53 protein-coding genes and 1 tRNA gene (1 of these 54 only partly in view) are annotated in these 55,923 nt (G+C 68.8%); 24 read left to right on the top strand and 30 right to left on the bottom strand.

The genetic code is table 11. The features are described 5' to 3' along the window. On the top strand, window positions 1–454 hold part of the coding region annotated (locus tag ACFUC1_RS05420; RefSeq protein ID WP_379117402.1) for a class F sortase (this coding region is incomplete at its 5' end). Its footprint begins 183 nt before the window's first position; 454 of 637 annotated nt are visible. 1,714 nt (window positions 455–2,168) lie between these two features. On the opposite strand, the gene ACFUC1_RS05415 is transcribed toward ACFUC1_RS05420, so the two are convergent. After that, window positions 2,169–2,801, bottom strand: a complete 633-nt coding sequence (locus tag ACFUC1_RS05415) for a TetR/AcrR family transcriptional regulator (protein WP_379117400.1) — start codon at window positions 2,799–2,801, stop codon at window positions 2,169–2,171. Between the two features lie 81 nt (window positions 2,802–2,882). On the opposite strand from ACFUC1_RS05415, the gene ACFUC1_RS05410 reads away from it, so the two are divergent. Both ACFUC1_RS05410 and ACFUC1_RS05405 read left to right on the top strand, forming a co-directional pair. Further along, window positions 2,883–3,371, top strand: coding sequence for a cupin domain-containing protein (locus tag ACFUC1_RS05410; protein WP_379117398.1), 489 nt, complete (start codon window positions 2,883–2,885; stop codon window positions 3,369–3,371). A 314-nt stretch (window positions 3,372–3,685) separates the two neighbouring features. Then, window positions 3,686–3,970: a hypothetical protein gene (locus ACFUC1_RS05405; protein WP_379117397.1), complete on the top strand. Its 285-nt coding sequence runs from the start codon at window positions 3,686–3,688 to the stop codon at window positions 3,968–3,970. Window positions 3,971–4,283: 313 nt separating this feature from the next. Here ACFUC1_RS05405 and ACFUC1_RS05400 read toward each other — a convergent pair whose 3' ends face one another. Both ACFUC1_RS05400 and ACFUC1_RS05395 read right to left on the bottom strand, forming a co-directional pair. Next, window positions 4,284–4,934, bottom strand: coding sequence for an FMN-binding negative transcriptional regulator (locus tag ACFUC1_RS05400; protein ID WP_379117395.1), 651 nt, complete (start codon window positions 4,932–4,934; stop codon window positions 4,284–4,286). Continuing rightward, window positions 4,934–5,872 carry a DMT family transporter gene (locus tag ACFUC1_RS05395; protein ID WP_379117393.1) on the bottom strand — a complete coding sequence of 313 codons (939 nt, stop codon included), beginning with the start codon at window positions 5,870–5,872 and terminating at the stop codon, window positions 4,934–4,936. The genes ACFUC1_RS05400 and ACFUC1_RS05395 overlap by 1 nt, the downstream gene beginning before the upstream one ends. Here ACFUC1_RS05395 and ACFUC1_RS05390 point away from each other — a divergent pair. Further along, entirely contained in the window at window positions 5,871–7,280 is a 1,410-nt protein-coding gene (locus ACFUC1_RS05390) for a PLP-dependent aminotransferase family protein (RefSeq protein WP_379117391.1), read from the top strand. The two genes, ACFUC1_RS05395 and ACFUC1_RS05390, sit on opposite strands and share 2 nt — an antisense overlap. 102 nt (window positions 7,281–7,382) lie before the next feature. On the opposite strand, the gene ACFUC1_RS05385 is transcribed toward ACFUC1_RS05390, so the two are convergent. Beyond that, window positions 7,383–8,561, bottom strand: coding sequence for an IS110 family transposase (locus tag ACFUC1_RS05385; RefSeq protein WP_379117389.1), 1,179 nt, complete (start codon window positions 8,559–8,561; stop codon window positions 7,383–7,385). Between the two features lie 316 nt (window positions 8,562–8,877). Here ACFUC1_RS05385 and ACFUC1_RS05380 point away from each other — a divergent pair, with 316 nt between their 5' ends. Continuing rightward, window positions 8,878–9,513: a LysE family translocator gene (locus tag ACFUC1_RS05380; RefSeq protein WP_379117387.1), complete on the top strand. Its 636-nt coding sequence runs from the start codon at window positions 8,878–8,880 to the stop codon at window positions 9,511–9,513. Window positions 9,514–9,583: 70 nt separating this feature from the next. Here the strand turns inward: ACFUC1_RS05380 and ACFUC1_RS05375 are convergent, their stop codons facing one another. Beyond that, window positions 9,584–10,765: an IS110 family transposase gene (locus ACFUC1_RS05375; protein ID WP_379117385.1), complete on the bottom strand. Its 1,182-nt coding sequence runs from the start codon at window positions 10,763–10,765 to the stop codon at window positions 9,584–9,586. 283 nt (window positions 10,766–11,048) lie between these two features. Between ACFUC1_RS05375 and ACFUC1_RS05370 the strand changes: the two genes are divergently transcribed. Continuing rightward, window positions 11,049–11,303 carry a hypothetical protein gene (locus ACFUC1_RS05370; RefSeq protein ID WP_379117383.1) on the top strand — a complete coding sequence of 85 codons (255 nt, stop codon included), beginning with the start codon at window positions 11,049–11,051 and terminating at the stop codon, window positions 11,301–11,303. A gap of 184 nt (window positions 11,304–11,487) precedes the next feature. Then, window positions 11,488–12,297, top strand: coding sequence for an LLM class flavin-dependent oxidoreductase (locus ACFUC1_RS05365; RefSeq protein ID WP_379117381.1), 810 nt, complete (start codon window positions 11,488–11,490; stop codon window positions 12,295–12,297). A gap of 631 nt (window positions 12,298–12,928) precedes the next feature. On the opposite strand, the gene ACFUC1_RS05360 is transcribed toward ACFUC1_RS05365, so the two are convergent. After that, entirely contained in the window at window positions 12,929–13,339 is a 411-nt protein-coding gene (locus tag ACFUC1_RS05360) for a VOC family protein (RefSeq protein ID WP_379117379.1), read from the bottom strand. Between the two features lie 1,153 nt (window positions 13,340–14,492). Between ACFUC1_RS05360 and ACFUC1_RS05355 the strand changes: the two genes are divergently transcribed. Both ACFUC1_RS05355 and ACFUC1_RS05350 read left to right on the top strand, forming a co-directional pair. Next, window positions 14,493–14,681, top strand: coding sequence for a hypothetical protein (locus ACFUC1_RS05355; RefSeq protein ID WP_379117377.1), 189 nt, complete (start codon window positions 14,493–14,495; stop codon window positions 14,679–14,681). A 322-nt stretch (window positions 14,682–15,003) separates the two neighbouring features. After that, window positions 15,004–16,596, top strand: coding sequence for a multicopper oxidase domain-containing protein (locus tag ACFUC1_RS05350; RefSeq protein WP_379117375.1), 1,593 nt, complete (start codon window positions 15,004–15,006; stop codon window positions 16,594–16,596). Between the two features lie 286 nt (window positions 16,597–16,882). On the opposite strand, the gene ACFUC1_RS05345 is transcribed toward ACFUC1_RS05350, so the two are convergent. The 4 genes from ACFUC1_RS05345 to ACFUC1_RS05330 form a co-directional block, all read right to left on the bottom strand. Then, a complete protein-coding gene (locus ACFUC1_RS05345) occupies window positions 16,883–17,683 on the bottom strand; it encodes an alpha/beta hydrolase family esterase (RefSeq protein WP_379117373.1) in 801 nt (266 codons plus the stop codon). Between the two features lie 264 nt (window positions 17,684–17,947). Continuing rightward, window positions 17,948–19,042: a hypothetical protein gene (locus ACFUC1_RS05340; RefSeq protein WP_379117371.1), complete on the bottom strand. Its 1,095-nt coding sequence runs from the start codon at window positions 19,040–19,042 to the stop codon at window positions 17,948–17,950. Further along, window positions 19,035–19,583, bottom strand: coding sequence for a SigE family RNA polymerase sigma factor (locus tag ACFUC1_RS05335; RefSeq protein WP_379117368.1), 549 nt, complete (start codon window positions 19,581–19,583; stop codon window positions 19,035–19,037). Before ACFUC1_RS05335 ends, ACFUC1_RS05340 begins: the two co-directional genes overlap by 8 nt. Before the next feature lie 181 nt (window positions 19,584–19,764). Continuing rightward, window positions 19,765–20,586, bottom strand: coding sequence for a DUF6299 family protein (locus ACFUC1_RS05330; RefSeq protein WP_379117366.1), 822 nt, complete (start codon window positions 20,584–20,586; stop codon window positions 19,765–19,767). Between the two features lie 282 nt (window positions 20,587–20,868). On the opposite strand from ACFUC1_RS05330, the gene ACFUC1_RS05325 reads away from it, so the two are divergent. Continuing rightward, complete coding sequence (locus ACFUC1_RS05325) at window positions 20,869–21,093, top strand: helix-turn-helix domain-containing protein (RefSeq protein ID WP_379117364.1); 225 nt, start codon at window positions 20,869–20,871, stop codon at window positions 21,091–21,093. Window positions 21,094–21,157: 64 nt separating this feature from the next. On the opposite strand, the gene ACFUC1_RS05320 is transcribed toward ACFUC1_RS05325, so the two are convergent. Further along, window positions 21,158–21,706, bottom strand: a complete 549-nt coding sequence (locus tag ACFUC1_RS05320) for a hypothetical protein (RefSeq protein ID WP_379117362.1) — start codon at window positions 21,704–21,706, stop codon at window positions 21,158–21,160. 82 nt (window positions 21,707–21,788) lie between these two features. Then, complete coding sequence (locus ACFUC1_RS05315) at window positions 21,789–23,267, bottom strand: alkaline phosphatase (RefSeq protein WP_379117360.1); 1,479 nt, start codon at window positions 23,265–23,267, stop codon at window positions 21,789–21,791. 489 nt (window positions 23,268–23,756) lie between these two features. Between ACFUC1_RS05315 and ACFUC1_RS05310 the strand changes: the two genes are divergently transcribed. Next, window positions 23,757–24,821: a ScyD/ScyE family protein gene (locus tag ACFUC1_RS05310; protein WP_379117358.1), complete on the top strand. Its 1,065-nt coding sequence runs from the start codon at window positions 23,757–23,759 to the stop codon at window positions 24,819–24,821. Between the two features lie 377 nt (window positions 24,822–25,198). Here ACFUC1_RS05310 and ACFUC1_RS05305 read toward each other — a convergent pair whose 3' ends face one another. Beyond that, the gene (locus ACFUC1_RS05305; RefSeq protein ID WP_379117356.1) at window positions 25,199–25,837 is read right to left on the bottom strand and encodes a Chromate resistance protein ChrB; all 639 of its coding nucleotides are present in this window, start codon (window positions 25,835–25,837) and stop codon (window positions 25,199–25,201) included. A 28-nt stretch (window positions 25,838–25,865) separates the two neighbouring features. Further along, window positions 25,866–28,451: a cation-translocating P-type ATPase gene (locus ACFUC1_RS05300; RefSeq protein ID WP_379117354.1), complete on the bottom strand. Its 2,586-nt coding sequence runs from the start codon at window positions 28,449–28,451 to the stop codon at window positions 25,866–25,868. 72 nt (window positions 28,452–28,523) lie between these two features. On the opposite strand from ACFUC1_RS05300, the gene ACFUC1_RS05295 reads away from it, so the two are divergent. Then, entirely contained in the window at window positions 28,524–29,393 is an 870-nt protein-coding gene (locus ACFUC1_RS05295; protein ID WP_379117352.1) for a phosphatase PAP2 family protein, read from the top strand. Between the two features lie 826 nt (window positions 29,394–30,219). Here ACFUC1_RS05295 and efeB read toward each other — a convergent pair. Further along, the gene (gene efeB, locus ACFUC1_RS05290) at window positions 30,220–31,545 is read right to left on the bottom strand and encodes an iron uptake transporter deferrochelatase/peroxidase subunit (protein WP_379117350.1); all 1,326 of its coding nucleotides are present in this window, start codon (window positions 31,543–31,545) and stop codon (window positions 30,220–30,222) included. Further along, complete coding sequence (gene efeO, locus ACFUC1_RS05285; RefSeq protein ID WP_379117348.1) at window positions 31,542–32,684, bottom strand: iron uptake system protein EfeO; 1,143 nt, start codon at window positions 32,682–32,684, stop codon at window positions 31,542–31,544. Before efeO ends, efeB begins: the two co-directional genes overlap by 4 nt. Before the next feature lie 684 nt (window positions 32,685–33,368). On the opposite strand from efeO, the gene ACFUC1_RS05280 reads away from it, so the two are divergent. Continuing rightward, entirely contained in the window at window positions 33,369–34,262 is an 894-nt protein-coding gene (locus ACFUC1_RS05280; protein WP_379117346.1) for a ZIP family metal transporter, read from the top strand. Window positions 34,263–34,470: 208 nt separating this feature from the next. On the opposite strand, the gene ACFUC1_RS05275 is transcribed toward ACFUC1_RS05280, so the two are convergent. The 8 genes from ACFUC1_RS05275 to ACFUC1_RS05240 form a co-directional block, all read right to left on the bottom strand. Next, window positions 34,471–35,202: a response regulator transcription factor gene (locus ACFUC1_RS05275; RefSeq protein ID WP_379117344.1), complete on the bottom strand. Its 732-nt coding sequence runs from the start codon at window positions 35,200–35,202 to the stop codon at window positions 34,471–34,473. A 232-nt stretch (window positions 35,203–35,434) separates the two neighbouring features. Next, entirely contained in the window at window positions 35,435–35,632 is a 198-nt protein-coding gene (locus ACFUC1_RS05270) for a hypothetical protein (RefSeq protein ID WP_379117342.1), read from the bottom strand. A 67-nt stretch (window positions 35,633–35,699) separates the two neighbouring features. Further along, window positions 35,700–36,110: a hypothetical protein gene (locus ACFUC1_RS05265; RefSeq protein ID WP_379117340.1), complete on the bottom strand. Its 411-nt coding sequence runs from the start codon at window positions 36,108–36,110 to the stop codon at window positions 35,700–35,702. 296 nt (window positions 36,111–36,406) lie between these two features. Then, on the bottom strand, window positions 36,407–37,150 hold the full coding sequence (locus tag ACFUC1_RS05260) for an MFS transporter (RefSeq protein WP_379117338.1): 744 nt from the start codon (window positions 37,148–37,150) through the stop codon (window positions 36,407–36,409). Window positions 37,151–37,248: 98 nt separating this feature from the next. Next, window positions 37,249–37,620 carry a hypothetical protein gene (locus tag ACFUC1_RS05255; protein WP_379117336.1) on the bottom strand — a complete coding sequence of 124 codons (372 nt, stop codon included), beginning with the start codon at window positions 37,618–37,620 and terminating at the stop codon, window positions 37,249–37,251. 42 nt (window positions 37,621–37,662) lie between these two features. Continuing rightward, the gene (locus ACFUC1_RS05250; protein ID WP_379117334.1) at window positions 37,663–38,334 is read right to left on the bottom strand and encodes a DedA family protein; all 672 of its coding nucleotides are present in this window, start codon (window positions 38,332–38,334) and stop codon (window positions 37,663–37,665) included. Continuing rightward, window positions 38,334–38,975, bottom strand: a complete 642-nt coding sequence (locus ACFUC1_RS05245; protein ID WP_379117332.1) for a phosphatase PAP2 family protein — start codon at window positions 38,973–38,975, stop codon at window positions 38,334–38,336. The genes ACFUC1_RS05250 and ACFUC1_RS05245 overlap by 1 nt, the downstream gene beginning before the upstream one ends. Next, window positions 38,972–39,658, bottom strand: coding sequence for a DedA family protein (locus ACFUC1_RS05240; protein WP_379117330.1), 687 nt, complete (start codon window positions 39,656–39,658; stop codon window positions 38,972–38,974). The genes ACFUC1_RS05245 and ACFUC1_RS05240 overlap by 4 nt, the downstream gene beginning before the upstream one ends. A 101-nt stretch (window positions 39,659–39,759) precedes the next feature. Between ACFUC1_RS05240 and ACFUC1_RS05235 the strand changes: the two genes are divergently transcribed. Together ACFUC1_RS05235 and ACFUC1_RS05230 are read left to right on the top strand one after the other, a co-directional pair. After that, entirely contained in the window at window positions 39,760–40,155 is a 396-nt protein-coding gene (locus tag ACFUC1_RS05235) for a BlaI/MecI/CopY family transcriptional regulator (RefSeq protein WP_379117328.1), read from the top strand. Further along, window positions 40,152–41,093 (top strand): M48 family metalloprotease, encoded by a 942-nt coding sequence (locus ACFUC1_RS05230; protein ID WP_379117326.1) that lies wholly within the window; start codon window positions 40,152–40,154, stop codon window positions 41,091–41,093. Before ACFUC1_RS05235 ends, ACFUC1_RS05230 begins: the two co-directional genes overlap by 4 nt. Before the next feature lie 793 nt (window positions 41,094–41,886). Here the strand turns inward: ACFUC1_RS05230 and ACFUC1_RS05225 are convergent. Continuing rightward, window positions 41,887–42,426, bottom strand: coding sequence for a hypothetical protein (locus ACFUC1_RS05225; protein WP_379117324.1), 540 nt, complete (start codon window positions 42,424–42,426; stop codon window positions 41,887–41,889). A 1,061-nt stretch (window positions 42,427–43,487) separates the two neighbouring features. Here ACFUC1_RS05225 and ACFUC1_RS05220 point away from each other — a divergent pair. Beyond that, window positions 43,488–45,308: an IS481 family transposase gene (locus ACFUC1_RS05220; RefSeq protein WP_379117406.1), complete on the top strand. Its 1,821-nt coding sequence runs from the start codon at window positions 43,488–43,490 to the stop codon at window positions 45,306–45,308. Window positions 45,309–45,575: 267 nt separating this feature from the next. On the opposite strand, the gene ACFUC1_RS05215 is transcribed toward ACFUC1_RS05220, so the two are convergent. The 3 genes from ACFUC1_RS05215 to ACFUC1_RS05205 form a co-directional block, all read right to left on the bottom strand. Further along, window positions 45,576–46,166 carry a hypothetical protein gene (locus tag ACFUC1_RS05215; protein WP_379117322.1) on the bottom strand — a complete coding sequence of 197 codons (591 nt, stop codon included), beginning with the start codon at window positions 46,164–46,166 and terminating at the stop codon, window positions 45,576–45,578. Between the two features lie 589 nt (window positions 46,167–46,755). After that, window positions 46,756–47,412, bottom strand: a complete 657-nt coding sequence (locus ACFUC1_RS05210) for a 2'-5' RNA ligase family protein (RefSeq protein ID WP_379117320.1) — start codon at window positions 47,410–47,412, stop codon at window positions 46,756–46,758. Continuing rightward, window positions 47,405–48,169: a GntR family transcriptional regulator gene (locus ACFUC1_RS05205; RefSeq protein WP_379117318.1), complete on the bottom strand. Its 765-nt coding sequence runs from the start codon at window positions 48,167–48,169 to the stop codon at window positions 47,405–47,407. Before ACFUC1_RS05205 ends, ACFUC1_RS05210 begins: the two co-directional genes overlap by 8 nt. A 138-nt stretch (window positions 48,170–48,307) precedes the next feature. On the opposite strand from ACFUC1_RS05205, the gene ACFUC1_RS05200 reads away from it, so the two are divergent. From ACFUC1_RS05200 to ACFUC1_RS05170, 7 genes are all read left to right on the top strand, one after another. Then, the gene (locus tag ACFUC1_RS05200; RefSeq protein WP_379117316.1) at window positions 48,308–48,775 is read left to right on the top strand and encodes a plasmid replication, integration and excision activator; all 468 of its coding nucleotides are present in this window, start codon (window positions 48,308–48,310) and stop codon (window positions 48,773–48,775) included. Then, window positions 48,772–49,023 carry a hypothetical protein gene (locus ACFUC1_RS05195; RefSeq protein ID WP_379117314.1) on the top strand — a complete coding sequence of 84 codons (252 nt, stop codon included), beginning with the start codon at window positions 48,772–48,774 and terminating at the stop codon, window positions 49,021–49,023. The genes ACFUC1_RS05200 and ACFUC1_RS05195 overlap by 4 nt, the downstream gene beginning before the upstream one ends. A gap of 75 nt (window positions 49,024–49,098) precedes the next feature. Beyond that, complete coding sequence (locus ACFUC1_RS05190) at window positions 49,099–50,616, top strand: FtsK/SpoIIIE domain-containing protein (RefSeq protein WP_379117312.1); 1,518 nt, start codon at window positions 49,099–49,101, stop codon at window positions 50,614–50,616. Further along, window positions 50,613–50,975: a WhiB family transcriptional regulator gene (locus ACFUC1_RS05185; protein ID WP_379117310.1), complete on the top strand. Its 363-nt coding sequence runs from the start codon at window positions 50,613–50,615 to the stop codon at window positions 50,973–50,975. Before ACFUC1_RS05190 ends, ACFUC1_RS05185 begins: the two co-directional genes overlap by 4 nt. Before the next feature lie 10 nt (window positions 50,976–50,985). Next, a complete protein-coding gene (locus tag ACFUC1_RS05180) occupies window positions 50,986–52,515 on the top strand; it encodes a replication initiator (protein ID WP_379117308.1) in 1,530 nt (509 codons plus the stop codon). A gap of 12 nt (window positions 52,516–52,527) precedes the next feature. Beyond that, complete coding sequence (locus tag ACFUC1_RS05175; protein ID WP_379117306.1) at window positions 52,528–52,764, top strand: helix-turn-helix transcriptional regulator; 237 nt, start codon at window positions 52,528–52,530, stop codon at window positions 52,762–52,764. After that, window positions 52,761–53,912: a tyrosine-type recombinase/integrase gene (locus ACFUC1_RS05170; RefSeq protein ID WP_379117304.1), complete on the top strand. Its 1,152-nt coding sequence runs from the start codon at window positions 52,761–52,763 to the stop codon at window positions 53,910–53,912. The genes ACFUC1_RS05175 and ACFUC1_RS05170 overlap by 4 nt, the downstream gene beginning before the upstream one ends. 81 nt (window positions 53,913–53,993) lie before the next feature. Here ACFUC1_RS05170 and ACFUC1_RS05165 read toward each other — a convergent pair. Then, a tRNA-Pro gene (locus ACFUC1_RS05165) sits at window positions 53,994–54,070 on the bottom strand. A gap of 316 nt (window positions 54,071–54,386) precedes the next feature. Beyond that, the gene (locus ACFUC1_RS05160) at window positions 54,387–55,400 is read right to left on the bottom strand and encodes a metallophosphoesterase (RefSeq protein WP_379117404.1); all 1,014 of its coding nucleotides are present in this window, start codon (window positions 55,398–55,400) and stop codon (window positions 54,387–54,389) included. Window positions 55,401–55,477: 77 nt separating this feature from the next. Here ACFUC1_RS05160 and ACFUC1_RS05155 point away from each other — a divergent pair. Further along, window positions 55,478–55,923, top strand: a 446-nt coding sequence (locus tag ACFUC1_RS05155) for a GatB/YqeY domain-containing protein (RefSeq protein ID WP_379117302.1), incomplete at its 3' end; no start/stop codon positions are given.

The raw sequence follows: 55,923 nt of genomic DNA, 5'->3' as shown, positions 1-55,923 counted from the left end.
GATGGCAGCCAGCCCACCCACCGCACTGCAGATCCCCTCCATCGGCGTCGACACCCGCGGCATCGTCGACCTGCACCTCGACTCCACGGGCAAGCTCGAGGCCCCTGCCGACTTCCAACGTGCCGGTTGGTACGCCGACGGTCCCACCCCGGGCGAGCTGGGCATCGCAGTCATCGGCGCGCACGTGGACAGCAAGGCCGGCCCCGCCGTCTTCTACCGTCTCGGCGCCCTCCACCGTGGCGCCAAGGTCACCGTGACCCGCAAGGACGGCACCACCGCAACCTTCGTCGTCGACCAGGTCGCCCGGTACTCCAAGGCGAACTTCCCCACAGCCACCGTGTACGGCGACACCCACGGCCGAGCCGAGCTCCGCCTGATCACCTGCGGCGGCGCCTTCGACCAGGCCACCGGCCACTACGTCGACAACATCGTCGCCTTCGCCCACCTCATGTGACGACCTCCGTCACCACCGTTGATCGCATAGCCGAAACGTCGTCTAAGACGCACGGGCGGCAACCGAAACCACGAAACGTGTCGACCTCGGTCGCCCGCATCGGCGGCCACGCAGCGCGGCGCTGAGCCGCGTTTACAGCGGCAAGACCCTTGGAATGAAGGCCGGTCAGGTGCGGTCCACGCGGCGACGGTGTGGCCGTAACCCTGCGGGGTTGGGCGGACGGGCCGCAGCCGGGGTGATCGGGACCTCCTCTGTCATGGGGCCCTTTGCAGATGAGTGGTGAGTGGCCGCATTGCCCCCGGTGTGGAACGCGGTTGGTGAAGGGCACCGACCGCGTGCTGGCGCACTGGTCGTGCTCGAACTCGGGGTGCCGTTGGACGTTCACCCTGGAGGATTCCCGAATGTGCCTGAGGGCTGCTTGGAGCACGTGTGGGTGATGACCGAGATGGTCACCGCAACGGACGGCACCCGCGTGGTGTACGAATGCCCCCGGTGTCTGGCCAAGTCCTGCGAGGGGCCGGCGCTCTCAGGCGGCGAGGTCTGACAGCGACACTGGGGCGAAGGAGTCTGGCCCCGGGAGTCGTGCGGGGCCGACAGGTCCGCCGCTGGTGCACCGCGTTCTGATCGTCCGTCCGCCGACGGCACCTCGAGAACTGGCTGTGCTTCTTACGGGAAGTCGTGATCGAAGGAAGACCGTTGGCGATCGCAGGCGCCCGAGCGCACACCCGCTCAGAGCTCGGGCGTCTGCATCCTCGGGCCGGTCCAGCCTTGCGGCTAGCCCGGCTAATGGCGCCCAGCAGACCCGCGACGCCGATGGCGGAAGCTTGGAACACGATTGACGTCAGGACCCCGTGGCACAGTTGTGGCACACCATGCCGCCAAGCGACCCTGAGCGACGTAAGCGAATGACAAGCATCCACGCACAAATTCCGTGCGTTTACCCAGGCGCCGCACACCCTCATGCGACTCCTAAAGCGGGTTGTCGGCAGTTCGAATCTGCCCGAGGGCACACTGGCAACCAACCACGACCACTCACGGGTAACCAGCACACCGTGGCAGGGCCAGGCGCGGGCAGCCGACACCGAGATCACCCAGCCTCCCGTGGACGAATGACGCTTTCCAAGCGGATGTCAGGAGTGAGTCTTCGCGCCTGGGGGTGACCTCCATCGCCTGCAACGGGCCATCCGACAACTTCACGAGCGAAAGGGACAAGCCCGCCGGCGCCGCCATGTGGCACACCCGTGGCACACCCGGAGTGCGCGATTCGGTTGCAAGTCACAGTCCTCCGCGATGACGGTCTCAGAGCTTGGCGTGGCGCCGGAGACGAGGTTGATGCCACCAGCGAGTCTCAGCGTGATGAGCGAGTCGACGCCCGCGTAGACCGTCGGCGAACCGGACGCGGGGGTGCCCCGCGCCCTGGCGCACGAAATGTCGCGCGAGGAATGCAGATACGTCACCGGTCTGCACATTTCCTTCTGCCTGAAGATCGGAGAGTCGCTAGCCCAGCTTGATAGGTGCAGCCCGTGCTGAGGCGGTACGTGTGACATCGCTGATCAGCGTTGTGCCCCTGGACTCCATTGTCGACACCCGCGCTCGGCGCCGCTGCCAATCTGTCGACGAGGCCGCTCGCGAGCGGATTGGGGCGTGAGCATCCGCTCCTGCCGAGAGGCGGATGGGCGCGTAGGAAGGCCGTGCGAGGCTCGAGACCGAGGTCTCATCCTCGAAGGAGAGCATCCTGCATGCGCAAAGCCAGCCACCGGGTGAAGTCGCTCTCCTTCCAACCACACTGGGTGACCAGTGCGTCATAGTGTGAAGGATCGTTGAAGATCCACAGTGCATCGACCGCTGCTTCATGTCCAAGCCACTCGGGTGAAGGTGGCAGCCTCTGCAGCTGGTCGACCACCATGGTGGCGCCGGCGCGACGGTTGCGGCGTGTGCGCTCCCACAGTTCTGCCACCTCGGCATTGCCGTCGGCAGCTCGTCGTACCACCTCGAACAGCAGCGATGCGCGAGCCCCGATCAGGGTGCACACGTGCGCGTATGCCGTGAGAAGGTCGGCGTGCGTCTGGGCCTGCCACACGGGGCGAAACCATGGCCGGTCGGCCACCGGAACGGGCTCGTCATCCCCGGCAAGGGCCTGGTCGAGCACCTCGCGCAGCAGCGCGGGTTTCGACCCGAACGTTGCCGTCACAGTCGGCCGGGAGACGCCCGCGGCGGCGGCCACGTCAGCCAGCGAAGCGCCTCCGTAACCGCGTTCGGTGAACAGCGAGGCCGCTGCAGCGACGATGGCCCGTCGAGTGCGACGCGCCCCCTCCTCACGAACCGCAGACCGGTAGGGGCGTTTCATCTCAACGCTCTTGACGCTAGGCACTCCACCACCATACCCTCGCAATATTGACCATACTGGTGTTCTACCGAAGGTGATGCCATGGGCCAGGACGCGAACGCTCCGTACCTCCTGCGAGCCGACGAGGGTGAGGCCCTGTGGTTCCTGGGGAGCCTCGTCACGCTCAAGGCCACCGGCGGCCAGACAAGGGGTCAGATCACGGTGGCGGAGTTCGTCAATCCGGCCGGCTTTGCTCCGCCTCTGCACCGGCACCTCGCTGAGGACGAGCTGTTCTACGTGCTCTCGGGGGCGGCCGAGTTCCGCTGCGCCGGGCGGAGCCTCCACGCAGGGGCGGGGGATTTCGTCCTTCTGCCCGTCGGGCTGGCCCACACGTTCCTGGTAGGGCAGGAGGAGCCGCTGCGCGCCTTGCAGATCACGACCCCGTCCGGCTTCGAGGACTTCGCCGACGCCGTGGGGCAGCCGGCCTTGCGCCGTGAGCTGCCCCAACCGGGCGCGGTGGACCCCGGAGCGCTGGGTCACGCGGCGCAGCAGCACGCCATAGAACTGCTGGGCCCGCCGCCACTGCGCTGAAGCGTCATCGCTGCCCTCAGCGGGGAGGGCTCGGCTCGCCTCCCCTCAGATGGCCGCAGCCCTGTGAGCACATACCTCTGCCACCCGGGTGGCGCCTGCGAGCTCGCCCGCGCCCGGCACTGATCCGCGGATGCCGCCGCACTCGCACGCCGCAGAGCGATCAGACGTTCGACCTGGGCGTTGGCCCTTCGCCAACGCACGGAGTCGGGCACGGCGAGTCGCAGGCTTCTGCGGCGTCGAGAGTGCGTACCCGTCGGACGCTGAGCACATTTGGAGCGCATCCCCGAACGCTCCCGGCTTAGTAGCTTCAGCTCATGTCCGGCAATTCGGAGCGGCAGGCTGCCCGTGAGGTGGTCGCGGCCTGTCACGAGGCTCGGTTGGTCGCGCTGGTCGCGCGGGTGGGCGAAGCGATCGACCGCGTCCGCGCCGGAGAGTTGGATGCCTTTGAGGCCGACCAGGTGATCTTCCAGTACGGCCGAGCGGCCAAGGAGCTCTGGAAGTTCTGCAACCTCTCCGATGCGGAGTTCGTCTCACGGTGGATTGAGGAAGGCCGGGCCCCTGCGGACTGGTGGGAGCGAGGCGCGCACAGACGCCAATGATCTCCGGCGTCAGGTAGCAAGGATCCGTGACCGCATTCCCAGACGCCAGAAGCCTAAGCCCCCTCCGCCCTAGGGCAGCTCCAGGCCGCGTCTTACCGCCGCCAGCTGGGTGGCCATTCACCTACATGCCGCTGAGCGGAGACTGGCAGACGACAGCGGCTCATCCCCGTGACAGCAGGGGCTGGCGCGTCTTCGGCATCGGAGGTGCCCGGCTTCGTCCGCCTGCGATTCACGACCGGGTGCCCTGTCCTGACCGAGGCTGTGGATCGCGTGTCTGGCTCCCTGCGCCTGACGATCTGACTTCCGTCGCGGTTCACCCAACGTCAAGCCGGTGCGCTTGGCCCTCCGCCGAGCTGTTGCCGTGGACCCGGCGCATCTCGTCCGCCAGCGCCGGGTTGTGTTCGGCGATGTGCGCGGTGACGTTTTCGATGACGTCGGGCGTCTTGTTCTGGCTGAGCTTGGCTCGGGCCTCGAATCGGTCGACCTTCACCCGCAATCCGACTGTGCCATTCGCTGCCCGTCTGGTCCCTGCGTCGTCTTCGGACAGGGACCGGCCTTGCGGCATGTGCTGTTCGAAGTGGTCGGTCAGCATGGACAGGGCGTTGTAGTTCTCCTCCTCGCTAAGCACGTGTGGGGTGCCGTAGAGGTGGGCGGTGACGTGGTTCCACGTCGGGACGAGGTCGCCCGGGGCGTACCAGCTGGGTGACACGTAGTCGTGAGGTCCTTGGATGATGATGAGGACTTGGTGCTGGCCGAGCTCGTGCAGTTCGTCGTCGGGGCGCCCGAAGTGGCTGAGGATGGTGATGTCGTCGCCTTGGGTGGCGGTGTCGTCGAGGATGGCGGGGTAGTGGGAGGCCACGAGTCCACCGGCGGCCGGCGAGACGAAGGTGGCCCAGGGGTTGGCGCGGATGACGCGCTTGACCTCTTGCGGGTCGGTCATCAGGTACCGGGGCGTGTGACGCATCAGGCGGTGGCCTTGCCCAGGCGGGCGCGCACGGCGAACCGTGCGCAGGCGATGACGACGAGGCCGCCGAGGATGGTTGGCCAGGTCAGGTGCTCGCGAAGGATGAGCGCGGCCCACAGGATGCTCAGGACGGGTTGGACGAGTTGGACCTGGCTGACCTGTGCCATGGGGCCGATGGCCAGGCCGCGGTACCAGGCGAAGAACCCCAGGTACATGGACACGACGCACAGGTAGGCGAAGGCGAGCCACTGGACCGGCGTCCCCGTCGGGGTCTGGTTCACCACGGACACGACGGTCAGCACGACCATGAGAGGCGCGGCGAGGACCAGGGCCCAGGAGACGGTCTGCCAGGCGCCCAGCTCGCGGGCGAGTAGGCCACCCTCGGCGTACCCGATGGCGGCGGCCATGACGGCGCCGAACAGCAGGAAGTCGGACCAGTGTAGTGACCCGAGACCGCCGTTCTGTAGGGCGGCGAACGTGATGACGGCGGCCCCGCCGAGGGCTGCAAAGACCCAGAATGTGGTGTGGACGCGCTCCCTGCCGCGCAGGACGGCCATGACTGCGGTGGCTGCCGGCAGCAGGCCGATGACCACAGCGCCGTGGCTGGCGGGGGCGGTGGTCAGCGCGTACGAGGTCAGGAGGGGGAAGCCGACGACGACTCCGCCGGCGACAACGGCCAGACGCGCCCACTGCACGTTGGTGGGGCGGGTTTGGCGGGTGACCAGCAGGGCGACCACCGCGAGGGCGGCGGCTACGACGGCGCGGCCGGAGCCGATGAACAGGGCCGACAATCCGTCGTGGGCAGCGACGCGGGTGAAGGGGACGGTAAAGGAGAAGGCTGTGATGCCGACCAGTCCCCAACCCAAGCCCGACCCGGTGTGGTGGACGTTCGGTAGCACCAGCTTCTCTGGCGCAGTAACGCTACTCTGCTGTGTCATGAACAACGATAGCGCAAGTCGGATCGTTGATGCACTCCGCTCTTGGGTGGCGTCGGCGCCGCCTGGCTCGCAGCTGCCTTCGAACCGTGCGCTGATGGCCGAGTATGGTGCGAGTCCAGTGACGGTGCAGAAGGCGATGCGTCAGCTGACGGCGCTGGGGTTGGTGGAGAGCCGGCCCGGGGTGGGCACGTTCGTGCGCTCGGCCCGAACCAGCAGCCCGGCCGACTTCGGCTGGCAGACAGGGGCCTTGGGTTCACCGCGGGCGCGAACGAGCGGGTTGTCGTCGACGCAGCGAGGTTCGGTCCCCGATGCCATCCAGCTGCACTCCGGATACCCCTCCCGAGACTTGCTCCCCGAGCGCCTCGTGCGGGCTGCCCTGATTCGAGCTGCGCGCACGGAGGCGGCGCTGACCCGCTCGCCAGCTGCCGGACTCCCGGAGTTGCAGGCGTGGTTTGCCAGCCAGGTCGCGACCCGGACCCCAGCCGGGATCACGCCACCAGCCGCGCGCGACGCGCTCATCATCGCTGGGAGCCAGAGCGGTCTGAGCTCCATCTTCCGAGCACTCGTCGGTGCTGGGCAGCCACTGCTCATCGAGTCGCCGACGTACTGGGGCGCCATCCTGGCTGCCGAGCAGACCGGCGTCGTCCTGGTGCCGGTTCCGTCCGGCCCGACCGGCCCAGATCCAGACGATGTAGACCGAGCCTTCGCGGCCACCGGCGCCCGCGCCTTCTACGCCCAGCCGACATTCGCCAACCCGACCGGTTCGCAGTGGGCCATGGAGACTGGCGAGGCGGTGCTCGACATCGTGCGACGGCGCGGCGCCTTCCTCATCGAGGACGACTGGGCCCATGACCTCGGCATCGACGCCGAACCCAGCCCGCTCATCGGGCACGACAATGACGGACATGTCATCTACCTGCGCTCCCTGACCAAGTCGGTGTCGCCCGCACTGCGCGTTGCGGCGGTCATCGCCCGCGGCCCGGCCCGGGACCGCATCCTCGCCGACCGGGCAGCCGAGACCATGTACGTCAGCGGGCTGCTCCAAGCCGCCGCACTCGATGTAGTCACCCAACCCGGATGGCCGGGCCACTTGCGCAGCATGCATAAACAGCTGAAGTCGCGGCGCGACCAGATGCTCAGCGCTCTACGGCACAGCGCGCCCGAGTTACATGTCGAGCAGGTGCCGCTAGGTGGCCTGAACATCTGGGCCAGGTTGCCTGACGGCATCGACGTCCACCAGTTCGTCCGCGACTGCGAAGCAGGAGGCGTGGTCATCGGACCCGGCACCGAGTGGTTCCCCGCCGAACCCCCGGGGCCCTTCATCCGTCTGAACTTCTCCGCCGAGAACCCGGCGCGCTTCCCGGAGGCGGCCCACATCCTCGGCCAGGTGGTCGGGGTCGCAGGCTAGCGACCAGCGTCTCCTCATGCCGCGATCCGCGCGGCCCGCAGGTGCGTCAATCCGCCGCCTGCCGGCGTGGTCGTGACAGCGCGCTCATGGCTCCCCTCTGTGTCAAGACGCGACTGGCAGGGCGGTCCTAGGCTGGGTGTTGACGGGTCCGGGAAGTGGCTTGTCCGAAGTGCCGGTGTGGGGTTGTGAGCCGGTCGCGCTGGAGTCAGAGTCGTTGCCCCGTTGCCCTCCCGGGCTCGTCGCCATTGTGTGGGCTGCGTCGTTGAGCATGGTGCGGAAGACGATGTCGGACAGTCGTCGTTTGAGGCAGCGCATGGCTTCGTTGGAGGTCTTGCCGCGGGCTTTGGTGCGGTCGAAGTAGGCGCGGCCTTCGGTGGGGTTGCGCAGCTGGACGGTGGCCATGATGTGCAGGACGCGGTTGATCTGGCGGTTGCCGCCGCGGGACAGGCGGTGGCGCACGTGGTCGCCGGAGGAGGCGTCGATGGGTGCGGTGCCGGTCCAGGAGGCGAAGTGGTTGTTGTCGGGGAAGCGGGTGATGTCGCCGACCTCGACGAGCAGCCGGGCGGCGCCGGAGGGGCCGATGCCGTGCAGGCGGGTCAGGGTGGTGCCGGTCGTGGTGAGCAGGTCGGCGAGTTCCTTGTTCGCGGCCTTCTTGCGGGCGTATATCCGTTCCAGATCGCTGATGAGTTCGGCGGCCACACGCCTGCGGGCCTTGCCGGCGACGTCGCGGGGCCGGACGGTCGCGAGCAACTTCTTCGCCTGGGCGGCGGACAGGTCCCGTTTGGCCCCGCCGGGAATCAGTTCGAGCAGCAGCTGGTGCAGCTGGGAGATCATCCGGGTGTGGTCCTCGCCGAGGGCGCGGCGCCGGTCGACCAACACCCGCAACACGGCCAGCTGCTCATCGTTGACCACCGGGCGCAGGCCGCTCATCCGGGTGCCGACCAGGGCGATGGAGTGGGCGTCGGTGGCGTCGGTCTTACGGCCTTGGCCCGTGGCGAAGGCGCGCACTCGCGCGGACAGTTTCGGTGGCACGTCGATGGCCTGTTCACCGTCGGCCAGCAGGCGCAGCGCGATGTGCCGGCCGATGCCGTTGCATCCCTCGATCGCCCAGACCCGCACGGGCCACTGCCGGGCCATGGTGACCATGTCCCGGTAGCCGGCGAGGTCGGTGCCGAAGCGACCCGAACCGACGATGCTCTCGTCGTCCTGCATCACCTCGATCGTCACTGACCGCTTGTGCGGGTCCATCCCAATGACCACCCGCGCTAGTTCCTGATTCACCACGTTCTCCTCGCTCGTACCTGTGTGGTTGTCGAGCTGGGAGGGCAACGCTGCTTTGAGCCGGGCACACCCCTCTTGAGCCTCTCCCGCTCTGGGGATCGACGTCCGGGACTGCGCAGGCCAAATGAGAGCCACACCAAGGTGAGCAGCCGATGTGAGAGCGACAGCCCGAACGCCTCGACCGAGCCTCGCCAGGCACCGGCCGTGCGTCAATGAAACAAGCAGCCGATGTGAGGACAAGGGCAGCCAGTCCAGCGCGAGTCCACTCCCCGAAGACACCGGCCCCGACGGCAACGTCGCGTGGCATCATCCCGCTGTGAGTACAAACACCATCCTCGCCTTCGCAGCATTGGCGGCCGTCCTGGTGGTGATCCCGGGTCCGGCCGTGGTTCTCGTTCTCAAGAGCGCCACCCTTCGAGGGCGTGGCACGGCTGTCGTCACCGGCGCGGGCGTGCTCGCAGCTGACCTGATCTGGGCCACGGCCTCCGTGCTCGGTCTGACGGCACTGCTCGTCTCGTCGCAGCTGGCGTTCGACGTGGTGCGCGTCGCCGGTGCTGCCTACCTGATCTTTCTCGGCATCAAGCTGCTCCGCACCCGGGACTTCAACCCAGGCCAGGGCCACGCAGATGCCCAGGGCGTAGTCGCGGTGAGTCGTCGCCGCGCCTTCAGCGAGGGCTTCATCAGCGACCTGTCCAACCCGAAGACGGTCGTCGTCTACGCGAGCGTCATTCCCCAGTTCCTCAGCGCTTCCAGCTCACCGAGGGACGCGTTCGTCCTGGGCGTCGTGTTCGCCGTTCTGGGGTTCGCATCGCTAGTCGGATACGCCCTGGTGTTCAGCGCCGCGGGCACGTTCCTGCGCAACGGCCGCCGCATGAAGAGACTGCTGCGCGCGAGCGGAGGCGTCCTCGTGCTCTTCGGAGCCGGACTTCTCATCGAGCGCCCCTCACACTGACCCACCCAGCCGGACGGCTCGCCCTTCAGGCAGTTTTAGGGGCACTACCCGCTCATGGCACCCCTTTAGGTCAAGACGCCGCGGGCACGAGGGTTCTAGGCTTGTTGGTGGCGGGTCCGGGAAGTGGCTTGTCCGAAGTGCCGGTGTTGGGCTGTGAGCCGGTCGCGGTGGAGTCAGAGTCGTTGCCCAGTTGCCCTCCCGGGCCCGTCGCCGCGCCGTGGTCGCGCCGGTTCTGGTCGGCCAGCATGCGGGCGTACACGACGTTGGACAGACGGCGTTTGAGGGCGCGCATGGCCATCATCGAGGGTGTGCCGCCGGCCTTTCGGGCGTCGTAGAACTCCCGTCCTGGGGTGGGGTGGCGCAGCTGGACGACGGCCATGATGTGCAGCGTCCGGTTGATCCGCCGGTTCCCGGCCCGGGACAGCCGGTGTCGCTGTTGGGCGCCGGAGGAGGCGTCCAGGGGTGCGGTGCCGTTCCACGAGGCGAAGCGATCCTTGTCGCGGAAGCGGTGGACGTCCCCGACGTCGGCGAGCAACCTGGCCGCGCCGGTGGGACCGATCCCGGGCAGCTCCATCAGGGTCGACCCGTGTTCGGTGACCAGTGCGGCCAGGTCCTTCTCGGCCGTCTTGATCTTGCGGTCGATGGCCTCGAGCTCGGTGACCAGCTCGACCGCGAGCCGGCGCCTGGTCTTGCTGACCAGGTCCCGTGGCTTGGTGGTCGCGATCAACGCCTTCGCCTGTGGCGCGGACAGGAATTGCTTGGCACCACCGGGAAACAGCTCCAACAGCAACCGGTGCAGGCGGTTGATCGTCTGGGTGCGCGCTCGACCGAGCTCGTCGCGTCGGTCGACCAGCAGGCCCATCACCACCAGGTCGTCGTCGACCTCCACCCGTCGCAGGCCGGGGTTGGCCGGTGCGTACAGCGCAGCCAGCGCGACCGAGCGGGCGTCGACCGGGTCGGTCTTGCGGCCGTTGCCGGTGGCGAACACCCGGACCTGCGCGGACAGCTTCGGCGGCACGTCGACGACGACCTCACCGTCGTGGACCAGCCGGTGCGCGATGTGTTTGCCGATGCCGTTGCAGCCCTCGACCGCCCACACCCGCTCGGGGTGCCGGCGACCGGCGGCCAGCAGCTCGGAGTACCCGGCCTTGTCCGTGCCGTACCGTCCGACCGCCAACGGTCGCCCGCTCTGGTCGATCACCTCGATCGTGGCCGAGCGCTTGTGCGGGTCCATCCCGATGATGACGCTCATGCTCTCCTCCTTCACTGGCCGTGAATGTGAAGCGGGGAGGGCATTGCTACTTCGAGCCGAACAAACCCCTTTCGAGCCTCTCCTCGCGCGGTGCCCGACGAGGACGCATGCCATGAGAGAGCCACACCAATGACACCGGTGGGCAGCCGCATTGTGAGAGCGCCTCGCCGAGCACCTGGACCGAGTCTGGCCAGACACCGATCCTGCGACCAGTCTCTAAGTAGCCGCTGGGCGCTCGTCCACGTCGAGCCAGTGGGACCCTTTACGTGTGACGCGTTCGAGATTGGACGAGCTGCTCGGTCAACACGAGTTCCTTGTCGCTTGCGACTACGGGATGGGCGGCCTATGGGGCGTGGTGATCGCCCCGTCCGCGGGTGACATTTTGGCGAAGTACCCCGAGCTCGTGGTCGCTGATTCGTTGCCGTCTTGGATGAGCGAAGAGGACTTGCAGCGGAAGGTTGCGGAGCCCCTGTTGCTCGACGACGAGCCGCCGCAAGGACTGTTGAGCGTCGTCATCGACGATCGAGGTCGTCCCTAATGCGTCCGCATCTGCCCCGAGCCGCTCGCTGTCTGTCTGCGAACGCGGTCGTCAGTCGCTTAACCGTCCGTACAGCGCGTCGCGTTGCAGCGTCATGTAGCGAAGGATCGAGTCGGCGCACAAGGCCCGGCCGATGAGTTCCCCAAAGCCCTAGGGTCCATAGGGCATGGGAGGAAATGCAGCCATGACTAGACCGTTCCGCTTCGGCGTGGTCGCACCGGTGCTCACCGACATCGCCACGTGGCGCGAGCGAGTACGCCGCATCGCCGGCCTCGGATACTCAACCTTGCTAATGCCCGACGTCCCGCACTGGCAGCCTTCTCCCGCACCCACCCTCGCGATGGCGGCCGCCGATACCGACCTGCGCGTCGGCACCTGGGTCTACGCTTCCCCGCTGCGCGCACCCTGGCAGACGGCGTGGGAGGCCCACTCGCTGACCACACTCACCGACGGCCGATTCGAACTGGGCATCGGCACGGGCCGCCCCGGGATCGAGGACGAACTCGGGTCCGTCGGGATGCCCGTCCCGTCGCCAGGCCAGCGGCTGGAGCAGATCCGAGAGACCGTGACGCGGTTGCGTGAGCTGGACGGTCCCGATATTCACACCCCCGTGATCATGGCGGTGCGTGGACCCAAAGCTCAGGCGCTGGCCCTCGAGGTCGCCGACACCGTCACGGTCGTTGCGATCCCGGGCGACACACGGTCGGACGCTGCCGCGATCGCACGCAGACTCCGAGCCGGACGCGACCTCGAACTGGCGCTGCATGTCTCCGTCATCGGCGACGCGGTCGCGCCCTTCATGGCCTCTGCCCGCGACACCGACCCTGCCGCCATGCGCGAGTCCGACTCCTTAGCCTTTCTGCCGGATGACCCGGGCGCCGCGACCGAGGTGATCCAGCGGAGGCGGGAGGAACTCGGTGTCAGCTACTTCGTGGTCGGCGCCGACTTCGCCGAGACGATGGGGCCGGTCGTGGCCAGACTCGCAGGACATTGACCGAGAGTTGCTCCGGCAGATTCCCGCCAGGAGACGACCCCCTCCGGGGCCACACTAAAGCCGCCCTGTGAGCCGCCCGCACATGCCGCTGACGGTGACCCCTTCACAACGCGTGCCGGTAGCGCCGCCCCTCAGGAGATTCGTCGACGACACCGGCGACAGCTGAGCATCGGTCGCACCGCAAGTCTGGGTGGAGGTCCTTCCACCCAAGCTCTCCAGGCAGGCGGGTGAGGCCTTCCCACTCGTATCCGCAAAGGGCGTTCTCGCTGTCAGCCACCTGCAAGTGGCAGGTGGCGGTGGGCTCGTCCGATGAGTCATCGAGGGAACGGCCAGCTCCGAGGAGCCGCGCCACCCAGTTCGTCGACCGACCCAAACGTTCGGTCGACACGTGGGCGCTCGGCTGTGCGTCGCTCACGGAAGGAGTATCACGCACAGGGAGCCCGCGACGTCCGGATTTGCCTCCGGTCGTGCCTATGACGGCACACCTGCGGGGCCGTCTTAGCGTGGTCGATCGCTGGGCCGAGCGGCCGGTGACGAGGTTGACCAAGGGGACTGCCGCCGGCCGCGGCATCGCCGACCTGCGGTACCGACGGACAGCCTTAGCGACCGGGCGCGGCGCGGATCGGTTAGGTCACCCGCCCCCGGCGATGTTGACCAGCCACGAGGTCCCGAACCGGTCGACGCACATCCCGAACGCGTCGCCCCACGGCTGGGTGGCCAGCTCGACCGTCACGGTCCCTCCGTCCGACAGCGCCTGCCAGTAGCCGCGCATTTCCTCGGTGTCGTCCCCGCCGAGGCTGACCGCGAGGTTGTTCCCGGGCCGCAACGTCTCTCCCGGCAGCATGTCGGCGGCCATCAGCGTGAGGCCAGACGGTGTTTCCAGCTGGCCGTGCATGACCTGGTCGCCAATGCCGTGGTCGTCGGTGCCGAAGTCGCCGAAGTGGTTGATCGTGAGATCGCCGCCGAACACGTCCTGGTAGAACGCCAGGGCGGCCGAGGCATCACCCGCGAAGCTCAGGTAGGGGTTCAGTCGAGTGGTCATGGACCGACGATAGAGGGCTCATCCCAATCGAGGGTGTAGGTGGGGTCTGAAGCCGCCGGTCTGGACGGCACAAGCCGTCCGGTTCGACGACCTGGCACGCGAGGACTGCACGAACCGCCCGATCATGCCGTGCTGCGGTACCGCCAATCCACGGACGGATCGCTACCTGGCGGTGGACCAGGCGAACCGCTTCTGGACGCAACAGCCTTCGCGCACCCAGCTGGAGTTGTCATCTGTCACGTAGCCGCGCTCCACCGCCTCCGGGTCGTCGGCAGCGAGCGGGACGCTGATGTGATGCTGGCAGAGCGAGCAGTGATCGTGGTCCCAGCCGGCGGAGCATGATGCTGGGTGCCGAACGTAGCGCCGAGCGCCGGACGTGCCCGCAGCTCGGCTCGGCGCTCAGCCGCAGCTCCGATCGCCCGAGGGCACGTCCACCATCTCGTTTCCGTTGGCACGGTCCCCTGGAGCACGTGTGGGTGATGACCGAGATGGTCACCGCAACGGACGGCACCCGCGTGGTGTACGAATGCCCCCGGTGTCTGGCCAAGTCCTGCGAGGGGCCGGCGCTGTCAGGCGGCGAGGTCTGACAGCGACACTGGGGCGAAGGAGTCTGGCCCCGGGAGCCGTGCGGTGCCGACAGGTCCGCCACTGGTGCACGGCGTTCTGATCGTCCGTCCGCCAGACGGCACTACGAGAACCGGCTGTCTTTCTACGGGAAGTCGTGATCGAAGGAAGACCGTTGGCCTACCGTTGGCGATCGCAGGCGCCCGAGCGCACCCCCGCTCAGAGCTCGGGCGTCTGCACCCTCGGGGCGGCCTCGCAGCGTCGATTGTGGACCGTGAGGGGCCCGCGCGCCGGTCAGCGACTCGCAGCGACTCGGTGCGGCAGCCCGCCCGGCTCACTGACAACCCTAGCGAGCCATCACAGGTGTCAGCCGCCCTTCGTTCGCCGGCGGGACAGTTTACGAGCCCTTCTTCGCCTCCTGCAGATATCGAGTCCCGCGCAGAAGGTTGTTTCCGCAACGGCGGGGTGGAGACCTTCGCCCGATGTCGTGTTAGACCGTTTGGTCTTTTTTGGGCGTTAAGCCGGATTTGTCATGAGGCGCCACTGTCAGACTTGGACGTACCCCAGCTACCAGCAGCAGAAGCCCGAGATGCCCGACGCCCCTAACCCGCCGCTCAACGACCCGGACCTCGAGCACGAAATCTCTCTGCTGAGCGAGGCGATCGTGGCCGCCGCCGGGTGTGCCGGGCACCTCAGCGATGACGAGATCGACGCAGCACTCGGAGTGGCCCGGCGCGATAGGGAAAGCCGTGACGACGGCCATAGCCAGCAGCCGTGAACGCCACTCGTGGTGCGCCGCTCCAAGCCCTGGCACTCACCGTGAAGGGCGCCGCAGACCGGCCGGCAGCGGTAGGGCAACGGTCTTGCCACGATGACAACTTCCCGCAAGAAGGAACGTCAGTTCTCGGATGCACCTTCTGGCGGACGGACGAGGTGAAGCGCACCGGCGATCGCCGGGGCTGCAACGCACGGACCAGCGGGAGATCGTGTGCCATGAAGCGCGTGCGAAGGCCATGAAGTGCCAGCGAAACAGCAGCGCAACTGCGCTGAACAAGTCCCCGAGTAGAAGTAGTTAGGTAAGCCTAAGTTAGGTTGTCGCCATGTTGACGTCGCAAGCACGGGTGAGTGCGTGGCGGGCGGTGCTGATCCCGGCCGCTTTGGTTGCCGCCGCCGCACACGTGCCGATCACTGAGGACCACTTCCACGAGGCGCCCTATATAGGCATCTCGTTTGTTGCGCTCGAGCTCGTCGGCGTGCTCTTGGCGGTGCTGCTTTGGCTGCGCGAGAGTCGGCGAGTCTATGCGTACGCGGCGATGGTTGGTGGCCTGGCGGTGGCGGCTTACGTGGCCAGTCGCTGGATGGGCCTGCCGCAGATCCGGGACGACGTGGGCAACTGGGCTGAGCCGTTGGGCTTGGTGGCGCTGACAGCGGAGGCCACCCTCATGGTGGGTGGCATCGCGGCGGCTTCGGGTCGTCTGGGGTTGACGGTGGCTCGGCGCGTCGGGGCAGTTGTGGGGGTGGTGCTGCTCGGCGCAGGCCTCGGAGCCACAGTGGTGGCGAACGCCGCCGAGACCACGATGGCCGAGGGGCACACGGGGGCGATGGTCGGAGCGGGTTACTGGAACAGCGAGGTGGGCGGTGCGCCGTTCCGCAGCAACGGCGTGACACGCACGTACTACATCTCCGCGGACGTGGTGCCTTGGAACTATGCGCCCGCTGGCCGCAACCTCATCACCGGTGAGCCCTTCGACCCGGTCGCGGAGCCCTACGTGGCCAGCGGGCCCGGCCGGATCGGGTCGGTGTACGACAAGTGCCTCTACCGCGGGTACTCCGACTCCAGCTTCGCGCACCCACAGTCCCGTCCCAGCGATCAGCAGTACCTGGGCTTCCTTGGGCCCGTCATCCATGCCGAAGTCGGGGACACCATCAAGGTGGTCTTCCGCAACGCCTGCCCCTTCCCCGCGGCCGTTCACCCGCATGGGGTGTTCTACGCCAAGGACAGTGAGGGCGCCCCGTACAACGACGGCACCTCCAAGGCAGACAAGGCGGATGACGCCGTGCCGACCGGCGGCACGCACACCTACACCTGGCAGGTCCCCGAGCGCGCCGGACCTGGCCCGCACGACGGCAGCTCGGTGATGTGGATGTACCACTCGCACACCGACGAGATCGCGGACACCTACGCCGGCCTCATGGGACCCATGGTCGTGACCCGCAAGGGATGGGCCCGTCCGGACGGCACTCCCAAGGATGTGGACCGTGAGCTCTTCACCGAGTTCTTCATCGACAACGAGACCCTGTCACCGCTGCTCGCCGACAACGAGCGGCGGTACGGCACACCCCCGATGCCGCGCCCCGGCGCGGACCTGGACGACGAGTTCGTCGAGACCAACCTCAAGCACTCCATCAACGGCTACCTGTACGGCAACATGCCCATGATCACGATGCACAAGGGCCAGCACGTGCGCTGGTACGTCATGGGCATGGGCACCGAGACAGACCTGCACACCCCCCACTGGCACGGCAACGACGTGCTCGTCAGCGGCATGCGCATGGACGTCGTCAACCTCCTGCCGGCCAGCATGGTCGTCGCCGACATGGTCCCCGACAACACCGGCACCTGGCTGTTCCACTGCCACGTCAACGACCACATCAAGGCCGGCATGCTCACCCGCTACCAAGTACTCCCCTAGGCCCACCAAACGTCAGCGCCTCGTGGCCAGACGAAACACGTCCTTCCCCAGCGGGCAGAGTGACGCACTTCAGGGTCAGACCGATGCGCTCTACTTCGGCATCCAGCCGGTCGCTGGTCTCCCCGACAGTGGCGAAGAAGTGGACCATTCGACAGACCGTCCCCGGTGATGGGACGGAATTTGGCCTGATCAGCGGAGATCGCTGGCGTCCGCTCCTGCCGCATTCAGCCCGTCTGTCCGCCCCTATCAAGGCGCGCCTACCTGACCCATGAGCCGTGTGGTGCGGTCAGCCTGCCATTCTGGGGTGGGAATTGAGCCAGCCGAGCAGCGACGCCGTGAAGCCGTGAGTGAAGGCGAACGCGTGGCCTGAGCCCTGGGCGACCCACATCCCGACGGCAACTGCGCCGGAGCAGGGCCCCCACCACGCACGGGTGGTCTCGGCACCGCTCATGGAGGAGTCGGCGTCGATCGGTGTCTGGTCGTGTCTTGCGCCGCTGCATCGGTCCAACGCGCGCCACGTCTGCACGGTCCGGTCGACGGAGGGGTAGCGATGTCGCAGGCTCGAGCCGCCCTCGAATCGCACCTTCCGATCCGCGGTTCCGTGTACCTCGAGGACGCTGACACTTCGGGACGGATGACATTGCGACGGATCGGCGTTCGGGGCCCCCGCAATTGACACGAAGGCCGATACCTGGTCGGCGTGGTCGCAGGCGAACCGGTGTGCCATGAAGTCGCCGTTGGAGATGCCGATCACAAACACGCGAGCCGGATCCACGTCATACACGGCGTCGACCTTGTCGATCACATTGCTCAGGTAGGCAGAGTCCTCGACCTTGCTGCCGTAGGCGTCGCAGCACGCATCGGTGGCGTTCCAGAACTGCAGGCCGTCCGGGTCTGAGGCCCCGTCCGGCAGGACCAACAAGAAGTCGTGGGTGTCCGACAGCGGGTAGAGGCGGAGGTTGCTCGCGATGGACTGTGAGGTGCCGCCCCAACCGTGCAGCGCCATCACCAGTGCCGCCGGGGATCCGGAGCGATAGCCCACCGGAACATGCAGACGGAACCGCCTGTCGCCGATGGCGATGCTCACCGTCGTGCCTGCCCCAGCCTTCGGGGGGTCCTGGTCGGGCTTCGGGACGGTGCTCGTCGGCGAGCTGGTCGCGGGGGGTGCGACGCTGTTGGCGTGGTCATTGGGCTGATTTCCCGAGGCGTGGGTGCATGCGCCGGCCAGGAGGGCGAAGGACGCGAGTGCGGCGGCGATCGGTGCCCTGGGACGCCGGGATGGGTTTGCGGGTGACTTCATCTGCATCTCCGCCGGTTCGTTGCTTCTGTGTTGGTGACCGAGCGTGTCGAGTCAGCCGCACCGTGGTTGCGGTTCGACGCAAGCTTCGAGTTGCGCGGCAAGGTTCGGTGTTGGGGTCCAGTACCGCCTGAAGCTGCTGGCCACGGTCAGCTCGTACACGCCGGCGCATCGCGAATGGACCTCGACAGGTGGGGAGCCGTCAGAGGTGTCCGACCGCAGGACCATCCGCCACGGTGAGGGGCTGCAAGAGCGCGGTGGCGTGGTGCTCAGCGACACCGCAGGAAACATCAGTCCGAGTCCGATCCAGGTTGGTGTGGTGCTCCGTTCCTGCGATCGGAAGGCGATGCGGTACGCCTGCTCCACCAGCCGGGCGCGTGACGCGGGAAAGTACTGCGGGTAGAGGCACAGCACGGTTGAACCGCCGCCACCACCGGTGTAGGGGTGCCCCGTGGGGTCCAGCAACGGCCGAGATGTCGGGTCGAAGACAGTGTCCGCTGGGGGGCCGCAGTTCGGGCCGTTCGTGTCCGCGGACAGCGCGTCACGTTGTGCGGCCTGGAGGGCCATGGTCTCCAGGTAGGCGGCGACAGCCGCACGTCCCCTGCAGGCGAGGTCGGTGCTGCGGTAGCCGAGGATGGTCCCGTCCCGCTCCTCCAGGGCAAGGACGAACGCAGGGCCCAACGGTCCGTCGCCGCAGTCGGCGTGCCGGTCGGTGTCGATCAGCGCCTGCCGAAGGCGGGCCACCCACCGCTCGGAGGTCAGCGATGTCTCCGGCAGGACCCACCCGTCGCCTCCCCTGCTGCTCGCACCTGGCAGCGCACACAACCGGGAGGCAACCATGCCGTATGCCGACGCAATCGCCCGCGGTGGCGGCATGACCTCAGCCCGCGCTGCGCACGTCGACAGGGTGAGGTCCACGAGGTGAGTACCCGGCGCCGCGGGTGGTGAGGCGTCACGACCGCCCACGAGTCCGGTCGTCAACGACGCGACCAGGACGACCGCGGCAGCGAGGACAGCCGCCCCCGCAAAGCGCCTGCGGCGGGCGCGGGCGGCATACCGGTGGGCGCCGAAGACCAGGCCCGCAGTCGCGGGGTTCGCTGGTGCAGCGGCCACCATCAGGTCCCGTAGCCGGGTCTCGGGGTCAGTCATGGCGCGCCTCCACGTCGCTAAGGAGCGCGCTGCGGCGCAACGTCGCCAGCCCCCGCGCGGCCTGGCTCTTGACCGTGCCCACAGAGCAGTCGAGGGCGTCTGCCACCTGGGCCTCGGTGAGGTCCTCGAAGTACCGCAGCACCAGTACCGCCCGTTGTCCACGAGGCAGGGCCCCCAGGGCCACCTGCAGGTCCCGACGCTGCAGCACACGGTCGACCCCACTGTCCTCACCACCCTCCGGCAGCCGCCCGGTCACCACCTCGGCGTTCCAGCGACGACGCCACCAAGCTATGTACGTGGTCACCATCACCCGACGGACATACGCGTCGTACGAGCCAGTGCCGGACACGGCGATGCGCCCCCACCGTGGCCAACACTTTCCCAGCGCGGTCTGGACGAGATCCTCAGCCTTCTGGTGATCGCCGGTCAGCAACCACGCGGTGCGCAGCAGATGGCGTCCCCGCGCTGCGACATAGTCATCGAAGCTCGGAGGGGATGCAAACGCCTCCACCGCGACCACCTCGCCCGACGCCGTGCCCATAACCGAGAAAAGCGGCTAGGGCCGACACAAGGTTGTCAGCCCTGCCCAGGCGGCGCCGCCAAGTAGGTCGACGTCGTCCGGGCCAATAGTCGATTTCGCCCGGTCGCACGTGCGGACGGCGGCCCGCACCCGCTGCGCTGCCGCATACGGGCCGCCGTCCGGGTTGTGACTCCTTGTCGGCCTACTTCTTGCTGGTGTTGAGCTGGACCGTCTGCTCGGTGTAGCCGACTGCGCAGTCCAAGAGCCCGCACGCGAAGGAGAAGGCGACCGTGGCGCTCTTGCCGCCGCGGAACAGGCCGTTGTTGCTGAACGCGACGGCCTCCCAGGAGTGGATTGCGCCGTCACACTGCAGCGGGTTGATGAAGAAGTCGCCGGTGATCTTCACCCGTCCGACTCGCTGGGTGAGCGTCCCCTCGATGTCGGAGAAGAAGTCCTCGGCGTTGGTGCAGGAGTAGGTGCCGGTCAGCTTCGCGCTGCCGTCCTTGTACGCCGTTCCCTTGGGGTTGACGGTGATCGTCGTCTCGGGGGGTGGCGGTGCCACGTCGAACGTCACGACCAGTTGGCCACCGTTCGTCGACGTGTCGGAGAACGCTGCGACGTAGTAGGTCTGCCCCGCGACGGTGCCAAAGCCCACCGTCGTCGGGCCACAGGTGACGAGGTTGCTGCCGTTACTGGAAGGCGCTCCTTCCGTGACGAAGAACCCGCCCGAGTACGACGAGGCCGACATGTCCGCTACGACGCCCCCGTCCGCAGGCGCGGTGTACTTGAACCAGACACTGGCATTCGTGGCAGGCGCTCCGCAGTTGGCGTTCAGGGCAGCGTCCAGCGAGTCCGTGGTCGCGCCAGTCGTGTCCTGAGTGATCGTGGTGGGCAAGGACGTCACGGCCGTGGCGGCGGCGACAGTGTCGTTGGCGACCGGAGCCGCCGAGGCGGCCGTGGCCATGACAGGCAGGAGCAGCAGCCCTGCGGCGGTGGCGGACAAGGTTGAGCGCAACAACTTCATGTGTTCCCCCAGCTGTCAAGCGACCCCCCGTTGGGCCGTGTCGAGCATGATGGCGCTGCCCGGCACTCCGCGCCAGAGGCAACGGGACTATTTCCCGGACGCCGGCGATCTCGTCAGTGGCCGATCAATCGGATGTGCGACCTGCTTCCCTGGCACTCGGATTCACGTCCCCTCATGCCGCTCGGACGACGCGTAGCGCCACTCGGTGTCGGCCTGGCCGTCTTAGTCCTCGCAGTCGTGGCGGCGCGGCGTGTCTATGCGTGAGCACCTCGAGGGCTTGGTGTGAGCCGCCAGCCGGGCCCTTCGACGGCCACCTGCGACCTCAACAGGGTCCTCGCGGCTCGCGCCATGACCCTCACCGAATTCGCGGAACGTGTCGGCGTTTCGATCGTGAACCCATCTGTGCTCAAGAACAACCACGCCGAGGCCGTCCGCTTCTCAACCCTTACCGCAATGTGCGACGTCCTGGACTGCCAAGTCGGGGACATCCTGCGCCCGGACACATGACTTGAACCCCCAGACTGCCGCCACAAGACCCGCCTACGAACGTCCGGAGATGCCGCGATCGGACTTACTCGTTGACGAGCACTGACACGCCCACAGCGGCGGCGACCGCGTCGCCGCGCACGTTGGCGGGTACCGCGATGCTGAACTTTTCCAGCTCGTTGGGCGTGTGGCCCGCGGAGAGGTCCGGGTGGCCGGCGGACTCGTCGTGGTGGTACGTGAACCGCGCCGTTCCGACCAGGTGTCCGTCCGCGTCGTAGAACCCGGCGAGAGCCTCGAGCTCGAGGATGTCGCTGACGTCGCTGGTGATGGTAGCTGACCCGCTCACACTCGACCCGTTGAAGGTGAGGTCACGCATGCTGAAGCGCTCGTCGAATGGGCCGGGCGCCTGTACTACCTGACCCTTGGCCGGGGTCAGGCGGCCCAGTGACGCCAGCCTCGGCTCGGCGGAGGCCGCGACCAGTCCCGGAAAGGACGTCCGGGCGACCGCAGGTTCCGCTGTACCCGCCTTGTGGCTGTTCTGCGGTGCTCGTAGCGGAGAGAGTGCCCAGCCGGCCGCGAACAGCCCCGCGAGGGCAAGCGCTGCGGCGGTGAGGGCGATGTGGTTGGTGCGCATGTGTCGCGTCCTGTCCTTCGGCTACGCCGGCGGGCCGGGGTGGGCATGACGCCCAGTCCCGGGCCTGCCGGCCTAGCGCGTGCTACTTGGTGACGCCGAGGGCGTCGCCGACGATGTCGAACAGGTCGGTGTTGTCGATCTCGCCGGAGACCTTCTCCGAGGAGGGCCCGTAGCCGAAGACCGGCACGTCCGCCCCGGTGTGGTTGCCCGACAGGTAGGTGAGCCACAGGCTGGCCTCGGTGCTTCCGTCCGTGACGCCCCTGGGGTCGTCGGCCGTGCGGAAAGTGGCCGGGGCGAAGTTCTTGACGTTGCCGGCACCCGAGCCGTTGATCGGTCCCGTGGACCGGGACGGGTCCTTGACGTTGCCGCTCGTCCGCAGCGTCGCGGAGTTGTTGGCCGGGTTGCCGCCGTCGTTGTTCGTGGGCGGCGCCGCAGCCTCGGCGTTGGTGAACGTGCCCTTCTCGATGATGTTGAAGCCGGCGCACTCGTGGTCCGCGGTGACGATGACCAGGGTGTGCCCGTCACGCTTGGCGAAGTCCAGCGCGACCTTCACCGCGTCGTCGAAGGCCTTGGTCTCCTCCAGCGTCTGGGCCGCGTCGTTGGCGTGGGACCGCTTGTCGATGAGGGCGCCCTCGACCTGGAGGTAGAAGCCGTTGCCCTTGGAGCTGCGGTCCTTGAGCAGGTCGATCGCCTTGGACGTCATCTCGGGCAGTGAGGGCTCTGCAGCCTGGGGAGCGCTCGGGTTCTCCCGCTTGAACTTCTCGATCGTCAGGTTGCCCTTGTTGAACAGGCCGAACACCTTCTGAGCCTTTGCGGCCTGCAGGTCCGAGCGAGTCGCGACTGTCTGCGTGGTCGGCGACGAGAGGACGTCGTAGCCCTGAGCCTTGAGGGCGTCCTCGTCCGCAGCGTCGAAGCGGGACAGACCGCCACCGAGGATGACGTCGGCGGTGCCGTTGCGCGCGATCTGCTTGGCGATGGGGATGACCCGGACGTCGGTCGTGGGCAGCGCCTGCCCCGTGACGGCCAGGTCCTGGCACGAGGATGCGCTGTACGACGGCCCCTGGCATCCGCGGGCCAGCGCGTGGCTGAACTGACCGGCGGGGGTGGCGTCGGTGATCTCCGCGGTGGAGACGTTGCCGGTGGCGTACCCGGCGTTCTTGGCAAGCTCCATCACGGTGGGGACGACCTTGCCCTTGGCGTCCACTCCGAGTGCGGCGTTGTAGGTCTTGACCCCGGAGGACCACGCGGTGGCCGCTGACGCGGAGTCGGTCACCAGGTTGGGCTTGAAGTCGGGCTGACCCGGCTGACCCGAGTTCTTCTCCACCGCGTAGGTGGCGTTCTGACCGACGACCGGCATCTGCTCCATGTTGAGCTTGCCGTTCGCGCCGTAGTAGCGCAGTCGGGCTGCGTCGACATGGGTGCGGCCCATGCCGTCGCCGAGCAGGTAGATCACGTTCTTGACCCGGCCGTCGTTGCTGTCAACTGCCGGAGCTGCAGCTGCGGACGCAGCGGCACCGGCGACGACCGCAACCACTCCTAGGGCAGCACCAGCTGCCTTCATCGAACTTCGCATGAGAATCCCTTCACAGTTCCCAAAGGCGCCACCAGCGGCGCCACGCTCAACCTAGGAGCGTGCTCATGTGGCTCGATGCCATGGAAATGACGGCCAAGTGAACACCGTGCAGCCATCGGAGGTCCGACACCACCGGGTCACCGGTCTTGGGCATGGACGCCTGCACGGATGGTGCTCACGGCCGGCTGACCAGCGGTCCGCCTGCTCCCGCCCGTGGCCGGCGTGTGCCGCCAGAGCAGCTCTCCATTGCTCACCTGTCCAGGGGGACAGACGCCACGGACGGTGGTCAGGGACCGGAGGACCCGGTGCGGGCTGCGTAATCCGTTTGGCTGAGGCGCCGCTCGAACTTCGCGAGAAGACTCCTTGCGTTCATTTCGACCAAGGGAGACTTCTATGTCGTCACTCGCCTTCACAGGTCGGCGCCGCCTTCGTCACGTGGCGGCGGTCTCTGCGGCCGCGCTCGCCGGCGTTGGCCTGATGGCTGTGCCCGCCGACGCCGCGACCGGGGCCGGCGGCGTCACCGTCGTCGCCCGGAACCTCGACAACCCGCGCGGGCTCGCGTTCAGCCCGCACGGCGACCTGTACATCGCCGAGGCCGGCCACGGCGGCACCCTGTGCCTGGGGGTCGACCCCGAAAGCGGCGGCGAGAGCTGCGCCGGCCTCACCGGGCGCATCAGCCGCTTGTCCGCCGGTCAGGTCTCCACCGTCGTGGACCACTTGTTCTCCATCGCCGGAAGTGACGGCACGGGCGCCGAAGGCGCGGTCGCGGTGGCCACCCAGGGCAACCGCACCTACGCCCAGTTCGGCGGCAACACCTCCGCCATCCCGCCGCAGGCACCAGCCGGCGACCCGGTCGTCCAGGCCGCCCGCGCCCAGCTCGGCCGCACCATCGCCCTCACAGGCTCAGGCTGGACCGCGGTGGCGTCCACCGGCGACACCGACTACGCGTGGACCAGCGCCCACAAGGACCTGCAGCCCGACCAGTTCCCCGACGCCAACCCCAACGGCCTCGACACCCAAGGCACGACGCACTACGTCGCCGACGCCGGCGCCAACCTCATCGCCAAGGTCGACCGCCACGGCACCGTGACCACGCTGGCCTACCTCAACACCCCGCCCGGCTCCATCACCGACGCGGTGCCCACCTGCGTGGCCACCGCCCCCGACGGTTCGCTGTACGTCGGTGAGCTCCTGGGCGGTGACTACGCGCCCGGGCACGCCCGCGTCTGGCGCATCGCAGGCGGCCACGCCGCGGTCAAGTGGACCGGTTTCACCGGCATCCAAGGCTGCGGGTTCGACACCGGCGGCAACTTCTACGCTACCGAGTTCCAGGCCCACGGCATGTTCGGGCCCGACCCTGCAGGTGACGTGGTCAAGGTGTCCCCGTCCGGTCAGCGCACCGTCCTGGGGGCAGGCTCGTTGTTCTTCCCGTCCGGTTTCGCCTTCCACAACGGCGGCGTGTACGTGTCGAACTGGAGCATCATGCCGGCCGACAACCACGGCGGCCCGACCGGCGAAGTCGTCCGCATCGCCACCAGCTGACCTGCGGCGCTCGTCGGCTCACAGGCCCGAGCGTGCCCATCACAGCTGCGGCCCCCGGTTGGCGCTCGGGGGCCGCAGCAGGGAGCTTCGTCGAGCCCAACCCCGCAGTCGCGAACGCCGCCGCTCTCAGGGTCACCGCCGGCCGGAATCGCGGCATCGCAACCGGCCGGTGCACTCGCAGGGTTGTTACGGGCGTAGCAGGCTCCTAGGCTGCGGGCTGCTGCCCGGGCAGGGGCGCCCCTGACGTTCCCCTCACCCCTGCCGGGGCGGCGCCACGCCCGTGGCATCGCTGCAGGAACCGTCACGCGCCCTGGACAGACAGCGGACGCACCCGCCCCTGCCGCCTCAGTCGGTCCCGGTGCAGTACGGCGGGAAGGTCAGTCCGTGGGCGGCTGCACCGACTCCAGCCGCGCCCGGCGGCCGCGAGCTCGACTTGCAGACTTGGCTACCGCGGGAGCCTGCGGTGAGCTCTGCTGGACGTTCTCGGCGTCCATGGTGGCGGTGGCGAACTGGGCGAGGGCGGCTTCGGCGCGGCCGAGCTCTGCGCGTGCCGCCTGACCGCGCGGTGCGGTGAAGTAGTCCCTCGTCTCGATCTTGGCGACCCAGGCGCGGAACCGGTCGAGGTCGGCTTCGCTTTCCTCGAGTTCTTCGTACGTGGTGCGCCCGCGCGCGGTCTCGGTTTCGAGCTCGGCGAAGAACGCGGGGAGTCGTGCCAGGACCTCCTCGTATTCGGCGTCCCGCGCTTCTTGGAGCTCAGCGACGAGCGCGTCGTGCTCGGCGGTGTCGGTGACGGTCACCTCGACGACGCGGGCAGTGCCGCCTTCGGCGCGCACGCGCGTGGCCAAGGCGTCGACGGCGGCGCGGGTTGCTTCGCCGGTCGGGAGCATGCAGACCGACTGCTGCAGGTACAGCGACCCCAGTGACCGCAGCTTGCGCCACGCGGTCACCCTGGTTGAGGGCGGAGCGCCGGCGGTGGACAGGGCCACCAGCAGCCAGGAGGAACGCGGGCGTGCCATGCCTCGACCGTACACAGCGATCGCCGTTCTACAGGTCGGTGCCGGTGCCGAGGACGGGGCATGCCAGCCACCCCAGCAGGGCGCACCCGGCGACGGCAGCGAGCACGTACGGAACTTGCGCCTGGACCAGCGGCTCGGTGCGGACCAGTGCCGCTGCCGGTGTCCACGCCGCCAGGGCGGCGACCGCGGCGGCGGCGAACGCCCACAGCGGGAAGTACGGGTTGTCGCGCCAGGGCAGACCGGGCCGTGCCCGCAGCGACCAGGCCACGGCAACGTGCCCGACCAACCAGACCACCAGGGCGGAGCACCGGGCTTGCCCGGTGCTCGCCCCGACCGCGGAGGAGGCCAGGTAGGCGACGGTGGCGGCTGAGCCGAGGACGACCCCGACCATGATGGTGGCGGTGATGAACGCGCCGTCGACCAAGGACGCGTTGCGCGGGCGCGGGGGTTGGCGCATCGCTGCCGGCGCGCCGGGTTCGGACACGAACGCCAACGACGCACCTACGTCCATGAACAGCTCGAGCAGCACGATCTGCACCGGCGCGTACGGGACAGGCAGCCCCGCCAGGACCGCGGCCACCATCGCCGTCACGAGGGCGAGTTTGGCGCCGAGGTAGAACGACACGCCGCGGCGCAGCTGGGAGAAGATGCTGCGCCCCTTCTCCACGGCGGCGGCGACGGTGGGGTACGCGTCGTCGGTGAGCACCAGCCCGGCTGCCTGCCGCGCCATCTGCGTTCCGCGCGCACCCATGGCGATGCCGACGTCGGCGGCGGACAAGGCTGGGGCGTCGTTGACGCCGTCGCCGGTGACGGCCACCACCTGCCCTCGGCCCTGTAGGAGGCGCACGAGGCGGAGCTTGTCGGCTGGGGTGCACCGGCCGACCACAGTCCCGTGCACCAGGTCCGTCACCAGGTCCGCATCGCCCCGCCCGGCCAGGGGTTCCCCACCGGTGAAGGTGGGCCCGTCGGGCAGCCCGGCGGCGCGGGCGACTGCGCGACCGGCCGACGGGTGGTCGCCGGTGACGACGATGGTCGCGATGCCGGCCTCGTGCAGCTCGGTGACCGCCTCGGGCACCCCTTCGCGGACCGGGTCGGTGAACGTGACCAGACCAACCATGCGCAGGTCTGCGCCCAGGTCTGGCTGGCTGTCGGCACCGGCAGTCGTGGTTGCATCGTGCGGGTGGGGGCCGGTGGCGTAGCCGATGGTGCGGTGCCCGCCCTCCAGGGCCTGGCTGACCTGGGACGCCCAAGCCTCCTGCTCGCTCCGGTGGCAGGCAGTCAGCACGGCCTCAGCGGTACCGGCCACCGCGACCATGGCCTGCCCGCCGGGGTCGCGCCAGGCGGTGACCCGCAGCCGTGATGCCTGGTCGAACGGCCACGCCGCGAGGACGACCGCCCCAGGGTCGGTCAGGGGGCTCGGCAGGCCCAGCTGGTCGGCTCGGGCGGCGATGGCCTGCTCGAGCGGCTCGCGCACGCCGGTGCCGGGCGGTGCTCCGGCGCCCTGGGCGGCCAGCGCGGCGCGAATGACAGCGGTGGGGTCGCCCTGCACGTCGGTGACGGTGAGCTCGTTGCGGGTCAAGGTGCCGGTCTTGTCGGTGAGCAGCGTGGTGACCGACCCGATGGCCTCGCCCACCGACATGCGGCGCAGGAGCGCCCCGCGGCGCGCCAAGGCCCTTCCGCCGACGGCTAGCAGGACGGTGACCAGGACGGGTAGCTCCTCGGGCACGGTTGCGAACGCCATCGACAATGCGGTCAGCACCATCTCCTTGACCGGCTGACCCAGCACCCACCCGAGCACCGGCACCCCCACGGAGACCGCCACCGCGAAGACCAGGACGAGCTTGGCCACGCGCGCCATGCCCAGCTGCAACGGCGTGACGGGTTCACGTTGCCCCGCGGTCAAGGCGGCGACCTTCCCGACCTCAGTCCCCGCCCCGGTCTGGTACACGACCGCGGTCCCGGTCCCACCGGTGACCAGGGACCCGGCGTGCATGACGCTGGACCGGTCCGCCACCCCGGCGCCCAGGTCGACCGGTTCGGCGGACTTGGGCACGGAGCCGGGTTCGCCGGTCAGGGACGCCTCGGCGCTGGTCAGTGCGGACGCGGTCAGGACGCGCGCGTCGGCGGGAACGAGGTCGCCCGCCTCCAGCAGCAGGACGTCGCCGGGGACGACGTCAGCGGCGGGGATGGTCCGTGCGGCGCCGTCACGAAGCACACGCGCAGTGGGAGCGGTCATCTCGTGCAGCGCCTCGACGGACCGTTGGGCGCGCATCTCCGTGGACGTCTCCACCGCGGCGGCGAGCAGAATGACGGCGGCGATGGCCAGGGCGTCGACGACTTCACCGAAGATGAAGCTGAGGACGGCGACCCCGACGAGCAGGAGCTGGAGGGGTTCGGTGAAGGACTCGCCGAACTCCTCGAGCCAGCACTCGCGTTTGGGCAGCTTGGCAAGGTTCGGCCCGTACCGGCGCGACCGCTTGCCTGCTTGCTCTCCGCTCAGGCCGCCCGCAGTGGTCTGAAGGCGCTCGAGTGCCTGCGGCGGTGACAGCGCATGCCACGCCTCGGCGGCAGCAGGCGTGGCAGCGGGGACGGACGCGTCAGCCAAGTTATCCATGATGTAACGACCGTAACACCGGCCAGAGGCGATTGTTACGGACGTGACATCAGCCGCCGTACACTGCTGCGGGTGCGGCTGACCGAGTACGACGACATTGGCGAGCTCGTCGTGGTGGCCTTCGTCGTCATCTTCGGCATGGTCGTGTGGGCGACCGTGGCCGAGCAGCGGCTGACCGAGTTCATCCGGGACCCCGCAGCGGCGCGCGCGCAAACCCTGGCGCGTCGCACCGCCACGCGGTCGGTGCTGTGGACCTTGCTGGTCCAGCTGCGCCCGACCCGCCGGCCCATCACCACCAACTGGGCGGCCTGCGCGGTCCCGCTCACCGTCATCACCGTCGGGGTGCTCACTGGTCTCACGCGAGGAGTCGATGCCCTCACGCTGCCGTGGTTCACCGCGTTCGACACAACCGGCATCGAGCACGTCAGCGCGCGCATCCTGGTCATGGGCGGCCAGTTCTGGCTGGTGGGCACCGTGGCCACGGGCCTGGCGGTGTGGCGCGGCATCCAACAGCGCCAGGTGCGCCCCGTCGTCGTGACCGGCACTGCGATGGTCCTGATGAGCGTGTCCATCTGGCTGCTGAAAGTCCTCGTGGGTCGTACCGCGCCGCGCGCTGGGGAGAACTCTGTCCTCGACGGTGGACACTCCTTCCCCTCAGGACACGCCGCCACCGCGGTCGTGTGCCTGGTCCTCGCCGCTGCCCTCCTCGGGGATCGCCACCACCCGCGTCGATGGGCGTTGACGGCGGCGTCGGCCGCAGCAGGCGTGGTCGGAGTGTGCACCGTGGTGCTCGGGTACCACTGGGTCACCGACGTCGTCGGCGGTTGGGCCGCGGGCGCCCTCATCGACATCCCGGCGGTGCGCTGGCTGGACGGGCCCGCACCCGACGAGCCTGCACCAGACCGGCCACCCACGACGGCGGCCACACCAACCGACCGGTGAGCGCGTGCGGCGTTACGGCGTGGTTTGTGGGTGGTTCGCCGGCCACGACCGCCTTGCTGTTCGACCAGTGCACGCGGTGCCTTGGCGACACGCAGCGCGCGTCGCGGGACATGGCTGCCCTTCATTCCGGCGAGTCACTCGGCTCGGCGCCGCGGTCAGCAGGCGGGCGAAGGGGCGAAGGGCGCCCCCACCGCTCAGGGGTTGCGGTGGGGGCGCAACCGCGGCCCGGTCAGGCCGAGGGGTGCCTGCGGGCCACGGAAGGGGCCAGCGTAGGTCAGCCGCGCATTCCTTCACTGGCGCATCCGCACCATCGGCGGCTCACCCTTATGAGGGAGGTCGAGGCGAGGGACTGAGGGGCATCATCGGTGGAAAGGGACGCTCTGGGCTACAGGGACTGCAGGGCGGTCGTCGCACCAACGGGCCCTGAGGGCGGCCGCTGGTGCGACGACTGGGACAGTGCTGGACCGCTAAGCGACGTATCCATGCTGACAGGCGCGGGGTGGTGAGGCCTGGTGTCTCGGAGGGCTCGCGGCGGCGCCAGCAGGTCGACGGCGGCGTACCCACACATGGGCGCGAAGGCTGCCCACGGCGCCAGTCGCGGGTCGGAATGCGCGAGGAGCCGGCTAAGCCTCGAACCGTTTGGGCGCCGGGCGGGCACGACCAGTCGACCGCTCTCGAGCGAGTCAGGTTTGACCTCCAGCCGAGGCATTCGTGGGGCGCGCTCGGTGAGCGAACCATCCCGGCGTCCGGAAGGGCTGATGCCGGGCCTTCCCAGAGCACAGTCGCCGCCCACGACGAGCACAGTTGGCCTAAGCCGCACCGGGAATCATGGCGCGAACAGTTGGTCGGCCCAGTTCAGGCCTGCGCTGAGTCCGGGTGGGACGGCGAAGAGGGCTGAGCCGGTGTGCTCGACGTACTCGTTGAGCCCGTCCTTGGCAGCCAGCGCGCGTTGCATGGGGACGAACTGATGGTGGGGGTCGCGCATGAACGCGACGAAGAACAGGCCGGCGTCAAGATGGCCGAGGCCGTCGCTGCCGTCGGTGAAGTTGTACCCGCGGCGAAGGATGCGGATACCGCCGAGCTGGCTTTCGTGGGCGAGTCGGACGTGCGCGCGCACTGGGATGGCCGGCTGACCGTCAGTGCCTGTTCGGTGGAAGTCCGGGGCGTCGAACTCGCCCTTGCGGCCCAACGGTGCCCCTTCGGCCTTGTCCCGGCCGATGACGTCCTGCTGCTCGGCCAGGGAGGTGCGGTCCCACACCTCGATGTGCATGCGAATCCGCCGAGCGACCAGGTACGTCCCGCCTGCCATCCAGCCCCGGCCGGGGTCGTCGCCGGGGTGAACCCAGACGTGCCGGTCGAGGTCTTCGGTGTCCTCGGCCTTGATGTTGCTGGTTCCGTCCTTGAAGCCGAACAGGTTTCGCGGCGTCCTTTGGGCGCGGCTCGTGGAGGAGGTGCGCCCGAACCCGAGCTGGCTCCAGCGGACCGCGACGGTGCCGAAACCGAGCCGGATGAGGTTGCGGACCGCGTGCACCGCAACCTGGGGGTCGTCCGCGCACGCCTGGATGCACAGGTCGCCGCCGCTGCGGGCGTCCTCGAGCTGATCGCCGGCGAATGCGGGCAGTGGCTGCAGGGCTACGGGTCGGCGCGAGCCCAGGCCGAAACGGTCGTCGAACAGGGTGGGGCCGTACCCGATGGTGATGGTGAGCCCGGAGGCGTCGAGGTCGTACGCCTCGCCCGTGTCCGCTGGCGCCTGGTAGGGGCCGCCACCAACGACCCCGCCGGGGGCCGCCTGCTCACCGGCGACCATGCGCTCGGCCGCCCGGGTCCACTCCGCCAGCATGGCGCGGAGCTCGTTCGGGTCCTTGGTCACGACATCGAGGGCGACGAAGTGCATCCGGTCCTGCGCCGGGGTGATGATGCCGGCCTGGTGCGCACCTCGGAACGGAACGACGCCGTTGCCGCCCCCGCTGCCCTGCCCGGACACGGACGCCGCCCGGTCCATCGCGTGCGCTCCACCGGCGCCGGCAACCAAGCCGACAGCTGCGGCCCCCGCCCCTACCGACAGGAGCCCCCGACGCGTCACCCGCCCGGTTGCCGACTGCGAAGCAGAGTCCCGTGCGGCGGACGCCGTTGGGGTCGTGCCGCCGTTCACTGGGCTGCCACGACGCCGGCCACCTTGGACAGCGGCTCGCTCACTGCGTCGACCGCAACGGACAGGCCCTTGACCTGTGCCGGGGTCAGCTCGGTGTACAGCCGGAAGCCGGTGTCGGTGCGGTAGCGGTCGAGCTCGCCCTCCAGGGCGGTGAACTTGGAGTCGACCTGGGTGAGCAGGGCTGGGTTTCGTTCCTTCAGCACGGGTCGCAGCGCGTCGATGGCTGCCTTGGCACCTTTGACGTTCTCGTCGAAGTCGAACAGGTCGGTGTGGGAGTAGCGGTCCTCCTCCCCGGTGATCTTGCCGGTGGCGACCTCATCGAGCAGGCCCTTGGCGCCGTTGGCCAGCTGGAGCGGGTTCAGCCGGACCTGCTTGGCCTTGCCCACGATCTGGGTCACGTCGGCCAGCAGCTGGTCGGCCACGGCTGAGGAGTCAGCCTTGAGCCCGCCGGCCCACAGGTCCTTCTCGAGCCGGTGGAAGCCGGTGAACTTCTGGCCTTCGGCGATGACGTCTTCTCGTCCGTCGATGCGCGGGTCGAGGTCGCCGAAGGACTCCGCCACTGGCTCGATCCGCTCCCACGGGCCACGCGCCAGCGGGTACTCAGCCTTGGCGCGGGCGACATCGCCGGCCTTGACTGCTGCGACGAAGGACGTGGTGCGCTCGAGTAGCACGTCCGCCTGGGTGGCCACGAACCCCTGGTACTCGGTGACGGCGACGTCCATCTTGACGTCGGGGGCGGCCGTCGACGTGGCGCCGGTGACGGTGAAGTCGCTGCGGATGCCGTTGCCACGCATGCCGGGCTTGCACGCGGTCTGGTAGGTGCCGGGGTCGGCTACCTGCACATGCAGGGTTCGGGTGCGCCCTGGGGCGATGCGCTCGGCCTCGCCGATGACGTGGTCGCCGTCACCGTACAGGTAGAAGTCGGTGACCTTGCTGCCGGCGTTGTGCACCGTGAACTCGAGAGCTCCGGCAGCGGCGCTGGTGCGCGCCACATCGCAGGTGGTGTCGCCGGCGGCGACGGCGATCGCATCGACGCTGCTTGAGCTGGCCTTCCCCGGGTCAGCTGGTTGGCCACAGGCGGTCACGGTGAGCGCGAGGGCGGCACCGGTGAGGACGGCGACGTGAGGGCGCTGGGGCATGGTTCTCCTGGTGAACGGGGCCGGTGCGGCGGCCGGTGCAGAGCTTGCAACGCGAGTAAGGTAAGGCTTACCTAAATACCCTTGTCAAACTCTCCTATCTCCGCCCGAGGTGGAGATCGCGCGTGCCTGGCGGCGTCAGGCTAGATGTCGGTCGAGGCGGAGCGCGGCGCCGACCACGGGCGGCGGGTGCACGCCCGGACCGATGGGCTGGGTGCGGGTCGCGGCCCTCGGCGCACGCCGCAAGCTCGAAGGCTGCCCGCCGAGCGTCTTGCGCTGAATGACACCTGTGCACCAGCCACTTGACACAGCCGGGACAGCCGGCAACGTCCGGAACTGCGCCGAGGCGCGTCACGTCGCCCTCGTCAAGGGCCGGCCGCAACATCAGCAGACCCCCAGGCGCGAGTGCGCGCTGCGTCGCTGCCACGGCCGCCATGAGTTCACGCTGGGCCAATCTGCCTCGCGTGATCAGCAGCTCCGCCGGGCGTTCCTATCGAGCCGCCTGCCGCTGCGATGAGCTCGTCGTGATGGCCGCCCAGCGCAAAGGACCACACTCGGCCGCCGACACGGCGGGCGTACCGACTCGCGCTCACCACGCTCCATGGGGCCGGGACTCCCAGCATTTGACCAGTTAGGTAAGCCTGACCTAACTTCAAGCCGGTTCATTCGGTCGTCGAAGGAGTTGTCGTGGGACTCGGCCGCACGCTGGTGCTCGGTTTCATCGCGGGTGCCACCATCGTGCTTGGACTGCCCATAGGGCGACTGCGTCGCCCCGCGCCGGCCCTACGGGCGGTGCTTAATGCCATCGCTGTCGGGGTGCTGCTCTTCCTGGTCTGGGACGTGCTGTCCCACGCCTGGGAGCCCATCGACGCCGCGCTGGCCAAGGTGCACGACGGCGGCGGCAACCTGTCCGCGGTCTCCGGTTACGGCGCGCTCTTTGTCGGTGGACTCGCCATCGGCCTTCTGTCCCTGGTGGCTTACGAGGGCTGGATCGGCAGGCTCACCGCCCGGCGAACTTTGTCGTCGAACTCGGCGTCGGAATCTGAGGACCTGGGCGCCTTTCAGGTCAACGGCACGAAGCGACCGATCGGGATCGCGTCGTGGTCCGTGGCGCGTCGGCTCGCGTTGCTCATCGCGGTCGGCATCGGCCTCCACAATTTCGCCGAAGGCCTGGCCATTGGGCAGTCTGCCGCACGTGGCGAGATCGCCCTCGCCACGTTGCTGGTCATTGGCTTTGCCCTGCACAACGCGACCGAGGGCTTCGGCATCACGGGCCCCCTGGCCGGAGACATCGCGCCCGACGGCACGCGGCGTCGCCCGTCGTGGCCGTTCCTGCTCGGTCTGGGCCTGATCGGCGGCGGACCGACGTTCGTCGGAGCGGCAGTCGGCCACGGGTTCATCAGCGAGCCCCTCAGCGTGGTGTTCTTGACCCTCGCGGCCGGCTCCATCATCTACGTCATCACGCAGCTTCTCGGTGTGGCTGCGCGCAGCAAGCGGGCCGACCTGCTTGCGTACGGCCTTCTGCTCGGCATGGTCGCGGGCTTCGCGACCGACGCGGTCGTCACCGCCGGGGGTGCTTGAGGCTGCCAAGCCCGATAGCGGCCCAGTCAGGTCGGTTCGAGGGCCAAACCTGCACCCGGCTGCGATCACTCAGGCGACTTGACGGCTTGGTGATGGGTCGGTGGGCTGTCAGCGCGCGCTCGACTCATGGTCGGGGCCCTGGGCATATCGGCCGCGAAAGGTTCGCTTGGACAACCTTGCTGTTTCATGCCCCGGCCAGCAGCAGGGCTCATGACGTGGGCTTGAGGACGTACCCGACGGCGCGCATGGTGTGGATCATGGGCTCGCGTCCTGCGTCGATCTTCTTGCGCAGGTAGGAGATGTAGAGCTCGACGACGTTGGCCTGGCCGCCGAAGTCGTAGTTCCAGACGCGGTCGAGGGTCTGGGCCTTGGAGAGCACCCGCTTGGGGTTGCGCATGAGGTAGCGCAGCAGCTCGAACTCGGTCGCGGTGAGCTGGACCTGCTCGCCGCCGCGGGTGACCTCGTGGCTGTCCTCGTCCATGGTGAGGTCGCCGACGACGAGCATCGAGGACGACTCGTCGGCGACGACGGCCGTGCGGCGCATGAGCGCGCGCAGCCGGGCGACGACCTCCTCGAGGCTGAACGGCTTGGTGACGTACTCGTCCCCGCCGGCGGTGAGGCCGGCGACGCGGTCCTCGACGGCGTCCTTGGCGGTGAGGAACAGGACGGGGATGTTGGCGTTGTCGCCGCGCATGCGGCGCAGCACCTCGAGGCCGTCGAAGTCGGGCAGCATCATGTCGAGGGCGACGGCGTCGGGCTGGAACTCGCGCGCGACCCGCACGGCCTGCTGGCCGTTGGCGGCGGTGCGCACCTCCCACCCCTCGTACCGCAGCGCCATCGAGAGCAGCTCGGTGAGGTTGCTCTCGTCGTCGACGACGAGCACGCGAACCGGAGAGTCCGAGCCCAGCGAAGCGCGAACTGACGTCGACGATGTCACCATTGCGGCAGGTTCATGGGAACGCCTGTACGCCACCTTCGTTCCGCCTGTGCACTCCCTATGACGTCGAGGTCGTGTCCATTGAGCGCCTTTGGAAGGGGCGAGAAACTACGTGGGCGAGCCTCCGGACTCCACCATGGCCCAGCCACCACACAGGGCAGGGCGGCCGAACTCGGCGTGAGCTGTGCCAGATGACGTGCGACGGATGTCTGCCACCTGATGTGCAACACCTCGCCTAGGAACCTGAGGTGTCAGCGGTCCGAGGCCGCTGGCCTTTGAGGCTACGGACCGCGGCGGTGGTGGTGCGCCGGAACGTGCGGTCGTCGCCGTCGGGGAGGTCGACGCTGATGGTGGTTTCGGATGCGGTCACGGTGACGGTATGGCCGGCGTGGGTCCGGCCCAGGGCCATCTTCTGCTCGGTGACCATGATCACGCCGGTGTTCGATGCCCGCCGCTGAACCCGGACGGGTTCGAGGGTGGGTCGTGTTCGGCATCTTTCCCTAGGGCGGCCACCCTCGAATCACTCGCCGCAGCTGCCTTAGCCAAGCGCCACGGCCTTCGTCCGCGCTGAGGAACACGATGTTCGACGGCAGGTCGTCCATGTCGATGCAAGGTCTGGGGTCCACCCCGTGAGCCATCATCCTGCGGATCAGATGCCCGGTGGCCGCCCGTCGACGATCGCCCGGCTCGTAAACCGTCCCCGACGCGTGCTCGTTGGGGTCGATTAGCTCCCCCGCGGTGCGGCGCCGTTCGATGTCGTCACGGATCGATTCCATCGAGGCGAGGAACTCCGCCTCGTTGTCGAACGCAGCGACCACGACGTGGCGACGTTCGTGACGCACCGGGTCGTACCGGTAGTGGCGAACGACGAACCGCCTGATGCTGTCGTCCTCCACGTCGACCCTGGCCACGCTCGCAGCCTAAGCCGCGCCCGCGTCCACGGGCCTACCCTTTCACTCCACCGACCACGGACGGTCCCTCAGTTTCCTAGGCCACCCGTCGCACATCAGTGGCGGGGAACCGTCGTGCATCGACGGACGGATCACCACTGCAGCTCGGCCGGGCTCGTGCCGGGTGCCGGGTGCCGGCCCCATGGTGGATCGCGTGAACGTGAAAGCGATCAGCTGATGAGCCAGACGGTTGTTTAGAGGCTGCTTCTACGTCGCGGCGTGCTGTCTGGATCGGTGACCCTCATTGAGCGCCCAAGTCAGGGGCCGTAAGCGAGCAGCATCGCGAGGGCTGTACCCACGACAAGTGCGGTTCGGTGGTTGGCGTAGAGAGCACCGCCTACTGCCCCTCCGATCAGCGCGCCGGCGCCCTGGTAGGCGGCGAAGACGCCGTACGCGGTGGCGAGCGTCCTGGACGGAGCGAGATCGGCGACCAATGCCTTGACGGTCGAGTCCTGGAGCCCACTCGCGGCGCCCCACACAGCGATGCCGGCGAGGGCGACCGTGAGCCTGTGACTGAAGGCCAGCGCGGGCACGATGGCGACCAGCAGTGGGAGGACGAGCAGTGTTCGGGCGCCCCACTGGTCGAAGGCGTGGCCAGCCACCAGGGCGACGACGGCTCCCACGGCCATCGCGCCGGCATACACGACAGGGACCGCTGCGACGGTGACCAGCCGGGCGTGGCTGAGGTGGAAGCCGAACAGGCCGAAGGTGAACAGACCAGCGGTTGTCAGGGCCGCCGCAGTCGCGTAGACGTGGAAGGCAGCCGGGAGGCGGACCCTGGCCTCGGTCGCAGCCGGACGCTCATCGCCCGGCGCGCTCCCAAGGCGGTGGACCGCCTCGCCGGTGTCCAGTCGCCGCCGCAGCACCAGGAGAAGCGCAATGGCGATGGCTCCGGGAACCGCCAGGGCCGCGAGACCGACTCGGACGTTGGCCACTGCGGCGAGGCCAGCAACCACCAGGGGTCCGCTGAAGGCGCCCACCTGGTCAAGGGCCTTGTGCACGCCGAAGCCCTTGCCCCTCCCGATCGAACGGGACGCGAAGGCCAGCAGGGTTGACTTGGAGGGGCTGCGCAGAGCCTTACCCGTGCGTTCGGCGAGGATCAGCGCAGCAGCGAGTGCGAGCCCGCCCGCACCCACAGCAGGGCGATGGCGATCAGGGGTACGCAGGTGGCCGTGAGCGCGTAGCCGCTGATGGTCAGGGCCCAGTGCCGGTCCGTGCGGTCGGCCACCGTTCCGGCAAACAGGCGCAGAAGAAGGGCTGCCGCCTCCCCAGCGCCTGTGATGAGCCCGACCGTCGCCGCGGAGGCGCCGAGCTGGCCGAGGTACGGGCCGGCGATCGAGCGCATGCCCTCGTAGACCATGTCGGCGAACAGGCTGACGAGGCCGAACATCACGACACCGCGCCACGGCGACCACGTGCGAGGCCTATTGCCAGTTGATGGGCGGCCCTGGTGGGGAGCTGCTCGGCTCATGGAAGACAGTGTGGAGGCGGTGAGCTCAACCGGGGGCCGCGGTCATGCGGGGTCTGCCGGTTCGTCGCGCCGCTTGGCGGGTCCTGCGGTGCCGCTCGCTGCGGACTCGGCGGCCTCGCGTCGCCGCTTGCGGATGGCGTGGACGGCGTAGGCGCCCAGTGCCAAGGCGAGGACCACGACGGCGCCGTCCTTGCCCAGCTTGGACTCGACGGTGGCATAGGACGCCCCGGCGGCATACCCGGCCAGGACCACCGCAACGCCCCAGGCGAGCCCACCAGCTGCGTTGAAGGCCAGGAACCGCGGGTAGGGCATTCGGGCAGTGCCGGCGAGCGCGGGCATGACGGCGCGGAAGAAGGCAACCCAGCGGCCGAGGAACACGGCGGCGCCACCGCGACGGGCGAGGAAGTCCTGGGCGTCGTCGAGGCGCTGCCTGCGCTTGTCGAGGACCGACCAGGCCAAGATGCGCGGGCCGACGTGCCGGCCGACCTCGTAGCCGACGCTGTCGCCCACGATCGCGGCCAGGACGACCGTGACCATGACTGCCCACAGCGGTGCGTGGCCAAGGCGAGCGGCGACACCGGCCAGGATGGCGGCGGTCTCGCCGGGGACGACGAAACCGACGAAGAGGGCGTCCTCGACGAACACGACACCGCCGGCGATGAGCAGCACGAGCCAGGTGGGGGCGTCGAGGATGTGGTGGATGAATCCGCCCATCAGGTCACCGGGCTCGGGTCGACTCGCCGGGTGGGGGCGATCGGCGGACGTGGCTCGGAGAACACGGCCCGCACTCCGGGCTGGCGACGAAGCCACCCGGTGACCGGCACGAGGACGGAGCGCAGCAGCGCCCAGAACACGACCGCCACGAGGGCGCCGAACAGGAGCCCGCCGGCGACGTCCCACGGGTAGTGGGCGGCGACGTACACCCGGGCGAACGCCATCAGCAGCGCCGCCACGACGGCCAGCGATCCGAGGCGGCGGTGGGCGAGCAGCAGGCCGGCGGCTACAGCACCTGCCATGACGGCGTGGTCGGAGGGAAAGGAGAAGTCGGTGGTGACGTCGGCCAGGCGCAGCAGGTGCGGGTGCGCGGCATACGGCCGGGCCTCGTGGAACACGTGGCCGAGTGGCTGGTTCAGTGCCAGGGCCAGCAGCGGCGCCAGGGCCGCCCACCCGGTCGCGGCCAGGTCGCGGGTGGACCGGTGCCTGGCCGCGACGAGGGCCGCGGCGAGCAGCGCGATGAAGAGGACCAGGCCGTACTTGGCGTAGGCGAGGACCGGGACGTGGAGGGCGGCGGTGTGCCGCGCGAAGCCGTTGACTGCGAACAGGATCCGGTCGTCGAGGTGGCGCAGCTGGTTCACGCGGGGTTGCCTTCCTGGGAAGAGCCGCCACCACGGCTGCGGCGCAGCTCGCGGGCGACCGGGATGAGGGACAGCACGACGACCAAGCCGATGATGGGCAGCAGGTAGGTGTCGATGCCGGGGATGCTGGACCCGAGGAGGTAGCCGGCCACGGTGACGCCGAGCGCCCAGATGGTGCCCCCGACGGCTTGCCACAGCGTGAAGGTCCGGGTGGGGACGTGCACCGTCCCGGCAAGGGGGTTGAGCACCGTGCGCACGAGTGGGATGAACCGGGCCAGGACGATGGCCTTCGCGTGACCGTAGCGTCGCAGCGCTGCATCGGACCGTCTCACGGCCGCCTGCAGGCGGGGTCGGTCGGGACGGTCGAGCAGACGTGGCCCGACGGCGCGCCCGATCCAGTACCCGGTCTGGGCACCGAGCAGGGCGCCGGCGACCGCCGCCACGAGAACGGCGGGCAAGGACAGATGCAGAGAGGATGTGGCGGCCGTCGCGGACAGCAGCCCGGCCGTGAACAACAACGAGTCCCCGGGCAGGAAGAAGCCGATGAGCAACCCGGTCTCGGCGAAGACGACGAGGAACACCCCGACTGCGCCGAACGTGGCAAGCAGGCTGTGGGGGTCGAGCGGGTTGAGTCCGGGGGTGCCAGTGGGGAGGGCTGCCAGGACAGGAGCCAGTGCGAACATCCGTCGCCTTTCGCGCGTTGGACGCCGGGTAAGGCATCATAAACGTGGTACGACCATGACGGTCGTACTACTAAGATTGTAGTAGATGACGGGGATGTCGCATGTCGGTCGGTGCTGTTCGGGGTCGCGGCGAGCTGGAGCGCGAGATCATCGCCTGCGTGGCAGCGGCCGGCCGCCCCGTGACCGCGAACGACGTCATGGCGCACCTGCAGTCGGGCCTGGCGTACACGACGGTCATGACCACGCTCTCCCGTCTGTCTGCCAAGGGCGTCCTGCGCCGTGAGCTCGACGGGCGGGCCTACCGCTACACCTTCGCTGGACAGCCCGAGCAAGCACCCGCGGCCCTGGCGGCCCACCGGATGCGCAAGCTGCTCGAGGGTCGCGAGGACCGCGCCGGGATCCTCACCCGGTTCGTGGAGGACCTGAGCGCGGAGGACGCGGACGTGCTGCGCGGCATCCTCGGCGAGGCGTCGCCACCACCCGGGGGCACCCGGTGAAGGTCTTCCTCCTCCTGCTCACCCCATTTGGTGCGAGTCTCGGGCTGGCCTTCATCGGCCCTCGCGCCGGGCGCTGGTTGGCGCCCTCGACGGCCGTCCGCCTGCTGGCTTCCGCCTCCGTGGTGACCGCCCTCGCCACCGGCTTCGTGCTGAGCACCATCGCGTTCATCGCTGTCGCGGCGTTGCCCTCGGTAGGGGCCATCGGGCACTGGTCCACCCAGGCCTTGACCGCCCAGGAACACATCCCGCTGGTCGCTGGGGCCATGGCGACTACGGTCGTTGTTGCCCTGCTCGGGCTTGCGTTGCGGTACAGCCTGAGCGCCGCTGCTGACCTGGTCACGGCCGACGCCACCTGCCGCCGTCTGGGGCCCGGCACCGACGACCTCGTCATCGTCGAGGACGACCGGCCCGATGCTTACGTGGTGCCGGGCGTGCGCGGCCGCGTTGTCGTCTCCACCGCGATGCTGCGCGCACTGCCTGCTGACGAACGGCGCGCGCTTCTCGCGCACGAGCACGCCCACCTCAAGCACCGACACCACCTGTACATCCAGCTCACCGAGCTCGGCGCTCGTGCCAATCCTCTTCTCCGTCCGCTGGTGGGAGCGGTGCGCCTCGAAGTTGAACGCTGGGCTGACGAGGACGCGGCCATGGCGACTGGGGACAGGGCGGTGACGGCTCGCGCCATCGCCCGCGCCGCGCTGGCCCAAGCGGACAGGCCCACCCCCATCAGGGCGCACCAGCTGGCCCTTGGGATCACCACGTCGCCGACTGTTCGCCGCACTCGAGCGCTGCTGGATACCCCCGCACCACCTCGCAGCGCCCCCACGCTGGTGCTCACAGCGCTCATTTCCGCGGGCCCCCTCTCCGCCGTGGTCTGCGCTCTCGTGACGGAGCACGTGTTCGAGGTCGCACAGGCGGCCCTTCTCGGGCGCCACTGAGACGGCGTCGGGGCACTCCCGCCCTGGCCGGGCCCCGCGATCGACGACTGTGAGTAAGGGCTCGGTCAAGTCTGGTTGCGCGGACTGACAATCAGTGGACTGAGGCCGCGGCGGCGTGGAACGTGAGTGGTGTCGCACCCGATGGCGCGGGCGGATCGACTGATCCGAATCGTGTTGCTTCACAACGTTTTACGGTTGCCGCGGTTCGGGCGTCGCGGACATCTTCGCCCGAGCCGTGTCTGCGAGGGCTGTTAGCAGAAGCGTTAGCAAGAACACCCCCACACAACACGAAACCCGCGGGCCAGTGGTCTGACCTGCGGGTCTGTGGTGGCCAGGGGCTGGGTCGAGCCGCCGACCTTCCGATCTTCAGTCAGAGGCGAACGTGCAGGTCAAGGACCCGCCCAGGGGCGTCGTGCGGGATCTCGTGCGACGCAGGGCCCTGCGGCCCAATGCGAATCGCCGAGCGCGGGCTGACAAAGGGCACGCGGACGAGGGCACAGGATCATCCGAGACGACTTGCGAGGTTCTGGAGCCCGAGACCGCTGTCGCATCAATCGCGATCGCGCTGGGAATGCGCTTCGCTGGAACGAAGCGCGGATAGTTCCTCAATAGTTACTCAGTCGGCGCGGACGAGCCTTCGCTCGCAGCGGCCAAAATGGCCGCTGACCTGCGAAAACGTGTCGGGGTGACAGGATTTGAACCTGCGGCCTCTTCGTCCCGAACGCGCCCTGTCCTTTTGCCGATTCTCGATTCCACTGCAACACAGTGCAATCCGAATGGAGAAGGGGGCCTCTTAGGAGGGGTCCCGATGGTCTGTGGGCTCGCGCTGGGCTCGCGATTCTCGGCGTGCGACGGTGCCGCCTGGATCACTGTGTGTCGGACGCCGCGGCAAGCCCAAGGCTGCCTGGGCTTCATCGGCGAGCCCCCGGACAACCTTGGCCCTGCCGATGAGTTGGGGCAGTTCGACTGTACGGCCGGCGGCCTCGAACTTCAGCATCAGGAAGAGGCCGGAGGTAACTCCGCGGGTGATGAAGCCGTTGTAGCCAGCGGTGGTGACCTGGGTGACAGTAGGACGCGGGAACTTGCGTGTCCTGATGAGACCGCGCGATGCCACGTGGTCTGTGTCGATTACCAAGCCGATGCGCAGCGACCGAATGAACAGGATGGCCTCGAGTGCGAGGAACAGGCCTCCGGGAAGAATCTCGGGCTTGTCCGGCCCGGGAGTGGGGTCGAACATGCCACCCAAGGTGGCCAGCATCGCAAGGGCCAGCAGTGTGCAGTACAGAATGCGGGCCATCAGGCTGTGGATGCCTACGTATCGGTCCCGTGTCACCTTACGGATCCTAGGGCGATCACATGTAGCCACCGACCCGATAGCGGAGCAGGGGAGCCTGCCGGAGTGGGTGGGTCAAGGGTGGCCGGAGGCCATCACGGAGTGACGCGTAGCGCCCTTGATGCGGCCCGGAGGTGGGCGGAGAGTGGAGCGCAGGGTCGGCGGCGGAAGCGCGGCTGGCCAGGAAGTGGGCTACCGCGGCATATTGTTCTGGCTGTGGAGGAACGGTGGACGCCTCGGGGGGCTGGGGACATCCCCACGTCCACGGAGGTCTGGTGGAGCCGCGCGGTGTTTTGGGCGCTGATTTGGGGGGTCGGTTTCGCCTTGCTTGGCGCTTTGCTCGTCGGGATCGACTTCGTATCGGCCCACGGAGTGCCCAGGGAGCGCGTTCGCGTTAAGGACGTGCATGCCACTGGCGGGCGTACCTCCTGCGGCGCTCGAGCGATCTTCAACAACGCGGATGAGTTCGCCTACCGCTTTGCGGTGACCGATCCGCGACCGGGTTTCCCGAGTACGTTCGAGATCCGCGGATGCCCAGACATGTACGACGTCGGCTTCACTGGCGTTGTCGCGCGGACGGGACCAAGAGGTGAAGATGCCTTGGTAGATCCTCCAGACGGCGCCCGTGTGGCCCTGATGGCGGGCCTGTTCGGCGGAGGAGCTGGCGGTGGGGTGCTTGGGTTCTGGCTGCTCGTCGACGGGGCATCAATGCTCTGGGCGCAGCGACGGCGCTCTTCGTAGCGCCGGACCGAGCAGTTGCCATGCGGGGTTGGCATGGTCACCCTTCCTTGTCGTCTGCGTGGGGTGCGGTGGGGTGCGCGTAGGGCGCGAAGCGCCCGGAGCGCGGGGCCCCATCGCGGGGCCCCGCGCCTCGCGGCGGAGCCGCGCTTGAACCAGTAAAGAAACTCCTCACGGGGCACGACGGCCATCACGTGTCCTGTGCCGGGTGATGTGCGACATCGGTGGGCCAGGTGATGTGCGACATGCGCCCTGGTCGGCACCCTGAGTGGGACGTCTCCGCGGGGCGTCCTGGAGCGGGGAGGCCGGGATTGGCACTGGTTGTGTTGTCTGTTGTCGAGCAGAGGTTGGACGCGGTCCGGGCGGTGCTGGCGGGCGCGGAGGTCAGCGAGGTTGCCGCACTGGTGGGGGTGCACCGTTCGACGGTGCATCGGTGGGTGGGCCGGTATCTGAGTGACCAGCTGGGTGGTTTGGTCGACCGGTCGCATCGTCCGGTGTCGTGCCCGCACCAGGTTCCTGCCTCGGTGGAGGTGCTGGTGGCCGAGATGCGTCGAGAACACCCGCGCTGGGGTGCCCGGCGGATCCGGTTGGAGCTGCTGCGCACCCCACCGTCCGCGGGGGTGACAGTGCCGGCGGTGCGGACGATCGTGCGGATCCTGCACCGGCAGGGGCTGTCCGCGCCGCGGCCACGGAAGCGCCCGCGGTCCTCGTACGTCCGGTTCGAGCGGCCCGGGCCGATGCAGCTGTGGGGTATCGACATCGTCGGCGGGGTGCAGCTGGTCGACACCACCATCGGTGAGGTGCGGGAGGTCAAGGTCGTGACCGGGGTGGACGACCACTCGAGGTTCTGCGTGATGGCTGAGGTGGTGGAGCGGGCCACCGGGAGGGCGGTGTGCCTGGCGTTCGCACGCGCGCTGGCCCGGTACGGGGCACCGCAGCAGGTGATCACCGACAACGGCAAGCAGTTCACCGACCGGTTCAGTCGGTACGGCCCGTCCCGGGGTGAGGTGTTGTTCGACAAGATCTGTCGCCGCAACGGCATCGAGCACCTGCTGACCGCGCCGGCGTCACCGAACCAGAACGGGAAGGTGGAACGGTTTCACGGCACGTTCCGTCCGGAGTTCCTCACCGAGGCTGGACCGTTCGAGTCCGTGCAGGAGGCGCAGGTCGCGGTCGATGCGTGGGTGGCGGCGTACAACACCGACCGCCCGCACCAGGGGTTGGACCCGGACAGCCCGGTCACCCCGGCGGACCGGTTCGCCCCGGTACCCCAAGTTGAGCGGGAGGCGTTGACGCTGTGGCTGCCACCGGCCCTGACCCCAACCGGCCCCGACCCAGCTGGTGGGGTCGAGGAGCCGGCGGTGTCGTCGATGCCGAGGTCTGGGGTGTCGGCGCCCGGGACTGCGGGGCCGGTGGAGTTCGACAAGGTGGTCCCGCCCAGCGGGATGATCACCGTGGCCGGCAAGCTGTTGTGGCTGGGGACCTACCGGGCCGGTAAGAGCGTGCGGGTGTGGGCCGACACCCAGGTCATCCACCTGCTCGTCGACGGGGCGCGGGTCAAGTCGTTGCGGTCGCATCTGTCGGTGGCAGACCTGAGCGTGCTGGTCGCCCAGGGCGCGGTGCCGGCCGGTGCGCCGCCGTTGCCCGCCCCCGACGGCAGCGACGCCGTCGAGGTCGACCGGGTGGTCAACCGGGTCGGGACCATCTCGTTGGGCAACCACGCGGTCCTGGCCGCGGAGATCCTCGCCGGGCGGCAGGTGTCCGTGCGGATCGAACCGGAGCTGTTGATGATCTTCGACCCCGACACCAGGGAACTGCTGCGCACCCGCCCCAACCCGCTGACCCCACAGGACCTGCAGCACGTTCGCGGCACCCGCCTGGCCGGCCCGCCGCCACGACCCACCCTCGAACCCGTCCGGGTGCAGCGACGGGCGTCGAACACCGGAGTGATCATGGTCGCCGAGCAGAAGATCGCCCTGGGCCGGACCCACGCCGGCCACACCGTCACCGTGACCGCGTCCGAAACCACCATCAGCGTCGACCTCCCCGACGGCGACACCCGCACGTTCCGGCGCACCACCACCGCCGCGGTCCGTAGCATCAAAGGCCAGCGGCCGCGGACCGCTGACACCTCAGGTTCCTAGGCGAGGTGTTGCACATCAGGTGGCACACATCCGTCGCACGTCACCTGGCACAGCTCAACGACGGCCATCACGAGAAGGTCGCACCTACTCCTGCAGAAGGCGGCGCAATTCTCGCAGGTCAGCGAGGATGGTGACGTCCAAGACGTAGCTGGACGGAAAGCTCGCTCGGCCCGCAGAGGTGGGCGCAAAGCGCGTCCTTCCGGTGCGCGCCGCACGGGTCAGCGCTCCAGCAATGCGCTCAGCGAGGTCGAGCGACCAGAGACGAGATTAGGGCGTGATGGTCTCGCAGGGTTTGCCGGCAATGCCTACCCAGGTGTTACAAATTGAGCGGTTAGCCAAGTAGTCGGCGTTGGGCTTCCAATAGGACCAGAACGTTCCGTTCTGCCCGCAAAGCTCCGGCCCGGTGGTGATAAGCCACTGCCCGTTGTTTATCCAGTAGCTCGCATAGGTGCATCGATACGCACCTACCTTCGCGCTGGTGTCCCACTCGCTGACGTGAAGGCCGCTTCCGAAGACGTAGATGCAGACGGACCCACCTCCATTGGTCCAGTCGCATCCGGAGGCGTTGTTGGGCTGAATTCCGCCACTCTTGGAGTCAGGTATGAATGCGCCGTGGACGCTGGCGTGGCCCATGTTGGCGTGGATACCCACGGCCGCAAGTTGCTCGACCGTGAGTTGAGAGAACTTCACCGGGTCCTGAACTCGGCTCGCCATGTCGGCGGTCATGGTGAGACTTTCCCCCGCGACGTTGATCGTGACTTCGTCGGGGTTGCTGTTCCTGGCTTCCGCCGGGGACGTGAAGGCGAGGACCATCGCTGCCGCGATCGTTATCGCAAAGGCTCCGCCGTTCTTGCGCATAGGTTCATTCCTCTCTGTCGAGAATCTCGCCCGTCACGGGACTCCCCCCTTGCTCGGTCATACCTGGTTGGATGCCGAGGTCTGCAAGTTCCTCTAGGGATAGGTCTTTCCAGCCGTCGGGCGAGGTCAGGCGCTGGTACATCTCGGGTGTGACCATGATCGTGCGACCAGCCACGTGGAACGGAATAGTCCCGGGCATGCGTATTGCCACCGCCCTTCGTCATGAAGCGGATGAATGATCGAGGTGGCCATGCCGGTCCCCCCGGAAAGCCTTGTGAACGTGTCGCAATGTGGCGACGTTCGCAACGTCCCACCCGGCCCGAGGAATTGTCAATACGTCCAAGTTCAGGAGGGGGTAAATCCTCTGTCGTTCGCGTGGACTGATCATTGGCCAGGGGGAACGGCTCCGGAGCACGTTAGGCGCGCGGTAGCCTCCGGGCAAGGGGATAGACCGGGCGATTCGAGGCATCTGTGCGGGGTGTCCACCGTTCGCGTTGACCAGTGCGGCCGTCGAACCCGGCGCTAGCTGTGCTGACCAACCTGTCAGGTCAGTACAGCTAGCTCGCGTTCCCTATCGGGATAGCTTCGTTCAGTGGCTCGATGGTCCGAGGTTGACCGCATCCACGGTGGTCCACTCGTACATACGGTGGTCGCGATTCATTCGAATGAGACTGACGGCCGCGAACGTTGCCGTGGCGGGTGAGACGTTGGCCTCGTCGAGAGCCAGCCTGATGGCTCTGCCGTCGGCCTTGCTGTTGCTGTATGCCACGCTGGTGTGCGCTCGGAAGCCCTCATTCTTCTCTGGAGTAAAGCCCCACGCGTCGGCTATGCCTGCGCGAATCTCTCTGCGGAGTTTGGCGTATGTATTGGGCTTGCTCGGGGGCAGGGCGATCGCCTCTTTGAACACTACGGGGCGACCGAAGGTGGACTTGATGGGCTGGAGATGGGCAAGTCGAGCCGCGACAGCTGCAACCGCAGAGCGCCGGTCGGCATCGGTGACATCCTCGACGTGCCCCAAGCCCTGAAGTGTGATGTGCCGCCACTGCCGCGGAACGGGGTCCAGCGTCGGGAACGGCTGAAGTGCTTCGGAGTAGGCATCCATGAGGCGGTGCAGATCATCTTGGCCATCAAGGGTGATGTGCCATGCGTAGAACTGCGTTCCCATCTGCCAGCCGGGACGCCACCACCAGTGGTTTGCCATCCGGTTATGGTCGGCATACAGGTTGTCGGCCGCGTGCTCAGACATCGGACCCGCCTGGCTCTCCAGTGTCCTGTTGCGGGATCTCATACTCATCGACAAGGGCGAGCCGATCGGCCGGCCAGATCGACTCGGACACCTCGAGCACACCGCCGTCTTGATCGCGGGCGGTGTGGAGCACGTGCATCACATACGCGCCAAGGGTTAGGCCAAATGCATCAGCTTCCTCGGCGGTGGCAGGGCGGGCGTCCCATTGGTCCTGGGCATGGGTGTAGCGGCGCCCTGTGATGTCCTCGACGCAGCGGAACAGCGCCTTGGGTACGACAGCTGGCTTCGCGAGATACGTTCCTTCGGCATACGACCGTGGCAGGTAACTCGCCCCGATCTCTTGCAGGTTCCCCGCGTCGTCGAAGAGATGGCGTCGACGGACAACGGCCGCGCGTCCCCGGTTGACGCCCAGAGCCTCGGCTACGTAGTCCGGAACCTTCTGCAGGCCTGCAAAGACGATCTTGTGGCGGAATCGGTTGTTCAGCAGCCCGTCGCGGCCACGGGCCGCGCCATACCGATTGCGGGACCGGCGCTGCAATTTCTCAGTCTTTCGTACGAAGGTTCCGATGCCCTGTCTGGACTCGACCAACCCCTCGGCCCGGAGAACCGCCATCGCCTGGCGAACCGTTGGGACGGTCGTCCCATGCTTTGCCGCCGTTGCGGTCTCGGACGGGAGTCTATCGCCTGGAGCGAGCTGTCCCTGTCGAATCTGCGAGCGGAGGTCGTCGGCGATGCGGTGGTACTTCGGGGATCTCACGCCTACGCCTTCGGCCATATGGCGCCTACCTTAACAAGTCTTTACCAATGAATCCTCTACAGGACTTGACGACACCACGCCAAGCAGTGTTTGGTCAAGTCAGGACGGTAGTCCTAAATAGGAGTAGAGGAGAGCGTGATGGCGATCAAGCAGCGGATGCCGGTTCGGTTCGAGGACGTGTTCCCGGCGGGGGCGTTCTTTCGTGGGGAGGTGACGGCGGTGGAGGACTTCGACCTGATCCAGCGGGCGAAGGCCGAGGGCAGGGAGCCGGGGGATGTGCAGGTTCGGGACAAGGAGACGGGTCTGCGGGTGTGGGAGTTCCGGGTGGTCGACCTAGACGAGGAGGCGCCGAAGGGCCAGGGCGACATCGTCGTGAAGATCGCCTCGGAGCAGCAGCCGGTGCCGCCACCCCGGGTCGAAGGGTTGCCGCTGCGGCCGGTCGAGCTGGTGGGACTGACCCTGACAGGCTGGATCGATGACCGGGGGAGCCGGGCGAAGTTGGCGTGGTCGTTCCGCGCGGAGGGGATGCGCGCCCCCGGCGCAAAGACTCCCACCGGGTCCACCGCGAAGCCGCCGTCGACCGGTGCTGAGAAGGGTGCAGCGTGATGCGCCCGGTCGAGGCGGTGGCGTGGGCGGACGCGTTCGACGTCGACGTCAAGGACCTGCCCGCGGTTCTGAACCACGAGGTGGCCCGCGTCGACGGGGTCCGCACCGAGCTGGCGAAGCTGGTCCGGGAGTTCGCCGGTGCTCCGGACGACGAGGTGCGCCGGGGCATGTTCCGGGCCTACTCCTCCCTCGGCGCAGCGGAGTCACGGGTCATGGCGGCTGCTGCGGACGCGCGCCAGTCGGCCTAGGGGTCTGCGATGAGTTCGCCCAGGGGTCCGATGTTCGGCAGCGACGAACCGATTCCGATGTTGCTGGAAGCGGTCGTGCGACTGGTCGGGTTCGCGGTGCGGTCGGTGTTCAAGCTGCTCCGGTTCGCGGTCCGCCGGCCTCGTGTCGCCTCGGCCGCCGCATCGATGGTGGCGCTCGACCGGTATGCCGGTCACGTCGCGGTCCTGTGGCTGGTCGCAGTGTTGGTCGTCGGTCTTGGGGTGTGGCGGGTGGCGCGGGCTGAGTCCTACGCCGCCCACGTCCGCCCACGACTGCGTGCCGCATGGGTCCGGGTCACGTACCCGCGCAAGTGGCGGGGCATCGCCTCCCGGGTCGGGCTCGTCGTCCACGACCACACCGGCTCTGATGCCCGCTGGGTCCACGGCGCGCTGAAGGACGTGAAGGTCACGCCCGCAGGGGTCGTGCGGCTGCGGATCGCGATCCCGACTGGTCTCACCTTGGACGACTACGCCCGCAGGGCTGATGCGTTGGCCGTCGCGTTCGGGGTCCGCGAGGCGCGGGTGACCCGGGCGGGGACGGGATCGGTCTGGGTCGAGCTGCACCGCACCGACGTCCTCAGGACCACCATCGCCCCGCTGCCACTCCCGCGCGGTGACCAGGTGAACCTGGCTGGGGTCCCGGTCGGGCGGCACGAGGACGGCACCCCGTGGTGGTTCAACCTGCACGGCACCCACGTCCTCATCGCGGGAGCGACAGGGGCAGGCAAGGGCTCGGTGCTGTGGTCGCTCCTGCGCGGACTGTCGCCGGCCATCAACGACGGCTGGGTGCAGGTCTGGGCCATCGACCCCAAGGGCGGCATGGAGCTCCGGCCCGGCCTGCAGCTGTTCTCCCGTTTCGAGGACTCCGCCCCCGAAGCGATGTGCGACCTGCTCGAGGACCTCGTCGCGGTGATGGACCGCCGCGCCAAGACCCTGGCCGCCCGAGGCGTCCGCAAGCACGAGCCGTGGGTGCGGGACCCGCACATCCTCGCGGTGATCGACGAGCTCGCGGCCCTGACGGCGTTCGCCGAACGTGACACCGTCCGCCGGATCGACCGCGCCCTCGGCCTTCTGCTGACCAAGGGGCGAGCTGTTGGCATCACGGTCCTGGCGGCGGTGCAGGACCCGGGCAAGGACGTCGTCGGCTGGCGCGACCTGTTCCCGACCCGGGTGGCGATGCGCCTGGACAACCCGATCCAGGTCGACATGGTCCTCGGCGAAGGGGCCCGGGACATGGGTGCCACGGCGGACCACATCAGCGAACTCACCCCCGGGGTGGCGTTCGTCCGGGTCGAGGGCACCCGCGCCATTCGCCGCGTCCGCGCCTCGTACCTGACCGATGACGACATCGCCGACTTGGCCCGCACCACAACCGCGTCGCCGGCCCTGTCGGCGCCACGACCGCCGAAGCCGGTCGACCCGCTCGACGCGTTCAACCCCGACCGGGCTCCAACCCCGTCCGAGCCCTCTGTGCCAGCGCCATCCCCAGCACCCGCACGGCAGCGGAAGCCGCGCAAGCCGCGCACCCGCGCAGCCGCAGCCATATCGACCAGTCACGAAGAGGAGGCGTCATGAACAGCACCAAGACGACCACCGAAGCCGTCCTCGCCGCACGTCCGGACCTGCGCCGCGTCCTTGCTCGCATCGGGCAGGAGGGCAAGTGCGTCGGGTCGCCCCACCCGCAGGCATGGTTCGTCAGCGGCTCTGGGTACTTCAACGCCCGGAACCGTGCCCGAACTCTCTGTGACGCGTGCCCGGTACTGGCCGAGTGCCGCGACTACGCCCTGACGGCGGGGGAGGAGTATGGCGTCTGGGGTGGGCTGTGCGAGGTCGATCGGGCCGTGCTGCGACAGGGCGCCACGGCAAGGGAGCGGGACCTGCTCAAGACCCGCCAGCACCCCTTCGACCTGTTCGCCCTTCAGGACGCGGGCTGAGGCCGCACCCATGACCGTCGACGCCGCCACCACTCCGAACCCGTTCGCCGGGTACGGGGAGGACGCCGCGCTCGACCTCGACCTGGAGTCACCCGCTGTTGCTGCGCAGGTGGTCAAGCGGCTGCTGTCGCCCGACTTCGAGGACTTCAGCGACCAACTGACCCGGGTCGGGTTCTGCGCGAACCCGATCCACCTCACCGGATCCTCGACCACCCTCGACGCCGCCACCGGGGAAGTCCTGTCGACCTACTGCTCCGACCAGGAGCCGGGCGGGTCCACCCTGGTCCGCTGCGGCAACCGCCGCGCGTCGGAATGCCCGTCCTGCTCCCGGATCTACGCCGCCGACATGTTCCACCTCATCCGCGCCGGAGTCGCCGGAGGCAAAGGCGTCCCCGACACCATCAGCGAGAACCCGCTGGTGTTCGCCACCCTCACCGCGCCCTCGTTCGGGCACGTCCACGGCACCCGCGACAACCACCGCCGCTGCCGCCCCCGCGCCAAGAACCCGCGCTGCCCCCACGGCCGCCCCGCCACGTGCATGGCCTTCCACGACGACGAGGACCCGCAGCTGGGGCACCCCCTGTGCTGGGAGTGCTACGACTACGCCTCCCACGTCGTTTGGCAGTGGTGGGCCCCCGAACTCTGGCGGCGCTTCACCATCGCCCTGCGCCGCGCCCTGGCCCAGCACCTCGCCGTCCGCGAGACCAAGCTCAACACCCGCGCGTCGCTGCAGTACGCCAAGGTCGGGGAGTACCAGCGCCGCGGGCTCATCCACTTCCACGCCCTCATCCGCCTCGACGGGCCCAAAGTCGACGGAGCCTTCGGCCCCGCACCCGCCGACGTCGACGCCGACAAGCTGTCCGACCTCATCCGCGACGCCGCCGCGTCCGTACGGTTCACCGCCCCACCCATGTTCGCCGGGGACAGCGAGCGTGTCCTGGCACTCGGAGCCCAGGTCGACGCCCGCCACGTCCGCACCGGCCACCGCACCGACGACCCCGGCAAGCCTCTCGCACCCGAGCAGGTCGCCGGCTACCTCGCCAAGTACTCGACCAAGTCCGCCAGCGACACCACCGACCAGGGCAACGCGCACTTGCACCGCATCAAGACCGTCGCGGACGAGTTCGCCCGCGCCGTCGAGGACGAGTGGAACCACGCCGGACGCCCCGTCGAGCTGCGCGACTGGCCCTACGGGCTGCTCGGCAAGTGGGTCCACGACCTCGGGTTCCGCGGGCACTTCGCGTCCAAGTCCCGCCGCTACTCCGTCACCCTCGGCCAGCTGCGCCGCGCCCGTCGCCGAGCACAGCTCCTGCTCGCGGACGCCCAACGTCGCGGTGAACCCGTCGACCTGGCCTCCATGGAAGCCCAGCTGCTCGCCGACGACGACGCCGAAACCACGCTCATCGTCGGCAGCTGGTCGTTCGCCGGAATCGGCTGGGACACCCCCGGAGACGTCGCTCTCGCCAAGGCGGCCGCGGCCAGGGCTCGTGAGCACGCCCAGGACAAGGCAGCGAAGAAGAGGGTTTCCAAGCCGGATTGAGAGGGGTCCGCCATGACGGTGGAGCAGCTGGCCGCACCCGAGCGGCTGATGAACGTGAAAGAAGTCGCCGAGTACCTGGGCGTCTGTGTTCGGACGGTCTGGACCCTTCGTGCGGAGGGCAACTTCGCGCCGGGGACGAAGATCGGCAAGAAGGTGGTGTGGCGTGAGTCGGTGCTTCGGCAGTGGCTCGTGGAGTCCACCGAGGAGCCGGGGGAGTCCGCCACGTACAGATACCGGAGCGCGGGATGAGCGTCTACCGCACCCCGAACGGCAAGGCGTGGCGGGCGTTTCTCAAGTACCGCGGTCACCGGGACTCACGGACGTTCACCCGCCGACACGATGCCGTTCGGTGGCTCACAGAACAGCGTGCCGAGATCGATCGCGGATCTTGGCTGGACCCGTCCCGCGGGCAGGTTCACACCGGGGAGCTGTTCGAGAGGTGGTTGGCGACCCGGGATGTCGAGGGGTCCACGCGACGCAACGATCGCGCGATCTGGCACGCGTATTGCGTCGGCCGTTTCGGCCGTATTCCGGTGGCGTCGATCTCAGCCGCGATGGTGAAGGAGTGGGTGGCCGGCCTGCGGACGAGGAGCGGGGTTGCTGCGCCACGGACGAAGCGCGATGCGCTACGGGTGCTGCGTGGGGTCTTGGCCTACGCGGTGGAGGACGGCCGGATCGCCCGCAACCCAGCGGTCGGTATCCGTGTGCCGGGGACGAAGGGGACGCCGGGGGTCGCGCTCAGCTTGGCGGAGTTGCGGACGTTCGTCGCGGCGCTGCATCCACCACATCACGAGGTGGCCCTTGTCCTCGCTCTTGCGGGCCTGCGGTGGTCGGAGCTCGCTGCGCTGGATGAGCGCGACGTCGTGCGGGACGACGATGGGCGGCTGTTTCTTGCGATCCGACGTCGGCGCGTCCTCGACGAGGAGGGCAAGCGGGTAACTCTGCCGGGAACGAAGGGCGGTCGGGGGATCACGAGGATGGTGCCGGTTCTCCCCGAGTTGGTCCCCATCGTGGAGCAGCATCGGACCGGCCGACCAGACCTGCCCCTGTTTCCGTCACCGCAGGGCGCGCGCCTGGATTCGAGGAACTGGCGCCGGGACGCCGGGTGGAAGGCAGCGTGCGACCTGGTCGACAAGCCGGGCCTTCGTCCACACGACTTGCGGCATACCGCCGCCACGGCGTGGCTGAGGATCACAGGGGACGTCAAGGCGGTCCAGTCGCTGCTCGGTCACGCGACAGCCTCCATGACGCTCGATCTCTACTCGCACCTCCTCAACGACACCCTTACGAGGGCTGCTGACCTCATGGCCGAGGGGCTGGCCGGAACGCTCCAACTACCGGAGTCGGGTCAGACAGAACAGGGACGCGGGCCCGTCCAAGAACCTGAGGGCTCGTGATGGGCTCGCAGGAGGCGATCTTCGCTCTGCTGGGGTTCGCTGCAGGGAGTGCCATCATCACTCTGACCTGCGGTTTTCTAATGGTCGGGGTGACAGGATTTGAACCTGCGACCTCTTCGTCCCGAACGAAGCGCGCTACCAAGCTGCGCCACACCCCGTGGCAATCGCCACCCCGGACCGCGGTCCGCAAGCAGCGACAGTGAAGGATAGCCCACCACCCGTGCCGCCTCCCAATCGGTATGCCGTCGTGCCGGCACGAGCCGGGCTGCTGGGCTGCCAGGCCGACCGGCCCTCCATCCTCGGGTGAGGACCATTCGTGCCCGATGCGGCGCGAATGGCCCTGTCGCGGGCGCGCGGAGGGCGATTCGTGACCGATGCGGCACGAATGCCGGCGAGGCGGCGAGGCGGCGAGGCGGTGAGGCGGTGAGGCGGTGAGGCGGCGGGAGGCGGCCGGGGTCCGCAGGCCGGCTCCGGTCAGGCCGAGGCCGTCTCCGGCACGAGGGTCAGCAGCGTCGCCTCGGGGCGGCACGCGAACCGCACCGGCGCGTACGGCGACGTGCCCAGCCCGGCCGACACGTGCAGCCACGCCGCGTCCTCCGGCGCCTCCCACTGCGACTCGTCGCCACCACGCAGGTGGACCTCGCCCCACCGGTCGAGCTTCTGGTGCCACTGCGCCCGACCGGCATACGGCGCGCCCGCACCGGGCCACCAGCGCGACAGGCCCTTGACGCGGTCCGTGGGCAGGTCGCAGTTGGTGACCAGCGCCCCGTACCCGGGGACGGCGAGCTGGCCGCCGTGGGTGTGGCCGGCGAGGACCAGCCGGGCGCCGTCGGCGACCATCGGGTCGAGCACGCGCTGGTACGGCGCGTGCGTCACGCCGACCGTCAGGGCGGCGGACGTGGACGCCGGACCGGCCACGGCGGCATACCGGTCGGCCCGGATGTGCGCGTCCCCGGTGCCCACGAGCTCGAGCTCCCGGCCCGCCACCGAGATGGTCGTGCGCGCGTTGTCCAGGTCGAGCCAGCCCCCGGCGACCATGCCCTCGCGCAGGTCCTCGGTGGGCAGCCGCAGGCGGCCCGGGGGCGCCTCCGCGTGCCGGCGGGTGAGGTAGCGCGCCGGGTTCTTCGGCACCGGCGCGAAGTAGTCGTTCGAGCCCATGACGAACGCCCCCGGGAACCGGAACAGCGGCTCGAGGGCCTCGAGCACGCTGGGCACGGCGTCGAGGGCAGCGAGGTTGTCGCCGGTGTTCACGACGAGGTCCGGGGCGAGCGTCGCCAGCCCGCGCACCCACTCGATGCGGGCCCGCTGGCGCGGCACGAGGTGCAGGTCCGACACCTGCAGCACCCGGATCGGTGCCGACGCGGCCGGCAGCACCGGCACGCGGAACCGGCGCAGGGCGAACCAGTTGCGTTCGACCAGCGCCGCGTACGCCACCGCACCCGCTCCGAGTGCGACCGCGCCGCCGACCGTCGTGCCCACTGTTCGCATCATCGCCCGCCATCCTCGCAAATGTCCCCGGAGGCCGCGCGGATACCCGCTTGCCGCGGCCTGAGAGACTGGGCCCCATGAGCGACAAGAGCCTCAAGGCCACCGTGCAGGACGACCTCACCAGCGCCATCCGCGGCCGGGACCAGGTCCGCGCCGGCACGCTGCGCCTGGCCCTGACCGCCATCACCAACGAGGAGGTCTCGGGCACCTCCGCCCGTGAGCTCACCGACGACGAGGTGCTCAAGGTGCTGGCCAAGGAGGCCAAGAAGCGCAAGGAGGCCGCGACCGCGTACACCGAGGCGAACCGGCCCGAGCTCGCCGCCCAGGAGGAGGCCGAGTACGCCGTGCTCGAGGCCTACCTGCCGGCCCAGCTGTCGGACGCCGAGCTGGAGGAGATCGTCGCCGCTGCGGTCGAGGAGACCGGCGCGAGCGGTATGCCGCAGATGGGCCAGGTCATGAAGGCCGCGCAGGCCCGGGTGGCGGGCCGGGCGGACGGCGGCAGGGTTGCCGCCGTCGTCAGGGC

Source organism: Pedococcus sp. NPDC057267, assembly GCF_042668795.1.
Taxonomy (GTDB): domain Bacteria; phylum Actinomycetota; class Actinomycetes; order Actinomycetales; family Dermatophilaceae; genus Pedococcus.
This window is presented reverse-complemented; position numbering and strand designations above follow the sequence as displayed.

What these genes read in the sequence shown, in the direction of transcription:
- ACFUC1_RS05235 (WP_379117328.1), top strand. Translation starts at nt 39,760, where the DNA reads ATGTCGGTCGGTGCTGTTCGGGGTCGCGGCGAGCTGGAGCGCGAGATC.
- ACFUC1_RS05360 (WP_379117379.1), bottom strand. Translation starts at nt 13,339, where the DNA reads ATGACCACTCGACTGAACCCCTACCTGAGCTTCGCGGGTGATGCCTCG.
- ACFUC1_RS05330 (WP_379117366.1), bottom strand. Translation starts at nt 20,586, where the DNA reads ATGAAGTTGTTGCGCTCAACCTTGTCCGCCACCGCCGCAGGGCTGCTG.
- ACFUC1_RS05170 (WP_379117304.1), top strand. Translation starts at nt 52,761, where the DNA reads ATGAGCGTCTACCGCACCCCGAACGGCAAGGCGTGGCGGGCGTTTCTC.
- ACFUC1_RS05310 (WP_379117358.1), top strand. Translation starts at nt 23,757, where the DNA reads ATGGCTGTGCCCGCCGACGCCGCGACCGGGGCCGGCGGCGTCACCGTC.
- ACFUC1_RS05395 (WP_379117393.1), bottom strand. Translation starts at nt 5,872, where the DNA reads ATGACACAGCAGAGTAGCGTTACTGCGCCAGAGAAGCTGGTGCTACCG.
- ACFUC1_RS05390 (WP_379117391.1), top strand. Translation starts at nt 5,871, where the DNA reads ATGAACAACGATAGCGCAAGTCGGATCGTTGATGCACTCCGCTCTTGG.
- ACFUC1_RS05340 (WP_379117371.1), bottom strand. Translation starts at nt 19,042, where the DNA reads ATGACTGACCCCGAGACCCGGCTACGGGACCTGATGGTGGCCGCTGCA.
- ACFUC1_RS05320 (WP_379117362.1), bottom strand. Translation starts at nt 21,706, where the DNA reads ATGCGCACCAACCACATCGCCCTCACCGCCGCAGCGCTTGCCCTCGCG.
- ACFUC1_RS05335 (WP_379117368.1), bottom strand. Translation starts at nt 19,583, where the DNA reads ATGGGCACGGCGTCGGGCGAGGTGGTCGCGGTGGAGGCGTTTGCATCC.
- ACFUC1_RS05300 (WP_379117354.1), bottom strand. Translation starts at nt 28,451, where the DNA reads ATGGATAACTTGGCTGACGCGTCCGTCCCCGCTGCCACGCCTGCTGCC.
- ACFUC1_RS05415 (WP_379117400.1), bottom strand. Translation starts at nt 2,801, where the DNA reads ATGAAACGCCCCTACCGGTCTGCGGTTCGTGAGGAGGGGGCGCGTCGC.
- ACFUC1_RS05410 (WP_379117398.1), top strand. Translation starts at nt 2,883, where the DNA reads ATGGGCCAGGACGCGAACGCTCCGTACCTCCTGCGAGCCGACGAGGGT.
- ACFUC1_RS05255 (WP_379117336.1), bottom strand. Translation starts at nt 37,620, where the DNA reads ATGAGCCGAGCAGCTCCCCACCAGGGCCGCCCATCAACTGGCAATAGG.
- ACFUC1_RS05210 (WP_379117320.1), bottom strand. Translation starts at nt 47,412, where the DNA reads ATGTCTGAGCACGCGGCCGACAACCTGTATGCCGACCATAACCGGATG.
- ACFUC1_RS05185 (WP_379117310.1), top strand. Translation starts at nt 50,613, where the DNA reads ATGAACAGCACCAAGACGACCACCGAAGCCGTCCTCGCCGCACGTCCG.
- efeO (WP_379117348.1), bottom strand. Translation starts at nt 32,684, where the DNA reads ATGCCCCAGCGCCCTCACGTCGCCGTCCTCACCGGTGCCGCCCTCGCG.
- ACFUC1_RS05250 (WP_379117334.1), bottom strand. Translation starts at nt 38,334, where the DNA reads ATGGGCGGATTCATCCACCACATCCTCGACGCCCCCACCTGGCTCGTG.
- ACFUC1_RS05160 (WP_379117404.1), bottom strand. Translation starts at nt 55,400, where the DNA reads ATGCGAACAGTGGGCACGACGGTCGGCGGCGCGGTCGCACTCGGAGCG.
- ACFUC1_RS05365 (WP_379117381.1), top strand. Translation starts at nt 11,488, where the DNA reads ATGACTAGACCGTTCCGCTTCGGCGTGGTCGCACCGGTGCTCACCGAC.
- ACFUC1_RS05215 (WP_379117322.1), bottom strand. Translation starts at nt 46,166, where the DNA reads ATGCGCAAGAACGGCGGAGCCTTTGCGATAACGATCGCGGCAGCGATG.
- ACFUC1_RS05200 (WP_379117316.1), top strand. Translation starts at nt 48,308, where the DNA reads ATGGCGATCAAGCAGCGGATGCCGGTTCGGTTCGAGGACGTGTTCCCG.
- ACFUC1_RS05350 (WP_379117375.1), top strand. Translation starts at nt 15,004, where the DNA reads ATGTTGACGTCGCAAGCACGGGTGAGTGCGTGGCGGGCGGTGCTGATC.
- ACFUC1_RS05180 (WP_379117308.1), top strand. Translation starts at nt 50,986, where the DNA reads ATGACCGTCGACGCCGCCACCACTCCGAACCCGTTCGCCGGGTACGGG.
- ACFUC1_RS05315 (WP_379117360.1), bottom strand. Translation starts at nt 23,267, where the DNA reads ATGAAGGCAGCTGGTGCTGCCCTAGGAGTGGTTGCGGTCGTCGCCGGT.
- ACFUC1_RS05240 (WP_379117330.1), bottom strand. Translation starts at nt 39,658, where the DNA reads ATGTTCGCACTGGCTCCTGTCCTGGCAGCCCTCCCCACTGGCACCCCC.
- ACFUC1_RS05405 (WP_379117397.1), top strand. Translation starts at nt 3,686, where the DNA reads ATGTCCGGCAATTCGGAGCGGCAGGCTGCCCGTGAGGTGGTCGCGGCC.
- ACFUC1_RS05375 (WP_379117385.1), bottom strand. Translation starts at nt 10,765, where the DNA reads ATGAGCGTCATCATCGGGATGGACCCGCACAAGCGCTCGGCCACGATC.
- ACFUC1_RS05175 (WP_379117306.1), top strand. Translation starts at nt 52,528, where the DNA reads ATGACGGTGGAGCAGCTGGCCGCACCCGAGCGGCTGATGAACGTGAAA.
- ACFUC1_RS05355 (WP_379117377.1), top strand. Translation starts at nt 14,493, where the DNA reads ATGCCCGACGCCCCTAACCCGCCGCTCAACGACCCGGACCTCGAGCAC.
- ACFUC1_RS05305 (WP_379117356.1), bottom strand. Translation starts at nt 25,837, where the DNA reads ATGGCACGCCCGCGTTCCTCCTGGCTGCTGGTGGCCCTGTCCACCGCC.
- ACFUC1_RS05275 (WP_379117344.1), bottom strand. Translation starts at nt 35,202, where the DNA reads ATGGTGACATCGTCGACGTCAGTTCGCGCTTCGCTGGGCTCGGACTCT.
- ACFUC1_RS05400 (WP_379117395.1), bottom strand. Translation starts at nt 4,934, where the DNA reads ATGCGTCACACGCCCCGGTACCTGATGACCGACCCGCAAGAGGTCAAG.